At 44.6% G+C, this 57,671-nt stretch carries 49 protein-coding genes and 1 pseudogene (1 of these 50 running past the window's edge); 45 read left to right on the forward strand and 5 right to left on the reverse strand.

The features are described from left to right. Nucleotides 1-198 precede the first annotated feature (198 nt). From AAAT93_RS03230 to AAAT93_RS03270, 9 genes are all read left to right on the forward strand, one after another. Nucleotides 199-801 (forward strand): Type 1 glutamine amidotransferase-like domain-containing protein, encoded by a 603-nt coding sequence (locus tag AAAT93_RS03230; protein WP_118236462.1) that lies wholly within the window; start codon nucleotides 199-201, stop codon nucleotides 799-801. Between the two features lie 144 nt (nucleotides 802-945). Then, on the forward strand, nucleotides 946-1,071 hold the full coding sequence (locus tag AAAT93_RS03235) for a zinc-ribbon domain-containing protein (protein ID WP_227572936.1): 126 nt from the start codon (nucleotides 946-948) through the stop codon (nucleotides 1,069-1,071). A gap of 121 nt (nucleotides 1,072-1,192) precedes the next feature. Next, the gene (locus AAAT93_RS03240) at nucleotides 1,193-1,402 is read left to right on the forward strand and encodes a helix-turn-helix domain-containing protein (protein ID WP_158707401.1); all 210 of its coding nucleotides are present in this window, start codon (nucleotides 1,193-1,195) and stop codon (nucleotides 1,400-1,402) included. A gap of 48 nt (nucleotides 1,403-1,450) precedes the next feature. Continuing rightward, nucleotides 1,451-1,999, forward strand: a complete 549-nt coding sequence (locus AAAT93_RS03245) for an RNA polymerase sigma factor (RefSeq protein WP_227572937.1) — start codon at nucleotides 1,451-1,453, stop codon at nucleotides 1,997-1,999. Further along, nucleotides 1,986-2,348 carry a DUF4179 domain-containing protein gene (locus AAAT93_RS03250; RefSeq protein ID WP_117781704.1) on the forward strand — a complete coding sequence of 121 codons (363 nt, stop codon included), beginning with the start codon at nucleotides 1,986-1,988 and terminating at the stop codon, nucleotides 2,346-2,348. Before AAAT93_RS03245 ends, AAAT93_RS03250 begins: the two co-directional genes overlap by 14 nt. Beyond that, nucleotides 2,335-2,961 (forward strand): histidine kinase, encoded by a 627-nt coding sequence (locus AAAT93_RS03255; protein ID WP_227572938.1) that lies wholly within the window; start codon nucleotides 2,335-2,337, stop codon nucleotides 2,959-2,961. The genes AAAT93_RS03250 and AAAT93_RS03255 overlap by 14 nt, the downstream gene beginning before the upstream one ends. After that, on the forward strand, nucleotides 2,958-3,587 hold the full coding sequence (locus tag AAAT93_RS03260) for a PrsW family glutamic-type intramembrane protease (protein ID WP_227572939.1): 630 nt from the start codon (nucleotides 2,958-2,960) through the stop codon (nucleotides 3,585-3,587). Before AAAT93_RS03255 ends, AAAT93_RS03260 begins: the two co-directional genes overlap by 4 nt. 260 nt (nucleotides 3,588-3,847) lie before the next feature. Further along, on the forward strand, nucleotides 3,848-4,099 hold the full coding sequence (locus AAAT93_RS03265; RefSeq protein WP_195541642.1) for a glycosyltransferase: 252 nt from the start codon (nucleotides 3,848-3,850) through the stop codon (nucleotides 4,097-4,099). Then, the gene (locus tag AAAT93_RS03270; RefSeq protein WP_227572940.1) at nucleotides 4,096-9,771 is read left to right on the forward strand and encodes a DUF6273 domain-containing protein; all 5,676 of its coding nucleotides are present in this window, start codon (nucleotides 4,096-4,098) and stop codon (nucleotides 9,769-9,771) included. The genes AAAT93_RS03265 and AAAT93_RS03270 overlap by 4 nt, the downstream gene beginning before the upstream one ends. Here AAAT93_RS03270 and AAAT93_RS03275 read toward each other — a convergent pair. Then, entirely contained in the window at nucleotides 9,738-9,980 is a 243-nt protein-coding gene (locus AAAT93_RS03275) for a hypothetical protein (RefSeq protein ID WP_195541641.1), read from the reverse strand. The two genes, AAAT93_RS03270 and AAAT93_RS03275, sit on opposite strands and share 34 nt — an antisense overlap. A gap of 516 nt (nucleotides 9,981-10,496) precedes the next feature. Between AAAT93_RS03275 and AAAT93_RS03280 the strand changes: the two genes are divergently transcribed. The 11 genes and pseudogenes from AAAT93_RS03280 to AAAT93_RS03330 all read left to right on the forward strand — a co-directional run. Then, a complete protein-coding gene (locus AAAT93_RS03280; protein WP_227572941.1) occupies nucleotides 10,497-10,988 on the forward strand; it encodes a hypothetical protein in 492 nt (163 codons plus the stop codon). Nucleotides 10,989-11,144: 156 nt separating this feature from the next. Then, complete coding sequence (locus tag AAAT93_RS03285; protein ID WP_195541640.1) at nucleotides 11,145-11,903, forward strand: toll/interleukin-1 receptor domain-containing protein; 759 nt, start codon at nucleotides 11,145-11,147, stop codon at nucleotides 11,901-11,903. A gap of 98 nt (nucleotides 11,904-12,001) precedes the next feature. Further along, nucleotides 12,002-13,465 carry an ATP-binding protein gene (locus tag AAAT93_RS03290; protein WP_227572942.1) on the forward strand — a complete coding sequence of 488 codons (1,464 nt, stop codon included), beginning with the start codon at nucleotides 12,002-12,004 and terminating at the stop codon, nucleotides 13,463-13,465. Between the two features lie 126 nt (nucleotides 13,466-13,591). After that, entirely contained in the window at nucleotides 13,592-14,284 is a 693-nt protein-coding gene (locus AAAT93_RS03295; protein ID WP_117781707.1) for a DUF3879 family protein, read from the forward strand. Nucleotides 14,285-14,567: 283 nt separating this feature from the next. Continuing rightward, a complete protein-coding gene (gene lexA, locus AAAT93_RS03300; RefSeq protein ID WP_227572943.1) occupies nucleotides 14,568-15,143 on the forward strand; it encodes a transcriptional repressor LexA in 576 nt (191 codons plus the stop codon). Nucleotides 15,144-15,425: 282 nt separating this feature from the next. Further along, nucleotides 15,426-16,139, forward strand: coding sequence for a lantibiotic protection ABC transporter ATP-binding protein (locus AAAT93_RS03305; RefSeq protein WP_227572944.1), 714 nt, complete (start codon nucleotides 15,426-15,428; stop codon nucleotides 16,137-16,139). Continuing rightward, nucleotides 16,132-16,863: a lantibiotic immunity ABC transporter MutE/EpiE family permease subunit gene (locus AAAT93_RS03310; RefSeq protein ID WP_004853398.1), complete on the forward strand. Its 732-nt coding sequence runs from the start codon at nucleotides 16,132-16,134 to the stop codon at nucleotides 16,861-16,863. The genes AAAT93_RS03305 and AAAT93_RS03310 overlap by 8 nt, the downstream gene beginning before the upstream one ends. Nucleotide 16,864: 1 nt before the next feature. Next, nucleotides 16,865-17,623 carry a lantibiotic immunity ABC transporter MutG family permease subunit gene (locus tag AAAT93_RS03315; protein ID WP_227572945.1) on the forward strand — a complete coding sequence of 253 codons (759 nt, stop codon included), beginning with the start codon at nucleotides 16,865-16,867 and terminating at the stop codon, nucleotides 17,621-17,623. A 14-nt stretch (nucleotides 17,624-17,637) separates the two neighbouring features. Further along, nucleotides 17,638-18,300 (forward strand): response regulator transcription factor, encoded by a 663-nt coding sequence (locus AAAT93_RS03320; RefSeq protein ID WP_006858444.1) that lies wholly within the window; start codon nucleotides 17,638-17,640, stop codon nucleotides 18,298-18,300. Continuing rightward, the gene (locus AAAT93_RS03325) at nucleotides 18,288-19,664 is read left to right on the forward strand and encodes a sensor histidine kinase (RefSeq protein ID WP_195541634.1); all 1,377 of its coding nucleotides are present in this window, start codon (nucleotides 18,288-18,290) and stop codon (nucleotides 19,662-19,664) included. The genes AAAT93_RS03320 and AAAT93_RS03325 overlap by 13 nt, the downstream gene beginning before the upstream one ends. An 85-nt stretch (nucleotides 19,665-19,749) precedes the next feature. Continuing rightward, nucleotides 19,750-19,938, forward strand: a pseudogene (locus AAAT93_RS03330) (AAA family ATPase); the annotation flags it as partial. A gap of 572 nt (nucleotides 19,939-20,510) precedes the next feature. Here AAAT93_RS03330 and AAAT93_RS03335 read toward each other — a convergent pair. Beyond that, nucleotides 20,511-21,398: an AraC family transcriptional regulator gene (locus tag AAAT93_RS03335; protein WP_196020369.1), complete on the reverse strand. Its 888-nt coding sequence runs from the start codon at nucleotides 21,396-21,398 to the stop codon at nucleotides 20,511-20,513. Nucleotides 21,399-21,533: 135 nt separating this feature from the next. Between AAAT93_RS03335 and AAAT93_RS03340 the strand changes: the two genes are divergently transcribed. The 15 genes from AAAT93_RS03340 (at nucleotide 21,534) to AAAT93_RS03410 (ending at nucleotide 41,156) form a co-directional block, all read left to right on the forward strand. Then, nucleotides 21,534-23,792, forward strand: a complete 2,259-nt coding sequence (locus AAAT93_RS03340) for a glycogen/starch/alpha-glucan phosphorylase (protein WP_227572946.1) — start codon at nucleotides 21,534-21,536, stop codon at nucleotides 23,790-23,792. A 240-nt stretch (nucleotides 23,793-24,032) separates the two neighbouring features. Further along, nucleotides 24,033-25,364: an ABC transporter substrate-binding protein gene (locus AAAT93_RS03345; protein WP_021984041.1), complete on the forward strand. Its 1,332-nt coding sequence runs from the start codon at nucleotides 24,033-24,035 to the stop codon at nucleotides 25,362-25,364. Nucleotides 25,365-25,462: 98 nt separating this feature from the next. Beyond that, entirely contained in the window at nucleotides 25,463-26,305 is an 843-nt protein-coding gene (locus AAAT93_RS03350; protein WP_021984042.1) for a carbohydrate ABC transporter permease, read from the forward strand. Continuing rightward, entirely contained in the window at nucleotides 26,305-27,138 is an 834-nt protein-coding gene (locus tag AAAT93_RS03355) for a carbohydrate ABC transporter permease (protein ID WP_021984043.1), read from the forward strand. The genes AAAT93_RS03350 and AAAT93_RS03355 overlap by 1 nt, the downstream gene beginning before the upstream one ends. 31 nt (nucleotides 27,139-27,169) lie before the next feature. Further along, complete coding sequence (locus AAAT93_RS03360; RefSeq protein WP_227572947.1) at nucleotides 27,170-28,174, forward strand: LacI family DNA-binding transcriptional regulator; 1,005 nt, start codon at nucleotides 27,170-27,172, stop codon at nucleotides 28,172-28,174. Between the two features lie 32 nt (nucleotides 28,175-28,206). Continuing rightward, nucleotides 28,207-29,703 (forward strand): 4-alpha-glucanotransferase, encoded by a 1,497-nt coding sequence (gene malQ, locus AAAT93_RS03365; RefSeq protein WP_227572948.1) that lies wholly within the window; start codon nucleotides 28,207-28,209, stop codon nucleotides 29,701-29,703. Nucleotides 29,704-29,892: 189 nt separating this feature from the next. Next, complete coding sequence (locus AAAT93_RS03370) at nucleotides 29,893-30,933, forward strand: alpha/beta hydrolase (protein WP_227572949.1); 1,041 nt, start codon at nucleotides 29,893-29,895, stop codon at nucleotides 30,931-30,933. Nucleotides 30,934-31,086: 153 nt separating this feature from the next. After that, on the forward strand, nucleotides 31,087-32,043 hold the full coding sequence (locus tag AAAT93_RS03375) for an L-lactate dehydrogenase (RefSeq protein ID WP_177981153.1): 957 nt from the start codon (nucleotides 31,087-31,089) through the stop codon (nucleotides 32,041-32,043). A 14-nt stretch (nucleotides 32,044-32,057) separates the two neighbouring features. Continuing rightward, complete coding sequence (locus tag AAAT93_RS03380; RefSeq protein WP_227572950.1) at nucleotides 32,058-32,825, forward strand: hypothetical protein; 768 nt, start codon at nucleotides 32,058-32,060, stop codon at nucleotides 32,823-32,825. Between the two features lie 157 nt (nucleotides 32,826-32,982). Then, nucleotides 32,983-33,366, forward strand: coding sequence for a hypothetical protein (locus AAAT93_RS03385; RefSeq protein ID WP_227572951.1), 384 nt, complete (start codon nucleotides 32,983-32,985; stop codon nucleotides 33,364-33,366). Nucleotides 33,367-33,725: 359 nt separating this feature from the next. After that, nucleotides 33,726-35,282, forward strand: coding sequence for an ABC-F family ATP-binding cassette domain-containing protein (locus tag AAAT93_RS03390; protein ID WP_227572952.1), 1,557 nt, complete (start codon nucleotides 33,726-33,728; stop codon nucleotides 35,280-35,282). A 75-nt stretch (nucleotides 35,283-35,357) separates the two neighbouring features. Then, entirely contained in the window at nucleotides 35,358-36,311 is a 954-nt protein-coding gene (locus AAAT93_RS03395; protein WP_195541626.1) for a hypothetical protein, read from the forward strand. 307 nt (nucleotides 36,312-36,618) lie between these two features. Then, entirely contained in the window at nucleotides 36,619-37,884 is a 1,266-nt protein-coding gene (locus tag AAAT93_RS03400; protein ID WP_196020352.1) for a substrate-binding domain-containing protein, read from the forward strand. 92 nt (nucleotides 37,885-37,976) lie between these two features. Further along, a complete protein-coding gene (locus AAAT93_RS03405; RefSeq protein WP_021985019.1) occupies nucleotides 37,977-39,485 on the forward strand; it encodes a sugar ABC transporter ATP-binding protein in 1,509 nt (502 codons plus the stop codon). An 18-nt stretch (nucleotides 39,486-39,503) separates the two neighbouring features. After that, entirely contained in the window at nucleotides 39,504-41,156 is a 1,653-nt protein-coding gene (locus tag AAAT93_RS03410; protein ID WP_227572953.1) for a galactose/methyl galactoside ABC transporter permease MglC, read from the forward strand. Nucleotides 41,157-41,165: 9 nt separating this feature from the next. Here AAAT93_RS03410 and AAAT93_RS03415 read toward each other — a convergent pair whose 3' ends face one another. Further along, nucleotides 41,166-41,822, reverse strand: coding sequence for a hypothetical protein (locus AAAT93_RS03415; RefSeq protein WP_227572954.1), 657 nt, complete (start codon nucleotides 41,820-41,822; stop codon nucleotides 41,166-41,168). A 308-nt stretch (nucleotides 41,823-42,130) separates the two neighbouring features. Between AAAT93_RS03415 and AAAT93_RS03420 the strand changes: the two genes are divergently transcribed. The 5 genes from AAAT93_RS03420 (at nucleotide 42,131) to AAAT93_RS03440 (ending at nucleotide 48,365) form a co-directional block, all read left to right on the forward strand. Beyond that, a complete protein-coding gene (locus AAAT93_RS03420; protein WP_227572955.1) occupies nucleotides 42,131-43,735 on the forward strand; it encodes a response regulator in 1,605 nt (534 codons plus the stop codon). Nucleotides 43,736-43,813: 78 nt separating this feature from the next. Beyond that, nucleotides 43,814-45,655, forward strand: coding sequence for a cache domain-containing sensor histidine kinase (locus AAAT93_RS03425; protein WP_227573068.1), 1,842 nt, complete (start codon nucleotides 43,814-43,816; stop codon nucleotides 45,653-45,655). Further along, nucleotides 45,642-46,616 (forward strand): substrate-binding domain-containing protein, encoded by a 975-nt coding sequence (locus AAAT93_RS03430; protein WP_227572956.1) that lies wholly within the window; start codon nucleotides 45,642-45,644, stop codon nucleotides 46,614-46,616. Before AAAT93_RS03425 ends, AAAT93_RS03430 begins: the two co-directional genes overlap by 14 nt. Beyond that, nucleotides 46,609-47,652, forward strand: coding sequence for a galactose ABC transporter substrate-binding protein (locus AAAT93_RS03435; protein WP_227572957.1), 1,044 nt, complete (start codon nucleotides 46,609-46,611; stop codon nucleotides 47,650-47,652). Before AAAT93_RS03430 ends, AAAT93_RS03435 begins: the two co-directional genes overlap by 8 nt. 20 nt (nucleotides 47,653-47,672) lie before the next feature. Beyond that, the gene (locus AAAT93_RS03440) at nucleotides 47,673-48,365 is read left to right on the forward strand and encodes a DUF6553 family protein (protein WP_331682226.1); all 693 of its coding nucleotides are present in this window, start codon (nucleotides 47,673-47,675) and stop codon (nucleotides 48,363-48,365) included. A 7-nt stretch (nucleotides 48,366-48,372) separates the two neighbouring features. On the opposite strand, the gene AAAT93_RS03445 is transcribed toward AAAT93_RS03440, so the two are convergent. After that, nucleotides 48,373-49,236, reverse strand: a complete 864-nt coding sequence (locus tag AAAT93_RS03445) for an AraC family transcriptional regulator (protein WP_021985026.1) — start codon at nucleotides 49,234-49,236, stop codon at nucleotides 48,373-48,375. Between the two features lie 246 nt (nucleotides 49,237-49,482). On the opposite strand from AAAT93_RS03445, the gene AAAT93_RS03450 reads away from it, so the two are divergent. Continuing rightward, the gene (locus tag AAAT93_RS03450; RefSeq protein WP_227572958.1) at nucleotides 49,483-52,521 is read left to right on the forward strand and encodes a glycoside hydrolase family 2 TIM barrel-domain containing protein; all 3,039 of its coding nucleotides are present in this window, start codon (nucleotides 49,483-49,485) and stop codon (nucleotides 52,519-52,521) included. A gap of 16 nt (nucleotides 52,522-52,537) precedes the next feature. Next, nucleotides 52,538-53,923 carry an MFS transporter gene (locus AAAT93_RS03455; RefSeq protein ID WP_117781470.1) on the forward strand — a complete coding sequence of 462 codons (1,386 nt, stop codon included), beginning with the start codon at nucleotides 52,538-52,540 and terminating at the stop codon, nucleotides 53,921-53,923. A gap of 75 nt (nucleotides 53,924-53,998) precedes the next feature. Here AAAT93_RS03455 and alr read toward each other — a convergent pair whose 3' ends face one another. Further along, a complete protein-coding gene (gene alr, locus AAAT93_RS03460) occupies nucleotides 53,999-55,156 on the reverse strand; it encodes an alanine racemase (protein ID WP_227572959.1) in 1,158 nt (385 codons plus the stop codon). A gap of 189 nt (nucleotides 55,157-55,345) precedes the next feature. On the opposite strand from alr, the gene AAAT93_RS03465 reads away from it, so the two are divergent. The 3 genes in view from AAAT93_RS03465 to AAAT93_RS03475 are tightly spaced (at most 4 nt apart) and all read left to right on the forward strand, a layout consistent with a single transcriptional unit that may run on beyond the window. Further along, entirely contained in the window at nucleotides 55,346-55,642 is a 297-nt protein-coding gene (locus AAAT93_RS03465; protein ID WP_021985030.1) for a hypothetical protein, read from the forward strand. A 4-nt stretch (nucleotides 55,643-55,646) separates the two neighbouring features. Continuing rightward, nucleotides 55,647-56,843 (forward strand): exonuclease SbcCD subunit D, encoded by a 1,197-nt coding sequence (locus AAAT93_RS03470; protein ID WP_227572961.1) that lies wholly within the window; start codon nucleotides 55,647-55,649, stop codon nucleotides 56,841-56,843. Beyond that, on the forward strand, nucleotides 56,830-57,671 hold the start of the coding sequence (locus AAAT93_RS03475; protein ID WP_227572962.1) for an AAA family ATPase. It continues 2,407 nt past the right edge of the window; only the first 842 of its 3,249 coding nucleotides appear in the window; the start codon lies at nucleotides 56,830-56,832; the stop codon falls past the right edge of the window. Before AAAT93_RS03470 ends, AAAT93_RS03475 begins: the two co-directional genes overlap by 14 nt.

Raw genomic sequence — 57,671 nt, forward strand, 5'->3', positions numbered from 1 at the left:
TACAAAACGGGATGTACTTCATTTGTGAAAAAGCTCTGAAAATACACAAATACACCAAATTTACACCAAATGGTGCTCGAAACGGTGCAGAGCCTTAAAAATCGCATAATTTTCAAGATGAATGGGCAGTCCCAATCGGGATTGCCCATTTTTAAAACAAACAGAAATACAAATCAGAATTTATAAAGGAGAATATTGATGAAATTATTTTTATGTTCGCACTTTTCAAGTGTGGGAAGTCTGATAAAGGAAGAAATTGAAAATAAGAAAGTCGCATTTATTCCAACAGCTTCACTGCGTGAAGGCTACACCGGTTATGTCGGCTCGGCTCGAAAATTATTCAAAAAGTTGGGAGCAATCGTAACTGAAATTGATATTTCAACGGAGGCTTATTCAACGATACAGTCTGTTTTTGAAGAAGCAGATGTGATATATTTTACCGGCGGAAATTCTTTCTTTCTTATGGACCAGCTCCGTAAAACGGGAACTGATGGGCTACTGAAAAAGGAATTGGCAAATGGAAAATTGATGATCGGCGAGTCGGCAGGCGCAATTATATGCGCTCCAAGCATCCAATATATCGAGCAAATGGATGAAAAGCCAGAGGACTACTCACAAGAAGATGATGCAGGGCTTGATTTGATTGATTTCTATGTTCTTCCGCATTATCTTACAGCACCATTTAAGAAAGTTACCGAGAAAATAATGACTGAGTTTTCGGATTTGAATCTATGCCCGATTAACAACCGTCAGGGAATTGTAATTGATGGTGAAAGTTCAAAGGTTATTTGCAAAGACTAATTTGAAAATTCCCATTTATCAAGCCCTTTGAGAGAAGAAAAATCTTTTCTTGATGGGCTTTTTTATTTTTACTGAGATTCGCAAACTACAAGAAAAAGCCGAAACTTCATATACTTTAATCACAGAGGAAGTGGAGGTTTTGATATGAGTAACAGTTTAGCGGCAGTACATCCAGAATTGATTGTCGAATGGTCGGATAGGAATTTACCGCTGACACCGGACAGCGTGACTTTCGGCTCGAATAAGAAAGTATGGTGGAAGAGAAGATAAAGCCAGATAGATATGAGGACGTGGGAGAGATTCTGCGTCCCAACGTCCGTGTGGGCTTGCTTTTATTCGGATATTCGTATATAATGTATCATGTTGAGTATTATCCATGCGGAGGTGCGGTATGAACGGGATCAAGGGCTATATCTCCATTCGGGAGGCGTCTTACCGTTGGGGCGTGTCAGAGCGGCGGGTCAACCAATACTGCGCCGAAGGGCGGATCCCCGGCGCGTCCCGGTTCGGGCGTTCATGGGCGATCCCGGAAAATGCGGAGAAACCGTCCGACCCGCGCTTTCAAGGACAGCACCGCGATTCCGGCAGGACAAGCACCTGACGGATACCCCTCTGCATGGGAAGCATCCGCAAAAAGGAGGTGAACGCTATGGCCTGCGACGAGAGCTTGTACCGCCAATATCTGAACGGCGACGACGAAGGGCTCAATGCCCTGATGAAAAAATACGGCGACCCACTGACCCTGTATATCGACGGCTATCTGCACGACGTTCACGAGGCGGAGGAGCTGATGCTGGACGTTTTCGCCTATCTGTTCACCAAAAAGCCGAAGATACGGGACGGCGGCTTCAAGGCGTATCTCTATAAGGCGGCGCGGCACATGGCGCTGCGCCATAAGAGCAAACGGAAGCCCCTGTTCAGCCTCGATACGCTGACCGGCGAGCCGGACGGACGGCTGCTGGCGGAGGAGGTCATCCGGACGGAGGAGCGCAACCGCGTCCTGCATTGCTGCATGAGCGAAATAAACCCGGACTATCGGGAAGTCCTCTATCTCACCTATTTTGAGGATATGAGCTACGCGCAGGCGGCGGAGGTCACGGGAAAAACAGTAAAACAGATCACCAACATGGTGTATCGCGGAAAAAAGAGCCTGCGAAGGCTTTTAGAACGGGAGGGGATCACAGATGCGGAGTCATGAAGAGCGCGTCGCGGAGACAAAGCGGCGCATCGCCAAAATTGAGCGGGAGAAACGGCGGCGGCGCAATACGGTCACCATGGCTTCCGCCGTGGCGGCGTGCCTTGCGTTGCTCATCGGCGCGTCCCTCGCCATGCCCGGCATTGCCGCGAGCATCCAGACAGGCGACTACTCCGGCTTTGAAACGGCGGCAAGCATCTTTCACGGCGGCGCTGCCTTGGGATACATCGTCATCGGGCTGCTGGCTTTTTTACTCGGCGTGTGCGTGACCGTTCTGTGTTTCCGGCTGCGTCAGATGAGCCGAGAGGACGGGCAGGACAGGGAAAGCGAGGATGCGCATGGAGCTGATTGAGAACCTGCTGCAACTGCTGACCACGTTCGTCGGCGCACTGCTTTCGGGTATCGCCTACCGAAAAAGTGGGCGGCAGACGTATTTCCTGCTGCTGTGCTTCTACGGCTGCTTTGCCCTCGGCGCGCTCTACTGGACGCTGTATCTGCTGCTGTTCGATACCACACCGCGCGTTTTCTATGTCTCGGAGTTCGGCTGGGTGGCCAGCGTAATTTTCCTGCGCATTTTGCAGGCCACGCTCACCACTCAGGACGAGCGCAGCTTCCGCAGCCGCTCTGCATGGCTTTCGCCGCTGATCGGCGTACCGCTGCTGGCGTTCTACTGCACCTTCGGGGATATTCTCTCCAACCTGATCTGGTGCGGCATGATGATTTGGCTCTCCTTCTGCGCCATCCGTGGACTGGTCTACGCCAATGGGCAGACAGGCACGGCGCGGAATATGCGGTACTACCACATCGGCGTGCTGTGCTTTGCGTTTGCGGAGTATCTGCTTTGGACGGTGGGCTGCTTTTGGCCGGATACCTCTCTGGCAAGCCCCACCTTCTGGTGCGATATGCTGCTGACGCTCGCCATTCTCGGCCTGCTGCCCGCCACGAGAAAGGCGGTGGACGCATGACCTACATCGAAAACATCTTCCTCTGCATGGTATCTCCCCTGCTGGTGGCCGCTTTGTGCATGGGCAGGCGGCAGCTCCGCTTCTTCCTGTTCTGCATTGCCGGGATGGGGATGTGCCTGCTTTCGGCCTATATCAACACCTTCCTCGCGGCGGTGTGTCAGGCGGACGCCCTTGCCGCCACGGCGGAGATTGCGCCGGTGGTGGAGGAAATGATGAAGCTGCTGCCGCTGGTGTTCTATCTTCTGGTGTTTGAGCCGGAGAGCGAGAAAATTAAGCCCGCCGCCATCACGCTCGCCCTGAGCTTCGCCACCTTTGAAAACGTGTGCTATCTCATCCAGAACGGCGCGGACCGCTTCTCCTTCATCTTCTTCCGGGGCTTCGGCACGGGAGCCATGCACGTCCTCTGCGGCCTGATCGTGGGCGGCGGGCTTGCCTATGCGTGGCGGCGGACGTGGCTTAAAATAGCCGGTACGTGCGGGCTGCTGGGCGCGGCCATCACCCTCCACGCCATCTATAATCTGCTCATTGCTTACGGCGGCGCGGCGCAGTATGTGGCCTATGTCCTGCCGGTGTTGCTGGTAGCGGCGGGAAGATGGTCCGCTTTCCGCTTATCGCAGAGGAAATAACCGAACATTTACTCCCTGAGAGCTGCCTTTTGGCGGCTCTCAAATTTTTTTGAAAAATTTTGCGTTTTGGGTGAGAGTTTTTTCGATTTTTTGTACCTATATAAGTGAAAGGGTTTTTATCACAGTTCCAGACAAACCGGAAAGGGGGTTCAAACGATATGTACGATACCGCAAGACGGGTCGCATTCGTCAAGTAGCGGGTGCGGGAAAACAACCGCCGGAGGCAGCGGCGCGAGGTAATAAGTCTCTCCGCAGCGTGTATGCTGCTGTGCGCGGCGCTGATGCAGACAGCGGGCACGGTCGTCGGGCCGGGGCAACCGGAAGCATGGGGCGTGTTCGGCTCGATGCTGCTGCGGCAGGACGCGGGCGGCTATGTGCTGGTGGCTGTCGTCTCCTTTGCCGCGGCGGCGGCGATCACTGCGCTGTGTTTCCGGCTCAAAAACAGGGAAAACCAGAAAAAAGGCGGGGCGGACAAACCAGCCCCGCAAGAACAGGAGGAGAAAAGCCAATGAAGAAACGAATACTCAGCATCCTGCTCGTGTGCTGCATGGTGCTCGTCCTTTTGCCGACGACCGTGTTTGCCAACAATGACGGCGCAAAAGCCATACAGCTCGGTACAAGTGGAATCAGTGGTTATGACAGCACAAATCGCAGCTATGACTATATTTATTTTGGCACATGGAATAACAGCACCGTCAAATGGCGTGTGCTGGATACAAAAACCAATATGCCCAATGCTCAGGAGGGCGACGGATTTTTTCTGCTCTCTGATGCGCTGCTTGGGACTGGAGCGTTTGGCGGCGTAGAATTTGACTATACGACCCCATATACCAACGACTGGAAGGGCAGCCGTGGGCAGGACTGGTGCAATGGCTTTTACACCAGGAACCTCAGCACTACGGAGCAAAAAGCTGTTTTTGCAACCAGCAAAAGTGATGATCTATACATTGATGGACGCTTTATGGGTTCTGAGAACATCCTGAATGGAGACAAGGTGTTTTTCCTCTCGGCAGAGGAAGCGGGGAAAGCAGCCTACGGATTTATCGATGACAATGCGCGTATCGCCAATTATGGTGATAGTGCGGGCGGTTGGTGGCTTCGTTCTCCTCACCAAGACTATAACTCTGCAGGCGTGGTCAACGCTTCCGGTGGTGTGCGTGCTGAATGGGTGAACGATACCAACGCAGCTCGTCCTGCGTTCAACTTGAAGCCGGACTCTGTCCTCCTTGTTTCTGCCGCCGTTGGCGGCAAAGGTGCTGCTGACGGAATTTTCAAAATTCCGGAATACAGCGGAGACGAATGGAAATTGACACTTTTGGATGATACCCGCACTTTTCGGGTAACGGAAACCGCAGCAGTAGGAAAACCTGGCGGCTCTGTTACGCTGAATTTTTCCGGGGCGAGAACGGGGCAAAATGAATATATTTCTGCGATCATCAAGGGTGAAAGCGGCGCGACCCACTATGGAAGAATCATGAAGCCCACTGCTGCAGACACACAGCTCAGTTTTACGTTGCCGTATGACCTTGATAGCGGAAATTATAAACTCTATGTGTTCTCCGAGCAGTGTAACGGTGATTACAAGACTGACTACGCCAGTAGATTTCAGGCGGTAGCGTTAACGGTAGAGGAAGCCGCCAACGAGCAGTTTGACCTCGTTCCCGGCGGCAGATACTATTTCGATCTGTCGGCAATGGGCATTCCCGGCACGGCGAACGGCAGCCTGCCAGATGCATCGCTGCACTATGTTCCCTTTACCTACACTGGAATAGTGGATGCATACACGCTCACGTCGAAGATGGCAACCACCGATGCGTATGCAGAGAGGTACAAATATCCCCACAGCCTGTTTGTGGCAGACTTTGCCGTAACGCATACGGTAAATTGGAATGCCTTAAACGATGCGAGCCTGATTTTCGGCAAAGGCTACGCCGCCGGCGGTGTGGAATATACTCTGCGCGCACCGTCCGTGGGAAGTGATGTTACAGCAGGCTCGGATGATTTAGAATGCGGCACGCCCCAAAGCAACGAATGGGACAGGATGTTGGACAAGAACAACGGATATATCAAAAACTGGAGCGGGATGTCTTCGTGGGGACAAGATACTCCGCGCACGGAGGAATCGGGTCGTGCGGTTCGCGGATACGATTTGGCTCGCGGCTGGCACAATCGCATTGCTGCGACCTCCGACTCGAGCGTCGGATTCCGCCCTGTCCTTGAAGTCCTGAACCCGGACACGCTGGGCTCCGACGGGCTGAAAGATGTTGTCCTTGACCTTGGCGGCGGCAAGCTGGGGAATCGCTCCGAGAATATTCAAATCATTGTGAAAAGCGGCGAGAGCTTTACCGCGCCCGGCGGCGACGGTCTGACTCGCCCGGACGGGAATACCGGCAGTTACTTTATGTGGCTTGGTAGCGATGGCGAGCTCTACGATCCGGGCGACAGTGTTCCAGCGGTCGTAAACAAGCTCACGGCGCGGTTTGCGCCCATAGAGCAGTTCAGCCTCGTTCCTGACGGCACGTATTACTTTGACCTCTCCGGTACAGGCATCCGCGGCACGGCGCACAGCAGACTGCCGGACAAAACATTGCATTATGTTCCCTTTACCTATGCCGGGACAGTGGACGCCTACAAGCTCACATCAACGATGGCAACTACTGCGGCGTATGCGCAGCAGAACAAATATGCCCACAGCCTGTTTGTGGCGGATTATGCCATAACGCATACGGTAAGCTGGGAGAATCTGAATTCTGCAGGTCTGATTTTCGGAAAAGGCTACACCTCCGGCGGCGTGGAATATACGCTGCGTGCACCGTCCGTGGGAAGTAGTGGCGTAGGCTCGAACTATTCCCAACACGGCATACCACAAAGCAACGAATGGGACAAGATGCTGGACAAGGACAACGGATATATCAAAAACTTTAGACAGATATATTCGTTTGGACAAGATACTACGAGCAGTTCGGAGTCGGACCGTGCAAGCCGAGGGTACAATGCGCCCCGCATCTGGCACCGCACCGTTGCTACGCGTTCCAACGAGTCCCTCGGTTTCCGCCCTGTCCTTGAAGTCCTGAACCCGGACACGCTGGGTTCTGACGGGCTGAAAGTCGTTGTCCTTGACCTTGGCGGCGGCACATTGGGCAGCGGCAGATTGAGCGTCAGCTCGGATATCCAGATCATCGTAAAAAACGGCGAGAGCTTTACCGCACCTGCCTCCAATGGTCTGACCCGTCCCGACGGAAATACAGGCAGCTACTTTATGTGGCGCGGCAGCGACGGTGCGCTCTACGCACCGGGTGACAGCGTCCCGGCAAACGTGAACAAGCTGACGGCGCAGTTTGATTCCATAGAGCAGTTCACCCTCGTTCCCGGCGGCACATATTACTTTGACCTCTCCGGTGCGGGTATTCCCGGCACGGCGAACGGCAGCCTGCCGGATGCGTCGCTGCACTATGTTCCCTTTACCTATGCCGGGACAGTGGACGCCTACGCGCTCACGTCGGAGATGGCAACCACCGATGAGTATGCAGAGAAGCACAAATATCCCCACAGCCTGTTTGTAGCGGACTTCGCCGTAACGCATACGATAAGCTGGGAGAATCTGAATGCCGCAGGTCTGATTTTTGGAAAAAACTACACTGCCAACAGCGTGGAATATACGATGCGCGTGCCGTCAGCAGGACGTTCTTATAGAGGCTCTGGCGATTCTGTACGCGGCAACCCTCAAAGCAACGAATGGGACAAGATACTGGACAAATATGACGGATATATCAGAAACTGTAACGCGACAGATTCGTGGGGACAGGATGTTGCGCACAATTGGGCACAGGGCCGTGCAATGCGTGGGTACAGCTCGGTTCGCAATTGGAATTTCACCAATGCTTCGGACTCCGGATCGCACCTCGGTTTCCGCCCCATCCTTGAAGTTCTGAACCCTGATACACTGAAGCCTAATGGGCTGAAAGCCGTTGCCCTTGACCTTGGCGGCGGTAAATTGGGCGGCAACTCGGATAATATCCAGATCATTGTAAAAAACGGAAGCGAATTTACTGCGCCTGCATCCGATGGTCTGACCCGCCCCGACGGAGATACCGGCAGCTACTTTGTGTGGTTTGGCAGCGACGGAAACCTGTACGCGCCCGGTGAAAGCGTTTCGGCGGATGTAACCAAGCTGACGGCACAGTTTGAGCCCGGCGTCTATACCGTTACCATCACCACGGACACCCTGCCGGACGGCAAGGTGGGCGAGGCTTACAGCCAGACCCTGAGCGCCGACGGCACTACGCCTATCACATGGAGCGTTGAAAACGGCGACCGGCCTACCGGTCTGAGCCTGAACAAGGACACCGGCGAGATCAGCGGCACGCCTACCGCAGCGGGAACCTCCACCTTCACCGTCAAGGCTACCAACAGCGCGGGCAGCGATACGAAGGAGCTGTCTATTACGATAACCAAAGCCGCGCCTGCCGAGTATACCGTCAGATTCAATGCCAACGGTGGCGGCGGCACAATGGAAGATGTCACCGGCGTTTCCGGTAGCTACACCCTGCCCGCCTGCGGTTTTACTGAACCGGAAGGCAAGCAATTCAAGGGCTGGTCAACCAGCGCCGACGGTTCGGTTATTTCCAGCACGACCTATGAAGTAAGCTCGGATACTACCTTCTATGCAATCTGGGAGAGTAAAGAGTATTCCATCATCGTAACGGACGGCAAAGCGACAATTGGTGCAGGAAGCGAAATCAGTAAAGCGGCGCAAGGCACAACCATTACTCTGACCGCAAATGCGGCTCCTGACGGTAAGGTGTTTGATAAGTGGGTAGTAGAAAGCGGCAACACTACTCTTGAAGATGCGAACAGTGAAACCACTACTTTCATAATGCCTGACAGTGAAGTCAGCGTGAAAGCGACCTACACAATTCCCCATACCCATACCTACGATCAGGAAATTCAGAAGCCGGAAACCCTCAAGTCGGCTGCCGACTGCACCAACGATGCAGTATATTTCAAGAGCTGCTCCTGCGGAGAGATCAGCACAACAGAAACCTTTACAGCGGCAGGTACACAGCTCGGGCACGCATGGGCAAGCGATTGGAGCAAGGACACAGACAATCATTGGAAAGAATGCTCTCGCTGCCACGAAAAGAAGGACGAGGCGGCTCACGATTATGGTAGCGATAACATCTGCGACACCTGCGGATATGACAAGACCGTACCGCATACGCACAATCTGACCCTCGTTCCCGCAAAGGCTCCTACTTGCACGGAGAAAGGCAACACGGCATATTACACCTGCGACGGCTGTGACAAGTGGTTTGAGGATGCAACCGGTGCATCCGAAATTACCGACAAGACAAGCGTAATCCTTGCGGCAACAGGTCATAGCGCTTCCGACTGGAAGTCTGATAATACCGATCACTGGAAAGAGTGCACCGTTGTCGGCTGCGGCGTGATCATCGAGGGCAGCAAGGCGGCGCATACCGCCGGTGAATGGATTATCGACACTCCGGCAACAGCTACCACAAGCGGCTCAAAGCATAAGGAATGCACCGTCTGCGGTTATACGATGGCAACCGAAACCATCCCGGCAACCGGCGGCGGTGAGCATACTCACAGCTACGGCAGCGAGTGGAAGAACGATGCCGACAACCACTGGCATGAGTGCTCCTGCGGTGATAAGAAAGATACAGCAGCGCATACCGCCGGCGAATGGATCATCGACACCCCGGCAACTGCTACAACCGACGGCTCAAAGCATAAGGAATGCACCGTCTGCGGTTATACGATGGCAACCGAAACTATCTCGGCAACCGGCGGCGGTGAGCATACTCACAGCTACGGCAGCGAGTGGAAGAACGATGCTACGAACCACTGGCATGAGTGCTCTTGCGGAGATAAGGCCGATAAGGCGGCACACGACTTCAAGTGGGTTGTTGACAAGGAAGCGACCGCAACGCAAAAGGGCTCCAAGCATGAGGAGTGCAGGGTTTGCGGCTACAAGAAGGCGGCAGTTGAGATTCCGGCTACCGGAACACCGACTGAGCCGGGCAAGCCGACCGATTCGGATTCTCCGCAGACCGGTGACAACAGCAATATGATCCTCTGGATCGCACTGCTGTTTGTCAGCGGCGGCGTAGTGATCGGCATCATCGTTTACAGCAAAAAGAAGAAAGAAAACGCTGAATAAATCAGCTGCGAACCTTTGAGCGAAAGGGCGGTGACGGACATTGCCGTCATCGCCCTTTCGCTTGGACTGGAGAAGAAATCTTCCATTGATTTATAGCCTGTCCACTTCATAAAGTGACGTATGTTGTTGATATAGGTATCTGCAGTTCGGGAGGACCTGTTACGAATCAGGCATTCCTCTCTGAGCTTGTTAAAATATTTTTCGTACATAATAAACCTCCATGATACTAGTAACGTTAATGAGTCACTGCCATCATGGAGGTTCACGTATTAAAGATACCCTCTTGAGAAAAAGAGATTCTGGTGTTATTCTATTCATGGCAGTGTTAATGATGAAACTGTTCGATTGTTATTTTGTGGTGATTTAACAATACTACTTTTAGGGCTCATTATCTACTGCCTTTTTAAGTTAAAGAGAAAACTGTGCCACAGCCTTCGCAGGCCATCGCACAGCGATTTAGTTCAATTCAAGTTTGTCGAACTGACAAACCATAACAATTTAATATAAACAACAGCGTTAGAGCATTTATGTGATTGAAACATAGATGCTCTTTTTTTGTGCCCTTTGGGCAATGTATATGAATGTAACTTTAGGACATTTTGTCCAGAAGTTCAGATAAAGGAAATTAAGGAGGAACAAGAGATATGCATTAAAATGTGTATCCTATGGGTGAGAGCACCCACAGACAGAAGCCATAGGAAAATATATAACAGGAGGACAGAACAATGGTCGATGAGTTGACGCAGGAGTCATTCCAAACGGGAAAGGCGATTGTGACTTTCAGCGTGGATCTGATAACAGCCATTGCGGAAGCCTGTAAACGTTCAGAAGAGAAAAATCCCGGTATGAGTGCGGAGCAGAAGGAAACTCTGCTCGGCAAGGTAGTCGATAAGGTGGTTTCCAACTATAAGGAGACACATGGCTCGTTAAAGGATTTTAACCAAGAGGGTAAAGATGTTACTTCCATAGATGTGAATGATGAGAGAACCGCAGAGATATTAAAGAAAGCGTGTAAAAAAAGTCATATTCCGGTGGATATGAGAGAAGTCACACGGGCAGATGGTTCGGTAACACATACAGCATGTGAACCTTATTTTATGACGATGCTATTTGTAGTATTCATGGCAAGAAGCAGAAAAGCGGAGTTTCAGATACCATTTGAACGACCAAAGATGAAAATGCTCCTGCAGAGTATCGGTATCTCAGTATGCTTCTGATGATGTAGCTGACCGGATAGGATTGATAGAATGATTTGCATGATGTTGTGGTATTAATTGCGGGTATGAGTGAAAAATGGTATAATCAATGTGCATTTTTCGATTATAAGTGGTTAGGATTATATAGTATATGACACAAAAGAGGGGAAACAAGGGATGGCTTTTGAAGAAGAACTTAAAACACTAATAGAAAGAACAAAAAAGAATGGCACAGATACATCTTATAAAGAATCGTATGAAGCAATAAATAGTAATTTTTATGATGTAAAAAAGCAACACGAAATATGGATGAATGATGTTGAAATATTTTTCAATAAATATTTAAAGGAGCATGTGTTAGCTCCGAAAATAGAGTCATGGCTATTTCATAGGAAATATAATCAATTAGTTGCGGCGTTAGAAAGTATATGTAATGACAAGAACTATATAGATAAAATGAATGGCATATCAACAGTGGAAGTGCCAAAGTATCAAGCAAATTCGTTGCCAGAATATGATGTTTTTATATCTCATGCGAATAAGGATAAAGAGAATCTAATAGAGGAACTATATAAGTCTCTAAAAAAGTTGGGTGTTAAAATATTTTATGATAAAGAAGAACTTGAATGGGGAGATAATTGGAAGGACAGAATCCTTAATGGGACTAAGAAAGCTGAATTTGCAATTATTGTGATTTCAGAGAATTTCTTTGATAGAGAATGGACCGAGAGAGAACTTGGCGAGTTCTTGAATCGTCAAAATAGAAATGGACAGAAATTAATTTTGCCTATTTTACATAATATTTCTGTAGAGCAATTAAAGGAGAAATATCCGACAGTTGCAGATATCCAGGCAATAGATTCGTCTAAATATAGTTGTGATGAGATAGCGCTTTCGTTTGCCAGGCAGTTAATCAAACGTTTGAAAAACATTTAGAGTGGGGAAAAATGAGATAGAACAAGAACAGGACTAGAATTAGACTGACAAAGAATAAATGTAGAAGGAATATTGTTTTAGATATTGGAGGTAGTAATATGGCAGAAGAGACACTGTTTTCCGGCGAATCAAAAAATATTGAATATAAGGTTGCAGTACCGGATAAAAGCGAAAAATATATGAAAACTGTTGTAGCTTTTGCCAATGGTAGGGGAGGAAAAATTGTTTTCGGAATAGAGGACAAGACCTTAGAAGTTGTGGGAATGGATGAAGATAGTATCTATAAGACAATGGATGCCATTACCAATGCTATTTCAGATTCTTGCGAACCTGCAATCAGACCGGATGTGGCGATGCAGACGATTAAGGATAAGACAGTGATTGTGGTAGAGATATTCCCAGGGGCAGAGCGTCCATACTATATAAAATCACAAGGTGTGTTTGATGGTACTTATGTGCGTGTTGCAGGTACGACTAGGCATGTCGAGGATTATATGTTAAGAGAGTTGATGCTGGAAGGTAAGAATCGTTATTTTGACAGTGAAATATGTCAGAATATGGATATATCAGATAGTGAGATTGAGGAGCTCTGCAAGAGCTTGAAGGAGACTGCCATACGAAATACATGGCAGGATAGTGAAAAAGTGAAGATTAAGGATGTCACCAGAAATATACTGATTTCATGGGGCGTTCTGAAGGAGGAAGGCGGAAAGGTATATCCGACCAATGCATATGCACTTTTGACCGGACGGATGGTAGGGCAGCCGGTTATTCAGTGCGGCGTGTTCAAGGGAACCAATCGGGCACATTTTGTTGATCGGAGAGAGTTTGAGGGTTCTATTCAGGAACAAATGGATGCTGCATACCAGTATGTTCTTGAAAAAATTAACATGGGAATGACAATAAAGGGAATGTACAGACAAGATGTATATGAACTTCCTACAGATAGCATAAGAGAGTTGATTGCAAACGCAGTGGCTCATCGTAGTTATCTTGAGCCGGGAAATATACAAGTGGCATTGTATGATGACAGACTAGAGATTACTTCGCCGGGTATGCTACTGAATAATGTTACGATCGAAAAAATGATAGAAGGTTACTCAAGACCGAGAAATCCCGCAATCGCAAGAGCTTTTGCGTACATGAAAATTATTGAAAAATGGGGAACTGGAATACCGAGGTTATTTGCAGCCTGTGAGGAATATGGATTACCGAAGCCGGAGTTGATTGATTTTGATGGCGATTTCAGAGTAAATATGTATCGAAAAAGGGATGCTAATACAGAAACTAACACAGAAACTAACATAGAAACTAACACAGAAACTAACATAGAAACTAACACAGAAACTAACATAGAAACTAACACAGAAACTAACACAGAAAATGTAGGGAGAATAATTAGGCTCATGGGTGAACAGCCTTCCATTACAGTAAAGATGATTGCACAGCAGCTTGGGCTTTCTGTTGGAGGAGTTCGTTATCATATCAATAAATTAAAGAAAGATGGTGTTGTGGAGCATATCGGTTCTTCTAAGAAAGGTACATGGGTAATCCATGATTAAAATTGTTGTATTGCGAGTGGAATAGTATACTAAAAGCAAAAGGTGAACAATTAAAGCGATTATGCCGATATACAATGTGAGTCAGTAAATGGATTTACAATATAATGTGCACAAGGAGGTTACATTATGTCAAAAATTACAGATTATGCTTTTTTGTTTCAAAATTCATCCGGAAAGTCGGCATTTAATCCAATAGGGAGTTTCCAATTATCCCAGCTCAATAGCAGTGCAGTACAATCACAGTTAAAAGCAGCAGGGATTAACACAAACAGCAAACAATATAAAACCGTTATAAGTAAAATGATGCAAAATGCAAACGGAATGATGTATACCAATCCGGCAGCCATAAAGAATTTGATGAAGAACTATGACAAAGATGGGGACTATATTTCTCCGGCAACTGGTCTTGCCGGTATGGACGCAACGGATATTCCTATTTCGCAGAGACACGTGATTATTGATATTCCTGAAAAAAACAGACAGGAAATGTTTGATAATGCAAAACGGGAGTTCCTTGAAGAAAATGGAATTGCAAACGGAGATACTACAAAACGTTCAGATGTGTTTTACCATTATCAAAAGTCTGCAAAGAAGCGGGACAGATTAAAGGGGACGTGGACTTTAGAACAATATGAACGACAGTATAATCAAGCTTTTTATGATGCGGCAAAGGCTGCCGATCCAACATGGAAACCTGGAAAAGCGATAAAAGCAGGTGCGTTGGATGGGATTACAAGAGAGCAAATTGATAAATCATTGACTGTAACGATGGGACAATATGGAGAAATATTCAAGAGAGGTTTTGATCTGAAATTATAATGATCTGAATATATTAGTAGACAGAACGGCATTTTGTGTAACAAATGCCGTTCGGATGCCTTTTCTATAACTTTACTGCAAAGCATGAGGATTAAATATCTTCATGCTTTTTCCCTAGATAGGTGTCAATTTCCTTCTGGTGGCGCTGCAGCTCCTTTAGATCACGCTCGTTTTGTTGCTGCTGCTCCTCAAGGTTATACATGAGAAAGAGTTTAGGGTAGCATTGCAGGATAGTTATGCAGGTGTTGCATATGAAAATAGAAGAAGCAAGAGTCCTGAACTTATGAGTGAGATAAAAAAGTATATCGAGGATTATTACCTGCAAAACAGACAATCCCCATCAACTACCAAGATTGCTGAAGCGGTTGGAATTGCCAGAGGTACAGCATACAAATACTTGGTAGAGATGGCTGAGAAGAATATGATTGAGTACGACGGGCAGGAGATTCGTACTAATGTGACCCGTAAGTACAGTGGCGAACAGACACAGACACCGATTGTAGGTTCTATTCCTTGTGGCAGTCCTCAGTATGAGGAAGAAAACATTGAAGAATATGTATCACTTCCTACTGCTATTTTCGGCAAAGGAGATTTCTTCATATTAAGAGCAAGCGGTCAGTCTATGATTGAAGCAGGGATTGATGACGGCGACCTTGTAGTTGTTAAAAAGCAGGTAGAAGCCAAAGAGGGCGATATAGTAGTTGCCCTTGTGGATAATCAGAATACATTGAAACGCTACTTCCGGGATGATGAGAATAAGAAAATCATTCTCCACCCGGAAAATAAGAAGATGAAAGACATCATTGTAGATGAGTGCTGCATTCAGGGTGTGGCTTGTCACATCATCAAAGAACTATAACAGAGGACAGTAACAGCTTATGCTAATAAGTTTAGCAATCGAGTGATTCAATCCATCGACATAGAACATTTCATTACAGAATTTCTTCTTGCCGAAAAGGGGCAAGGACGTCGCAGGTTTACAATGGCACACGAAGCGTCACATCATATCTTCCCGTATACGGAGAAGGAAAAACTTCCGGGACAGATTTTCTAAAATGTAGCAAACTTCATCAAATCTTTATTTTTCCCTGATAGATTATATTTCAGTAAGAAATAAAATATAGAAGGAAGGATAGAAAAGATGGAAATGATGTTGCAGACACAAAATTTGTGTAAATATTTTAAAAAGCAGAAAGCAGTAAATAATGTTTCACTCAATATAGAAAAAGGACAGATTTATGGACTGCTTGGACCGAATGGTGCTGGTAAATCTACTACATTGAAAATGCTGACCGGTATGATGAAACCAACTGCAGGAAAGATTTACCTTGATGGAAAACTATGGAATAGGAAGGATTTGTCAAAAATAGGAGCGTTAATTGAAAATCCGCCTATTTATGAAAATCTTTCCGCCAGAGAGAATTTGAAAGTAAGACAATTATTGCTTGGTACAGATGAAAACAGAATTGATGAGGTCTTGCAGATTGTATCACTTACAAATACCGGAAAGAAGAAAGCTGGGCAGTTCTCTTTGGGAATGAAACAAAGACTAGGTATTGCAATGGCATTGCTTGGAGAACCGGAACTTTTGATATTGGATGAGCCTACGAATGGATTAGATCCAATAGGCATCGAGGAATTACGAGAACTGATTCGCTCCTTCACAGGACAGGGAATAACTGTAATTCTTTCCAGTCATATTCTTTCAGAGGTACAGTTACTTGCAGATAAAGTCGGGATTATTTCAGGTGGAATCTTAGGATACGAGGGAGCATTGAATCAGGGACAGAATCTTGAAGAACTGTTTATGGACGTAGTAAGGAAAAACCAGAAAGCAGGTGAAATCCATGGTTAATATTATAAAAGCAGAACATCAAAAAGCCAAAAGAACCATGCGAAAAAAGTTTATCTGGGGATTTCCTCTTCTTACATTTGTCATGGCATTTATATTTACTCTTGGGATGACAAATGCTTATGCAGAAAGTGTTTGGAACTGGTGGTATACACTTTTGCTGCCGGGGATGATTGCTCTATTTTGTTATCTTTCTGTGGCGCAGGAGAAAAAGATAAAATACTATCATTTAATGACTATTCCCACAGACAGAAGAAAATTGTTGCTGGGGAAAATTATTTATATTGGGTACATGATTTTGTTTTCTAATGTGATTGTGTTTGCAGGAGCAACGCTTGGAGGCTTTCTTCTAACGACACATGTTCCAGTTGGAGGAGCGTTGATTGCAGTATTGTTCCTGACGGTTTCTGAGTTATGGGAGATTCCGGTAGCTTTATTTTTAAGTGAACGATTTGGAATGATTGTAAACCTGTTCGTCTGCCTATTTATTACCGTCAGCGGTGTGGTAATATCACAAACCAGAATCTGGTATGTACTTGTTTCTGCAATCCCTATGCGAATGATGTGCCCGTTGCTTCATGTTTTACCAAATGGACTTGCCGCAGAAGCAGGGAATCCTCTTTTGGATACGGGAGTCATTGTTCCGGGAATGTGTCTCTCAATCATCTGGTTTGTTTTTGTAACGGTTCTGTTTTTGAAATGGTTTGAGAGAAGAGAGGTGAAATAAGATGATTGGAAGATCTCTTAATGCAGACTTGCGAAAGATGAAAGGAACATCTGTGATTCTGGCACACTTACTGATTCCGATTATAACCAGCGTTATATTTTTAATATATTACTTTTTTTCACCATGGAATGAAAATATGAAAGTGATTGCATTTTATCAGGCAATAGGAGCAGGACTTCCGGTACTTATTGGAATTTTTACAGCAAGTGTGATGGAGCAGGAACAAAATGCAGGTAACTTTCAGAATATGTTATCTTTATCGAAAAAAAGGGTGGCATTTATATCGAAGCTGATGCTGTTACTGATGCTTTGTCTTGGCTCTGTTTTATTGACTGCTTTGATATTTGGAACTGGATTTGGAATGATATCAGCAGGTGGCAGCTGGAGTAACAGCAATATTGAAATTGTAAAAATATGTGTTGTTGCAGCATTGCTGCTGTGGGGAAGCAGTGTTCCACTTTATCTGTGGCAGCTGATTCTGGCTTTTCAGTTTGGAAAAGGGGTATCCATTGGAGCAGGGATTATATCAGGACTAATTAGTGCATTGATGCTTACCGGACTTGGAGATTATGTGTGGAAATATGTATTTGTCTGCTGGACGGGTAGAGTACCATATACTTATCTGCAATCTGTATTGGGAGAAACTAGTGTAGGTGAATGGTTGTCATTCATACCAGGTTGCTTAATATTTACAGGGATTAGTATGGTATACTATTTTTGGTGGGTAAACCACTGGGAAGGAAACAGAATATCGGAATAGAATCGAGGGAAACTATGGCAAAAATACTGGCAGTTGATGATGAACCGGCAATTTTGGAAATGATAGAAAGCATTTTGAATAAGGATGGACATCTGGTTACCAAAGTAAGTAATCCACTAAAAATTAATATGGAAGAATTACATCGTTATGACCTGATTTTACTGGACATTATGATGCCTGGAATTGATGGCTTCGAATTATGCAAAAGAATCAGGGCACTTGTGGATTGTCCGATTTTGTTTCTTACGGCAAAAACGGAGGAAAACAGTCTGGTAAACGGACTTTCTTTAGGAGCAGATGATTATATTTCAAAGCCATTTGGAGTGATGGAACTTCGGGCAAGGATCAATGCACATCTTAGAAGAGAGCACAGGGAACATTCTGTCCGGATGGTTTTGGGGAGGGTCTGTATTCAAATATCTCAAAAGAAACTATTGGTTGATGATAAGGAACTTCCTCTTACGAAAGCGGAGTACGAAATTTGTGAATTCCTGGCTAAAAACAGGGGACAGGTTTTCTCGAAGGAACAGATATTGGAAGCGGTCTTTGGCTTTGACAATGAGAGTAATGACAGTACTATAATCACGCATATCAAAAATATAAGAGCAAAATTTGCGGATTATGATTATACACCGATAAAAACAGTCTGGGGGATTGGATATAAATGGGAAGAGTAAAGAGAAGCAATGCACTCAGCTGGATTTTTATGAGATATGTACTGGTCATGCTTGGATCATTAGTAGGTTTGGTGATTGTTGCTTGGCTGCTGCTGTACCTTTTGATTAGTGTGGGCTGTATCTATCCGGCGAATTATGCAGAGCAAAAGATTAATGAAGCATATGATACGATTTTACGTGCGGATAAAGTAACTGCTGAGATGATTCCTGCACTTTGTGATTATGTAATCTTTTCAGAGAATGGAGAGAAAATAGGTGGAGATCTGTCAGAACAATACGAACAGATAGCATGGAATGTTGCAAAGTACGGAAACGCATCCGGGAAATATTTTTATAAAGTAATTGTAAGGGAAAATGAATATGTTGTATTGCAATATCGCCTGACACCTCAATATCATTCAGCTTTTTTGAGGGAGCATTTTATAGGACCACAGAATGTGATGAGTATTATGTCAGTGATTGGAGCGGTAGCGATTATCATCATTCAGTCCATACGTTTTGGAAAAAGAATCAAAAAGCAGATGCAGCCTGTATTAGACGCAATCAGACAAATAAAGGATCAAAATCTGGAATATGAGACATCCTGTTCCGGTATCAAAGAGTTTGATGACTGTTTATCGGCAATCGATGATATGCGAGATGCATTGCGAGAATCTTTAGAAAAGCAGTGGAAAACAGAGCAGGAAAAGAAACAACAGATGTCTGCTTTGGCGCATGATATTAAAACACCTCTTACGATTGTACGGGGAAATGCAGAACTACTTTCAGAGACTGAACTGACCACAGAACAGAAGAATAATATCACTTATGTTTTGAACGGCACAACACAGATACAAAGTTATGTAAAACAGTTGATAGATGTCACAAAATCATGGAATTGCAGTGATGTTACCTATACAACGGTGAGGTTAGAAGATTTTTTCGCAGATATAAAGGAACAGGCACTCGGACTGGTAGAAATCTATCACCAGAAGATAGATTGGAAGGCGGGACAAAGTGATAAAAAGGTAACGATTGCTTATGATCCAATGTTCCGGGCCGTAATGAATATGATTCAGAATGCAGTGGAGCATACAAAAGAAAATGGAATCATTTATATTGACGCAAAGGAGCAGGATGGCCGGCTGACATTCATTGTGGAGGATAGCGGATCAGGATTTACAAAAGAAGCATTATTGCATGGCACAGAGCAGTTTTTTATGGATGACACAAGTAGAAATGGCGAAGCCCATTATGGGATGGGACTATTTTTTGCAAAAACTGTGGCTGAAAAATATGGTGGAGGTATTAAACTTTCAAATTCTGAAAATACAGGTGGGGCGAGGGTAGAAATATTTTTCCTGAGTAGTCAAGAAACAAGCTAAAATATTGATTTTTGAAGTCCATTTGGATATACTAGAATAGAAAAGTGCAACATGTTGCAAAAATCTTTTGCAGGGAGACTTTAATATGGAGATTCGTAGAGATTTTTATTTGGATAAATTGATAAAAAGAAAGAATAATGGATTGATTAAGGTAATTACTGGTATTCGTCGATGTGGAAAATCCTATTTACTGAATAATCTGTTTTATCATCATTTATTAGAAAGCGGAGTTGATGCTGACCACATCATTCGCTTTGCTTTTGATTCAGCCGATCTTGACTGTAAACATTTATGACTTCCTCCTTGATCTGGAAATTCTTGAAAAATAAACAATGTTATAAAAGATGCTATGGAGAAAATGTGGAGCGGTACGACATAGAATGTGACAGATGCTTGTGGCAAATATTGATTGAGACATTTGGAAACGATTTGACTGTGATAAAGTCTGACGATGAAAAAGTATTGGTTATACTGATTGCCATTATAGGTTTTATTTTTATTGTGAAACATTAAAAGTTGAAGTGAAATGATAGTATAAATAATGCGAAAAATGTGAAAAATGCAGGATTCTCTTTTTTAGATAGCACAGAAGGTTCTTTTGCAGACACTTATTACCTAAAAATTAATATTTTTTAAAAAGTGGGAATAGAATAATGGCAGAAGACATAGATTGGTGGTGTTGTTTATGCAAGGACGCTCAGTGAAAAAGAAAATTCCGTTCGTACGCCAAGGAAAATTGATTTCCTTTTGGATAAGGAGTTTATCTAAAAAGAGCATAGAACATCTGAAAATGGGCAGAGTCGATTATTTAGGTTCTGCCCATATCTGCATTATAGAGGCGCAGACTCAGCTGCGTACCTGCCTTGGCGTTATACCATATTTTCTTTTGAACATGCGGTTGAAATTCGACAGATTTGAGAATCCGCATTTCTGTGAGATTTCAAGAATCGAATCATTGGTAGATGTGAGCATTGCACGTGCTTCTGTGACACGGAAGTCATTCACATATGAGATAAAGCTCATTCCGGTATGAATCTTAAAAAATTTCATAAAATGTGATGGACTATAGTGGCAGAAATCTGCAATTTCTTCGATGGATATATCTTCATAATAATGTGTGGAGATATACCGGATGATACTTTTCAATTTCTCTTCATGCTTATCGCTTTGCGTCGTCTCGTTTACTTTTGGCGGGTGCGTAATCAGCAGGTATATAATCTGGATAAGCCCACCCTTGATAAAAAGCTGATACGCATAGTCTCTTTCATCACTTTTTTCATCTAATAAATCAACAATATTACTGATTTCCGTGTATAACGTGTGTCCGGGTGTCAGATAATGACGAATCTGGATATCTCCGTTAAAAAAAGGATCGATAAATTTTTGCTGCGTCACGTCATCTGCACCAAAGGCAAGAAAGTGCTTTGAAAAAAGTATATTTTCATATTCCATCGTTGAATTTTGTTTACCTTCAATGGAATGAAGCATTCCGGGAAGAACGATGACAATATCCCCGGACGAAACCTTATATCTCTGAAAATTGAGGGTAACGTATCCGCGCCCCTTCTTGATGACGATCATTTCGAACTCGTCGTGCCAGTGAACCGGTACACTTGCAAAATCCATCGGAATCGAACATATATAGGTGTTATATTGATATTCATTTTGAAAGTGAATCTTGTTTTCATTTAATTCGATATTAGATGCAGCGTCCGGATTTATAATCTCTTTCATGGCAAATACCCTCCTGATTGATAGAATAGTATCATATTATGATACTATTCTGCAAGAGAAACGTTTCCAATTCGTGATATTGTATTATTATAAAAGAGCGTACAAAAGCTCAAGTGAAAACGAAAGGGGTATACGATGAAGGTAAAACAGGAACTTGAAAAACTGCTTGGAAAAGAAATCGCACAAAGCAGCAATGAAGAAGTATATTATGCATTGCTCAACCTGACAAAGCAGTTAGCAGATGAACGCCGCATGGAAGAGACGAAAAAGAAGATTTATTATGTATCGGCAGAATTTCTGATTGGAAAGCTGCTGTCGAATAACATGATCAATCTTGGAATCTATGAGGACGTCAAAAAAGTGCTTGCCGAAAGCGGAAAGACACTTGCAGAGATTGAGGAGATTGAGGTAGAGCCATCGCTTGGAAACGGCGGTCTGGGGCGACTTGCTGCATGTTTCCTTGATTCAATCGCAACACTTGGATTATCGGGTGCGGGGATTGGATTGAATTATCATCTTGGCTTGTTTAAGCAGGTGTTCGAAGACAGAATGCAGAAAGAACAGATTAATCCATGGATCAAGGATCAAAGCTGGCTTAGAAAAACAGATGTGACATATCCTGTTACATTTGGAAAATGCACGGTGCAGTCGAGATTGTATGAGATTGATGTAACAGGTTACAATAACCGTACCAACAAATTATGCTTGTTCGACGTAGAAACTGTGGATGAATCCATCGTAGATGCGAATCATCAGTTTGATAAAACAGACATAGAGAAAAACCTGACATTGTTCTTATATCCGGATGACAGTGACGAAGATGGAAGAAAGCTTCGTATCTACCAGCAGTATTTCATGGTAAGCAATGCCGCAAGACTCATTATCGATGAGTGTAAGGCGAAGGGAAGTAACCTTTATGATTTGTTCGACTATGCAGTAATCCAGATCAACGACACACATCCAACCATGATCATACCTGAGTTGATTCGTCTGCTTGTAGCGGAAGGGATGAACATGGATGCGGCGATTTATGTTGTAAGTAAGACCTGCGCATATACAAACCATACAATTTTGGCTGAGGCACTTGAGAAATGGCCTAGACATTATCTGGCAGAGGTTGTTCCGCAGCTTGTGCCAATTATTGAGATTCTGGATGATAAGGTAAGAAGACGGTTTAGTGATGAGAGTGTGGCAATTATCGACCGGAATGATCTCGTTCACATGGCACACATCGATATTCATTATGGATTTAGTGTAAATGGCGTTGCGTATCTTCATACGGAGATTTTGAAGAATTCGGAGCTTAATAATTTTTACAAAATATATCCGGAGAAATTCAACAACAAGACAAACGGCATTACATTCCGCCGCTGGCTTCTCTATTGTAATGAATTGTTATCCGATACGATCACGGAGTGGATTGGGGACGGATACAAGAAAGATGCAATGGAATTAGAGAAATTACTTGCATTTGTAAACGATGATGACAAGCTTGAAAAGCTCCTTGAAATTAAACATCAGAACAAGCTTCGCGCCAAAGAATATTTCAAGGAGACACAGGGAATCGAATTAAACGAAAACTCGATTTTTGATATCCAGGTAAAACGTCTGCATGAGTACAAGCGTCAGCAGTTAAATGTACTTTATGTTATTCATAAGTATCTGGAGATCAAAGCGGGCAAGCTGCCGACTACGCCGGTTACGGTTATATTTGGAGCAAAGGCTGCACCTGCATACACGATTGCAAAGGATATTATTCATTTGATCCTGTGCCTTCAGGAATTGATCAACAACGATCCGGAAGTGAGCCCGTATCTGAATGTAGTTATGGTAGAAAACTACAATGTTACGCTTGCAGAAAAATTAATTCCTGCCTGTGATATTTCGGAGCAGATCTCACTTGCATCAAAAGAGGCAAGCGGAACCGGAAATATGAAGTTCATGTTGAACGGCGCGGTTACTCTCGGAACAGAAGATGGTGCGAATGTTGAAATCCATCAGCTTGTTGGCGATGACAATATCTATATCTTTGGAGAGTCAAGTGATGCGGTGATTGATCATTATGCGAAGGCGGACTATGTCTCAAGAACATATTATGAGAACAATCCGGTATTGAAGGAAGCCGTTGATTTTATTATCAGCGACGCGGTGATGGCACTTGGAAATGCAGAAATGCTGCATCGTTTGTATAATGAGCTTCTCAACAAAGACTGGTTCATGACATTTATTGATTTCGATTCTTATGTTGATGCCAAGGAACGTGCATATAAGGAATATGAGGATCGTAAGGCGTGGGCGCAGAAGATGATGGTGAATATTGCGAAAGCAGGATTTTTCTCCTCTGATCGTACAATTGCTGAATATAATAACGATATTTGGAAAATAATAAAATAGGATCCATTGATAGCAAATGCACGCAGAAATTAGTAATAAGTAACAAAAAAAATTCAAAAACACTGTGTGATTTGACCAAATAAACAAAATATTGACTTTTTTCATTGCAAAAAGTTTTTAAATGTTGTATCATTGACTCATGAAATGGAAACGTTACCAAAAACGATACAACAAACGTTTCCAAGGAACGTATACGTAACTATAAACAAAGCAAATGAAAAGATTAGAGGAGGAAAAAGCATGAAGAAGAAATTAGCAGTTTTAGGATTAGCTGCAACAATGATGATGTCACTGTTTGCAGGTTGTGGAGGAAAGGGAACTTCAGGAGGGAAGGATGCATCGGCTGATAAGGGTTCGGTATATTACTTGAATTTTAAGCCGGAAGCAGATGCCCAGTGGCAGGAGCTTGCCAAGATCTACGAAGAGGAGACAGGCGTAAAGGTAACCGTTGTTACAGCCGCATCCGGTCAGTATGAGACAACTCTTAAGAGTGAGATGGGTAAATCAGAATGCCCTACATTGTTCCAGGTAAATGGTCCGGTCGGTCTGGCATCATGGAAGGATTATTGTGCAGATTTGTCTGACACAGAAGTTTACAAGCAGCTTACTTCAGAGGATTTCGCTTTGAAGGATGGCGATAAGGTAGCAGGTATCGGATATGTTATTGAGTCCTATGGTATCATCTGCAATAAGAAGCTTCTTGCGGAGGCAGGTTACTCCATGGATGACATCAAGAACTTTGCAGACCTGAAGAAGGTAGCAGAAGATATTACAGCAAGACGTGATGAGCTTGGATTTGATGCATTTACATCCGCAGGTATGGATGGTTCTTCAGACTGGAGATTTAAGACTCACCTTGCAAACCTTCCTGTATACTATGAGTATCAGGCAGACGGAATCAACAACACAAAGGCAATCAAGGGCACATACCTGGATAACTACCGTCAGATCTGGGATCTGTACATTAATAACTCAACAACAGATCCTAAGCAGCTCAGTGTTAAGACCGGTGATGATGCAGTCGCTGAGTTCGTAGCAGAAAAAGCAGTATTTTACCAGAATGGTACATGGGCATACTCAGATATAAGCTCAGTCGGTGATGAGAATCTCGGAATGCTTCCGATTTATATCGGTGTAGACGGAGAAGAGAATCAGGGACTTTGTACAGGTACAGAGAACTACTGGTGTGTAAATGCTAAGGCTTCCGAAGCAGACATCAAGGCAACAGAAGATTTCATGGCATGGCTTTCTACAGACGATACAGCACTTAAGGCAATCTGCGGTTCACAGGGTGCAATGCCATCCGGAGCAGACGGAATGGGATTTGTTACTCCATTCAAGAAGAACCTTGAGTCAGATAACCTTCTTGTGAATATCGCAAGCCAGTATGTGGCAGATGGCAAGACACCTGTAAGCTGGAACTTCACAACAATGCCTTCTGAGACATGGAAGAACGAAGTAGGATCAGCTCTTACTGTATATGCTTCCGATCAGACAGATGCGAATTGGGATCTTGTAAAGAAAGCATTCGTTGAAGGCTGGGCTACAGAGAGTCAGGCAGCAGGAAACTAGGATCAGGAAGCCTGATAAAACAACCTGTAATTAAAAAGGGAGGAGACAGTTCCTCCCTTTTTTAGAAGGTAATTGTTCAAGGGCGTAGGAGGTATAAGATGGAAAAGGCGGTAAAAAAATATTGGCCAATATTTTTGTTACCGACTATGGCTGCATTTTTGATAGGATTTATTATTCCTTTTATTGAAGGTATTTACTTGTCTTTCTGTAACTTTACAACAATCAAGGATGCAAAATTTGTCGGAATACAAAACTATATAGAAGCATTTAAAGATTCAAATTTCCTTGGATCATTTAAATTCACTACGTTATTTGCAATCGTTTCACTTGTGTTGATCAATGTACTTGCATTTTTAGTCGCACTGGCGTTGACACAGAATATCAAAGGAAAGAATATTTTCCGTACAGTGTTTTTTATGCCAAACCTGATCGGAGGTATTGTATTAGGTTATGTATGGCAGCTGATTTTTGATGGTATTTTCGTGAAGTTTGATACAGCCCTGAAGTTGAATGAAACATTAGGTTTCTGGGGACTGGTTATTCTTGTAGGATGGCAGCAGATTGGTTACATGATGATCGTATACATCGCGGGACTTCAGGCGATCCCCGGAGATATTCAGGAAGCGGCTATGATCGACGGAGCTACCAGAATGCAGAGATTGTTTAAAATTACAATTCCGAACATGATGCCATCGATTACAATTTGTACATTCCTGACGATTACGAATTCGTTCAAGTTATTCGATCAGAACCTTGCTCTTACAGGTGGTGAGCCACTTCATAAGACAGAAATGCTTGCCCTGAATATTTATAGCACATTCTATGGCAGAGTAGGAGCTGAAGGGGTTGGACAGGCGAAGGCAGTTGTGTTCTTCATAATTGTAGTAGCGATTGGATTGTTACAGTTAAAGTTGACAAGGGATAAGGAGGTGCAGCAGTAATGAAAAAGAAAGTGATGGGAATACTTGCAACATTATTTTTTACACTCGTTTCAATTGTATTTGTTGCTCCAATCTTTATCGTATTGATTAACTCGATGAAGTCGAAGACGTTCATCAACCTTGAGACATTTAAGCTGCCTACAGAGGAAAGCTATGTTGGACTTGAAAACTATAAGACAGCAATTACGCAATATGATTTCCTGAAAGCTGTAGGCTGGACATTATTTATTACAGTATTTTCAGTTGCGGTTATTCTGATTTGCTGTTCCATGACAGCCTGGTTTATAACCCGGGTTAAGAATGTTTTTACAAAAATGATTTACCTCTTATGTGTGTTTTCTATGGTTATACCATTCCAGATGGTCATGTTTACACTTTCCGGAACGGCAGACTCCCTCCATCTGAATACACCTTGGGGAATCGTGATTGTATATCTCGGTTTTGGTGCCGGACTTGCGGTATTCATGTTCACCGGATTTGTAAAATCAATTCCGGTAGAAGTGGAAGAAGCTGCAATGATTGATGGCTGCTCACCACTCCGGACATTCTTCTGTGTAGTAGTTCCTATGATGAAGCCTACATTCATTTCTGTAGGTATTCTTGAAGCAATGTGGATCTGGAATGACTTCCTTCTTCCATACCTTGTACTTGATATTAAGGAATTCAAGACAATTTCCATTGTCATCCAGTACATGAAGGGAAGCTACGGCCGTGTTGATATGGGCGCGATTATGGCATGCCTGATCATGGCAATCATTCCGGTTGTTGTATTCTACTTATGCGCTCAGAAATATATTGTCAAAGGGGTTGCGGCTGGCGCTGTTAAGGGTTAATATATAATCACATTTTTACAGGAGCGATTATATGACAATCAAAGATATAGCAAAATTATCTGGATACGGTATTGGTACCGTATCCAGAGTAATAAACAAACAACCGGGTGTAAGTGAGAAAGCGCGCGAAAAGATATTGAAAATTATCGAAGAGAGCAATTTTGAACCAAACGGAAATGCCAGAAAGCTGAAACGATGTGGCGGAAATACAGTTACAATTATCATGAAAGGCCGACACAATAGTTTCTTCATGGAGATTCTTGACCGGATTACACTTCTGCTGTCAGAACTGGAAGAGGTTGTATCCTGTCAGATTATCGATGAAGATGGGGACGAGGTTGCAGAGGCATTAAAATTCGTTCGTGACAAAACCTCGAAAGCGATTATTTTTCTCGGCGCGAATTTAGCTCTTTTTGATGAACGTATGAATGAACTTGACATACCCTGTGTTGTTGCAACTACGAGTGCAAAGGAGTTAGCGTTTGACAATGTATCTTCTGTATGTGTCGATGATGAGACTGCAACCATGGAGCTCGTGCAGTATTTAACAGGCTACGGACACAAAGATATTGTCGTAATGGGTGGCGAGATTTCAGATAAACAGATCAGTTTCTCGCGTTATCTTGGGTGTAAAAAAGGCTTTGAAAAAAGTGGTCTGGAATTTGATCCGGATAAGAATTATATGGCTTGCCGGTATTCGTATGAGGCAGGTTATGAAACAACAAAAAGACTACTTGAAAAAAACATACATGTGACAGCGATTGTCGGGCTGTCAGATACGATTGCGGTTGGCGCAATTCGTGCAATAGAAGATGCCGGGAAAAAAGTACCGGATGATATATCGGTGGTAGGCTTCGATGGTACAGTCATATCGAGATTTTACACACCGAGAATTACATCAATGGGTCAGGACATAAACAGTATTGCGAAGCGGAGTGTGGAGCTTTTGATGAAGCACATACATTATACACTGGGGTGTGAACATGATTATGCCCCACACAATCTGATCGAGGGCGAAAGCGTACGCAGAGTATAATTGTTTTGCCTTGACGTATATGGAGGACATATATGGATAAAACAGCAGGAATATTGTTCGCGATTTCCAGTCTGCCATCAAAGTATGGAATTGGCTGCTTTTCCAAAGAAGCATATAAATTTGTGGATTGGTTAGTGGAAGCTGGTCAGACGTTCTGGCAGATTTTACCTTTGGGACCTACCGGATATGGAGATTCTCCATACCAGTCGTTTTCCACATTTGCCGGGAATCCGTACTTCATAGATCTGGAAACTCTAATTAGCGAAGGTTTATTGACAAGAGAAGAATGTGATAGTGTTGACTTTGGAACAGACGAACAGTCTGTTGATTATGAAAAACAATATAATGGACGGTATGTATTGCTCCGCAAGGCTTGTGAGAGAAGCGGGCATAAGAACAGTACAGAGTATAAGGCGTTCTTAGATAAGAATGAAGCGTGGGTGTATGACTATTGCTTATATATGGCAGTGAAAAATCATTTTGGTGGAATGAACTGGACTGAGTGGCCGGAGGCAATTCATAGTCGTACAGAAGAAGGTTTACGTGAATATAAAGAGAAGCTGGCAGATGAAATTGATTTTCAGTTATTTATGCAGTTCCAGTTTTTCAACCAGTGGTATAAGCTCAGAGCTTACGCCAACAAAAAAGGAATTAAAATTATCGGAGATATTCCGATTTATGTATCATTAGATAGTGCAGATGCATGGTCGCATCCGGAATTGTTCCAGTTAGATGAACAATGCACACCGAAGGCTGTTGCGGGATGTCCGCCGGACGGATTTTCGGCGGATGGGCAGATGTGGGGAAATCCTCTTTATGATTGGGATTACCACAAAAAGACAGCGTATGCATGGTGGATCGAACGGCTTTCATTCTGCTTCGAGTTATATGATGTTGTACGTATTGATCATTTCCGTGGCTTCGATGAATATTATTCCATCCCATATGGAGATAAGACCGCGGTAAATGGCAGTTGGAAGAAAGGTCCGGGCATGGATTTGTTCCGTACAATCGAAAAGAAGATTGGCAGGAAATCCGTGATTGCGGAGGACCTTGGTTATATAACGGATACCGTTCGTAAGCTTGTTGCAGATAGCGGGTTCATGGGGACGAAAGTGTTGGAATTCGCATTTGACACAAGAGATACGGGTTCGGCGAGGGAGTATTTACCTCATAATTATATTGAGAATTGTGTAGCTTATACAGGCACGCATGACAATGAGACACTGGTCGGCTGGTGGCAGGAGGTCGATGACGAAGGCAGGAAAAAAGCAAGAGATTATCTGTGTGATTACTATACACCGGCAGATAAAATGTATATTCCGCTCATTGGCGTAATCATGCGAAGCAATGCGAAAATCTGTATTGTTCCGATTCAGGATTACCTTGGCTTAGACAACAGGTCGAGAATGAATACGCCTTCTTCGGTTGGCAGCAATTGGAGATGGCGGGTAGACAGCAAAGAGTTAAATAAGACTTTAGCCAAGGAGATAAAAGCGATTGCGGTTCGTTATGAACGCTGTAACTAATTTATAACTGACGATTTTATGAAGGCGCCCCGGGTTTTTATGTTACCAGGGGCGTTTTTCATAGATACGCCGGATAAGCAGAAAAGCCTGCAGGATTATCTTAATATGGCGGATCAGTCTATGTATGAGAATAAGAGAAAAAAGAGGACAACATAAGACAGAGGGACGATTATGAGGAGGAGATCGGTTATGATAAATGTTACAGAGATTATGAAGCGTGGAGCGGAGAACAGAAAACTTCCGCCATGGGTGAATATGCGCCATGCGTGGATGGCGAATGACGGATTGCGCGACAAAGATCTGGAATATCCGGAAAATGTTGTACAGATCAAAAATTTAGATTATAAGAAGAAATTGGATGCAGAGCGGTTTGCTGCGATTTTGGATAGCTGGAAGATGGATAAGCAAAGGGAGCTGTTGTATGCATCATCCGGGGATGCATCGGACATTGATTCAGACAGCTATGTATCGAACAGTCTGTTTGATCTTTGTGTGCCGGCATCCTATATGGGAGACTCGGATAAAGCATATCCGGTGATCGTCAGTGTGCATGGTGGTGGCTGGTTTTATGGAGATAAAGAACTGTATAGCCATTATTGCTGTCATCTGGCACAGAGCGGATTTGTAGTTGTGAATTTTAATTATCGTTTGTCACCGCAGAATAAATATCCGTCTGCTATAGAGGATGTGGCATATCTCGTAAAATATATTGATGATCATGCGCGGGTGTTTGGCCTGGATATGAATCGGTTTTTCATGTTGGGAGATTCGGCGGGAGCACAGCTTACTGCGCAGTATTGTATTGCTGCGTCAAATCAGGAATATCGGAAGAAACTGGATTATTTTACCTATGATAAACGACCAGCCAGAATCTGCTTGAATTGTGGTGCATACGATATGGGAAAGCGGGATGACACGATTTTAGGCTGGTATCTTAGAAAAGAAAATTCACTTGTTGTGTCCAAAGAACAGTACCAGTTGTTTATGGAGCAGTTAACTTATATGAATGTAGATTTCCCGGAAACATATCTGATGTACAGTGAGAATGATGATCTGCGGTTTCACACGATAGAACTGGATAAGAAGATGAATGATATAGGCGTGGCGCATGTAACGCGGGCATTTGGTGCGGGGCATCCGGAAAGTGGTCATGTATTTCATCTGAATCTTCGAAATTCAGATGGTGTACAGTGCAATGAGGAAGAGTGTTCTTTTTTCAAAAACAAATAAAACTACAAGTTAAATGATTAGTAGAAAAATACGCAGGTACAAAGTGCTTGCGTGTTTTTTTATAAATACAAATTGACAAATTATAGAATTATTATTATACTAAAATAGTAATAATTACTATTATTCGAAAATTAAACCAAGGGGGAACCAATTATGGAAAATAATAAAGTAAATGCAAAAAAAGCGGTTATGATCGGCTGTGGATTTGTGGGATCGGCATCCGTCTTTGCTTTGATGCAGAGTGGATTATTCACAGAGATTGCATTGATTGATGCGGACAGGAACAAAGCGGAGGGAGAGGCAATGGATATCAGCCATGGAATCCCATTTGCTTCACCGATGCGGATTTATGCAGGAGATTATGACGATGTAGCGGATGCGGGAATCGTGATTATCTCCGCGGGGGCCGGACAGAAACCGGGGGAGACAAGACTGGATCTGGTGAACAAGAATGTGGCAATTTTTAAGTCTATTATCCCGGAGATTGCAAAGCGGAAGTTCGATGGAATCCTGCTTGTGGTAGCGAATCCGGTCGATATTCTGACACAGGTGGCAATCAAATTGTCCGGACTTCCGGAACAGCGGGTGATTGGTTCCGGTACAGTGTTAGACAGTGCCAGACTGAAATACAAGCTGGGTGAACATCTGTCTGTGGATAGCCGGAGCGTGCATGCGTTTATCGTGGGCGAACATGGCGACAGCGAAGTCGTTGCATGGTCATCTGCAAATGTTTCCGGTGTGGAATTAAGTGAGATGTGCGAGATGCGTGGACATTACCAGCATAAGGAAAATACGCGGGAGATTGCAGATGCAGTCAAGAACAGTGCATATGAGATTATTAATCGGAAGCATGCGACGTATTATGGAATCGCGATGTCTGTAAGGAGAATCTGTGAGGTGATCATGCGGGATGAGAAATCGATCCTGCCGGTTTCACACATGATACATGGTGCGTATGGCATCGAGGATGTGGTTCTGAGTATGCCGGCGATTGTCGGTGCAGATGGTGTGGAGACAGATATTCCGATCAAGTTAAGCGGCGAAGAGGCTCTGAAATTAAAGGAATCGGCAGATGCATTGAAAGAGATTCTTGCATCGCTGGAGTTATAGAAGGAGGAATCGTCATGGATTTACGGGTTGGAGTGTCCGCGGTTGTTATGAACTGGCTGATTATGTTATATTTCATTATTTTATTTGCGGAACGTGTACAGAGCATCGTGCGTTCCATAAGGGATAAAGATGTGAAACTGTTCGGAAGCGGCTTCAATAGTTATGTGTATCTGGCTGTGTTCTTATCGCTCGCTGCATTTCTTGTTTTATTGGCAGTGGGGAATGCAGCGTTCCTGCAATCATTATTTACGATGGATATGAACGTGTATCGTTCCATTGATTACCGGATGCTTTCCATAACCGCAGGAGTCATTCTTGTGTCTGGCATGGTACATACGGAATATACGATTCCGGGAATCCAGTTTGCATCTTACGGAATGCTGATTGCGGCTTTGATTATCAAGACGGCATGCGTAAACGCACAGGCGAAAGACAGTGTATTGTTATGGATGTCACTGATCTATCTGATATTATTCTCCATGGCAATTCCGGTCATGTATCATTCGGAAATTGAGAAAGCCACACTCTTTCATGTGATAGAAGCGGTTGTTTCACTTGCGCTTGTTGCAGCGTTCGCAGTCTTGATGTACAAAGTGCTGATAGGAAATGCAGTCGATCTGTTCTATGTAATTCCGGTTGCCATCGCTGTAATCGGAGATACAATCATCGTAGCGATGCGTTGGAAAGAAAAGGTGAATGGCTTTGTTCTGATATTCCTGATCGCAGCGTCGGTCATGTGGATTGCCGGAAGGATTGCGGCCGCGGTGCGCCTGCATGGATAGGATATAAAAGTTGTTGATAAAGATAGAATGAAACTGTTGTCAATGTTAAGTTATGCAAGCATTGGCAGCAGTTTTTTGTGTGTACAGCTTTGTCGAAGTATGATAGAATCAAACATAAGTATGTAATCATTTTCTAAGAGAAAACAGGGAGGAACGAATGAAAGAATTATTACAGTTTTTATTGGGAATCGCACTTACAATTATCGGAGTGATTATCTTCTTGCAGAACGTCGTTGTGAGCAGCTTCACGCTATTTTTCCGGATGGGACGCGTGAATGTCGGAGGTATTCTGATTGTGCTCATCGTTGTGGCATTTATCGCATTTATTGTGAAGCCGAACATGCTGACCGGACTTTCACTGATCGGATTGTGCATTGCATTTTTCGTATGTCTTGTTATTTCACTGAACGTATCGATGCGGTATATGACCGGTCTGGAGCTGGCACTGATCCTCGGCACAATCGGCGTCGGTGTCGGATTCATCATCAAGGGCTTGCTTGGCGTAAACAAGGCAGACAAGCAAAACAAGAAAAATAAATAATTTGGCTGGACTTTTACATCTGGCAACAAGGTAAAAAGAATGGTTCAATAAAAAAATAGAGGAGAAACTTGCAAAACGTATTGTGAATTGTATATATATGGAAGTGCCACATTCTGATAATATAAATATGTTTGAAACGTAGAAGTACTTGATGTTCTGTAAGTAAAATAGCAATGTTTGAACACGATGTTCAAACAAACCGCCACTGAGCCATGGATGGCGAATTGGCGGTGGTTGCGTTCGGTATCAGAAGGTAAATCAGAACATCTAGAACTTCTTGGTTTCAATACATCTTATATTATCAGAATGTGGCACGGACATATACACAATTCACAATATGTTTCGCAGAACAAAGACAGATGATTTTAAATGTTGAGAATTTAATGCACGGTTTTGGTGACCGTGCAATCTTTAATAATGTATCGTTCCGCTTGCTTGCGGGCGAGCATATCGGCCTGGTCGGCGCGAATGGCGAAGGTAAAAGTACGTTCATGAATATCGTGACGGGGACGCTCACACCGGACGAAGGAAAAGTAGAATGGAACAAGCATGTGCGGGTTGGATACTTAGACCAGCATGCCGTGCTGGAGAAGGGCATGACGATCGAGGATGTCCTGAAGTCTGCATTTTCATATCTGTTTGATATGGAGCAGAACATCAACGAGATCTATGAGAGCATGGCGGATGCGACGGACGATGAAATCGCAGAGATGATGGAAGAGGTTGGTACGCTGCAGGATATGCTGACGAACCACGATTTTTATATGATCGATGCGAAGGTTGAACAGGTAGCGCGGGCACTCGGACTTCTGGAGCTTGGGCTTGACCATGATGTGACGGACTTAAGTGGTGGACAGCGTACGAAGGTGCTGCTTGCGAAACTGCTTTTGGAGAAGCCGGAGATATTGCTTTTAGATGAGCCGACGAACTATCTCGATGCGGAGCATATCGAATGGCTGAAGCGGTATCTGCAGGAATATGAGAATGCATTTATCCTGATCAGTCATGATATTCCGTTCTTGAATGATGTCGTGAATATCATCTATCATATGGAAAATCAGGAGCTGAACCGCTACGTCGGAAACTATGATAAGTTCTTAGAAGTTTATGAGGCGAAGAAGGCACAGCAGGAGGCTGCCTACCGGAAACAGCAGCAGGAGATCAATGAGCTGAAGGATTTCGTGGCAAGAAACAAAGCACGCGTTGCCACAAGAAATATGGCGATGTCAAGACAGAAGAAGCTTGATAAGATGGATGTGATCGAGCTTGCCAAGGAGAAACCAAAGCCGGAGTTTTATTTCAAGGAAGCCCGGACACCGGGCAAGATGCTCTTTGAGACGGAAGATCTTATCATCGGATATGATAAGAATGCACCGCTTTCCAAGCCAATCAATCTGCGGATGGAGCGCGGCGAGAAGATTGCGATTATCGGAACAAATGGAATCGGTAAAAGTACATTGCTAAAAAGTCTGCTTGGTATCGTTCCGGCATTATCCGGTAAGGTGGAACTGGGCGACTATCTGTATAAGGGATATTTCGAACAGGAGATGGCAGGCACGGACAACACCTGTCTGGAGGAGATCTGGCAGGAATTTCCGGGATATTCTCAGTATGAGGTGCGATCCGCATTGGCAAAATGTGGCCTTACAACGAAGCACATCGAGAGCAAGGTGCGCGTCTTGAGTGGTGGAGAACAGGCGAAGGTGCGCCTGTGTAAGCTTATCAACCGGGAGACAAACCTTCTAATCTTAGATGAGCCGACAAACCATCTGGACGTGGAAGCGAAGGACGAGTTAAAGCGTGCTTTGAAAGAGTATCACGGTTCGGTGCTGCTGGTGTGTCATGAGCCGGAATTTTATTCGGATATTGTGACGAAGGTATGGAATCTGGAAGAGTTCAGCCGTCTGGCTGTATAGAAAATAAAACTTGCTATCCCTGTGAAAAGGAAATATGATGAAACGTAAGTGTCAAGCAGAGGAGGAATTTGCCGGATGGCATCGAATAGAAGAATCTTAACGAAATTAGCTGGGGAGCTGCAGGCAACACGGACAGGAATGGGAAGTCAGCTGCATGGCGTGTACCGGGGATATACATATGTCGTGAAACCGGGTACCGGTTCCGGCAAAAAAATGATGATGGTTGCATTTTCGGTTTCCAACGATCAGACACCAGCATCTGTCGATGTGTGGGGAACGATGCGCGCGGTACTTCCGAGCGGCGGCAGGATCATACCGAAAGGATTTAGTATTGCGGTATATGTTCCGGTTCGTGGTGGCACAAAAAAGAACGTGCAATTGATCAAGAATCTGATAGAAGGTATGATCACGCAATTTGAACGATATCAATATTATAATTGTGATGCCAGGGGCGTGCAGGGACCAACGAATGTCTATCAGGTGGAGGATGGCTATTCCTTTTTAAATGAGGAATCTGCGAAGATGACGGAATATGCGTTGAAACTGAACCAGGAAGAGGATTATGTTGTGCGTGAAAATTATGCACTCGGTCTGCTCGGAGCGATTGGTGGTGGCGTTCTGGGTGCGCTGTTGATTTTCCTGATCGCACGCATTGGATTCGTGTCAAGCTATGCCGGGCTTGCGATGGGAGTCGCGGTGATCTATGGATATAAGTGGAAAGGCGAAAAGCTGTCGATCATAAGTTTTCTGTTGTGTGTTGCGGTATCAGCTGCATGGCTATATCTGGCATTCCGGGTAGACATGGCAATGGTGATACAGGCATCTGAACTTTCAGACCATTACTATAGAGCTTCTTCGTTCCAAAGCTGTTTTGTACATGCGAAGGAGCTTATGAAGTGGTCTGGCAATCTGGATACCTATTATGAAAGTCTTATCAAAATGATGGCGTTTGGTATAGTCGGCGTTCTGGCATTTGGCTTTACAGAAATACAGGGGCAGCGGAAAAAATATAAGATGAAAAAAATGTAGAATACGATAAAAGAAAGAAGTGATTCAAAAAGAGTTGGCAAATATGCTTCAAAATCATGAGAAAAACGGAATTTTTTGTGCAATTTCAAGGTAATTACGGACAGATTCGTCAAAATTCATATAAAAATTTCATATAATCAAAAAAAATTGCTAATATATCCAAAAATATTCTATTCTTTCCGGACCTCATTCCAAATATAATGAATTTAGTCAATGAGACAGGGAATGATTCAAAAAAAATGTACAAAATGAACAAAAAGTACGAAGGAACATTTCAACAAGTATTTCATTCATAGGAGGAAAGAGTATGAAGAAGAAAAAAATCTTAGCTGTAATCGCAGCAGCAACAATGGCACTGTCAATGGTAGGATGTGGATCGTCAGGTGGAGGTTCTGCATCAAGTAGCGGAGTTGCAAATAAGGATAAGCCGCTTGTATGGTACAACCGTCAGCCTTCCAACTCATCAACCGGAGAGCTTGACAAAACAGCCCTTAACTTTAACAAAGATACTTACTATGTAGGTTTCGATGCGAATCAGGGTGCTGAGCTTCAGGGTGAGATGGTACTTGACTACATCAAGAAGAATGCAGCAACGATCGACCGTAACGGTGATGGCGTAATCGGATATGTACTTGCTATCGGCGATATCGGACATAACGATTCCATCGCACGTACAAGAGGTGTCCGTTCCGCACTTGGAACAGGCGTTGATGCAAATGGCGCAGTTGATTCAGCACCAGCCGGTACAAACGTAGATGGATCTGCAAAAGTTGTACAGGATGCAACACTGGAAGTAGATGGAAAGAAATACACAATCCGTGAGCTTGCTTCACAGGAGATGAAGAACTCTGCAGGTGCTACATGGGATGCAGCAACCGCAGGTAACGCAATCGGTACATGGACAGCTTCTTTCGGTGATCAGATCGATGTAGTTGTTTCTAACAACGATGGTATGGGAATGTCAATGTTCAACGCTTGGGCAAAGGACAACAAGGTTCCTACATTTGGATACGATGCAAACAGCGATGCAGTAGCAGCTATCGCAGAAGGCTACGGCGGAACAATTTCACAGCATGCAGACGTTCAGGCTTACCTTACACTCCGTGTTCTTCGTAACGCACTTGACGGCGTAGATGTAGACACAGGTATCGGTACAGCAGATGAAGCTGGCAACAAGCTTGATGAGGGTGTTGATTACAGATACTCAGCAGAAGAGAGATCTTACTACGCATTGAACATTGCAGTAACAGCTGATAACTATCAGGATTTCACAGACTCAACAAAGGTTTATGACAAGGTTTCTAAGCAGCTCGACTCAAGCAAGAGCCCAGAGAAGAAGGTATGGCTTGATATCTACAACGCTTCAGATAACTTCTTAAGCTCAACATACCAGCCACTTCTTCAGAATTACGATGATCTTCTGAACCTGAAGGTTGATTACATCGGTGGTGATGGTCAGACAGAGTCTAACATCACAAACCGTCTTGGTAACCCTGGTGAGTACGATGCATTTGCAATCAACATGGTTAAGACAGACAACGCAGCATCTTACACATCAATTCTTAACAAGTAAGAGAACTGATTGAACGAACGGTAAATGATTTAACCAAAGAAGGGTGTCACCTAAAATTGATACCCTTCTTTTTAAGAAAGGGAAGTAGAGATATGGCAGATGATAAGAATAAATACATCTTATCGATTCATGGCATGAGTAAATCATTCGGAAGAAACAAGGTTCTTAACCACATTGATTTGAATGTGAAGCCAGGATCCATCATGGGACTTATGGGTGAGAATGGTGCCGGAAAATCGACAATGATGAAATGTCTCTTCGGAACCTATCAGAAGGACGAAGGAACAATCGTATTAGATGGCAAGGAAGTTAATTTCTCTGGACCAAAGGATGCACTCGAAAACGGAGTTGCAATGGTACATCAGGAATTAAATCAGTGTCTGGAAAGAAATGTAATTGATAATTTGTTCCTCGGTCGATACCCAAAGAATTCGCTTGGTGTGGTCGATGAGGGCAGAATGAAAAAAGAAGCATCTGATCTGTTCAGAAAGCTTGGAATCACAGTGAACCTTACGCAGCCGATGAAGAAGATGTCTGTATCAAAGCGTCAGATGTGTGAGATTGCGAAGGCAATTTCGTACAATTCAAAAGTAATTGTACTTGATGAGCCGACTTCATCCCTGACAGCACCGGAAGTAGCAAAGCTCTTCAAGATGATGCGTCAGCTTAAAGAACAGGGAATCTCCCTGATTTATATCTCCCATAAGATGGACGAGATCTTCGAGATCTGCGACCAGATTTCCGTATTGCGGGATGGCAGTCTCGTAATGACGAAGGACAGCAAAGATACAAACATGAACGAACTCATATCAGCCATGGTAGGCCGTTCTCTGGATAACAGATTCCCGCCGGTTGATAATACACCGGGAGAGACAATTCTCTCCGTGCAGAACCTTTCAACAAAATATGCACCGAAGCTCCAGAATATCTCCTTCGATGTGAAAAAAGGCGAGATATTTGGTTTGTATGGATTGGTCGGTGCAGGTCGTACAGAGCTTCTTGAGACGATATTTGGTATGCGTACAAGAGCAGCCGGAAACGTTATCTATGATGGTAAGATGATGAATTTTGCATCTCCGAAGGATGCGATGAATCATGGATTTGCCCTCATTACAGAGGAACGTAAGGCAAATGGTCTGTTCTTAAAAGCAGATATAACATTTAACACAACCATTGCAAATATGAATCATTATAAGAGTGGACTTGCACTCTCACATGATGACATGGTGCGGGCAACCGCAGAGGAAATCAAGGTCATGCATACGAAATGTATGGGACCGGATGATATGATTGCAAATCTGTCTGGTGGTAATCAGCAGAAGGTAATCTTCGGTAAATGGTTGGAGCGGTCTCCGAACATCTTTATGATGGACGATCCGACAAGAGGTATTGATGTTGGAGCAAAATATGAGATTTACGAGTTGATCATTAACATGGCAAAGCAGGGTAAGACAATTATTGTTGTTTCTTCTGAGATGCCGGAGATTCTCGGAATCACAAACCGTATTGGCGTTATGTCGAACGGACATTTGGCAGGTATTGTCAATACGAAGGAGACAAATCAGGAAGAATTATTAAAGCTTAGTGCGAAATATTTGTAATAGAGAGGAGTTTTGGCGATGGCAGATAAAAGTATGATCCTTTCGGCAGAAGCAGAAGCAGCGCTTTTGAAGCCGATTGATGAATATGTAGGAAAAATACAGAAGCAGATCGATGCACTTCGTGTAGATGGATCTGACAAGGTTCGAAGCTTAAAGAACCATATCGCAATTGCGAAGGAAGACAAGAATTTAACAAAGGAAGAGAGAGCAAAGATTATTGCGAAGGATAAGGCGGACTTAGAGAAAGCAAAATCTGTAGAATCTGCAAATAAGGACAAGGTTTCAAAGCTTGTTTCCGATGCAGAAGGTTATCTCTCCAAGCATTACAAGAGTGACTACTATGAGAAGGTAGTTGCAAGCTGTGAGGCAGAGAAAGCAGCAGAGAATGCCTCTTATGACAAGATTGTGGCAACCATTAAGACAGAGCACGAGCAGACTTTGGCAAAGCTTTCTGATTCCGAGGAAATCAAGGATGAGAAGTATGTATATCGTAACCGCCTGTTTGATGCACAGATGACACATGAGTCTAAATTGCAGGAAATCAAGGATAGAAAGCACGATGCATTTGCACATAAGTTCCATTTGATCGATCTGCTTCGTATGTCGAAATATACATTTGGACAGAAGCAGTCACAGAAGGTAGAAAACTACAAGTACACATTCAATACAACACAGTTCCTGTATAAGAATGGTCTGTACATTGTAATTTTACTCATCTTTATTGCATTGTGTATCATCACACCGATTGTAAAGCATACACAGCTTTTGACACTGACAAACATCCTGAATATTTTGCAGCAGGCTTCCCCTCGTATGTTCTTAGCCCTTGGTGTTGCCGGTCTGATTCTGTTAACAGGTACCGACCTTTCCATCGGACGTATGGTAGGTATGGGTATGGTTACCGCAACCATTATTATGCATAGTGGCGTAAATACCGGTGGTGTATTCGGACATATCTTTGATTTTACAGGTATTCCGGTAGCGGGCAGAGCCATTATTGCACTTGTTGCATGTATTATACTTACAACCGTGTTTGCAAGTATTGCCGGTTTCTTCATGGCGAAGTATAAGATGCATCCATTCATTTCAACAATGGCGAACATGCTGATCATCTTCGGACTTGTTACATACGCAACAAAGGGTGTATCTTTCGGTGCAATTGAGTCAAGTATTCCGAACATGTTTATTCCAAATCTTGGTGGATTCCCAACCATCATTATCTGGGCAGTTGTAGCAATCGTTGTTGTATGGTTCATCTGGAACAAGACAACATTTGGTAAGAACCTTTACGCAGTTGGTGGTAATCCGGAAGCAGCTTCTGTATCTGGTATTTCCGTATTCAAGGTAACAATGGGAGCATTCATCTTAGCAGGTATCCTTTATGGATTCGGTTCATGGCTTGAGTGTAACCGTATGGTTGGATCCGGTAGTGCCGCATATGGACAAGGCTGGGATATGGATGCAATTGCAGCCTGCGTAGTAGGTGGTGTATCCTTCACAGGAGGTATCGGTAAGATCTCCGGTGTTGTAACTGGTGTACTGATCTTCACATCCCTTACATACTCTCTGACAATCCTCGGTATTGATACAAACCTTCAGTTTATCTTCGAAGGTATTATCATCCTTGCAGCTGTAACACTTGACTGTCTGAAGTATGTTCAGAAGAAGTAATAAAAGAAATCAAATAAAGTTGTAAATTGGAGAAGTCACCCGGTCAAGTGCACAAGGCATGGCTGGGTGACTTTTCCTATATGTATATAATGTCAAAACGCTTGGATATATGAATTGAAGCAAGCTGGTTGGAGCAAATTCCAGAAATAGGGGAAAATTCCCCAATGGAACAAGAGCAGGAAGCAAGCTGGTTGGGGCAAATTCCAGAAATAGGGGAAAATTCCCCCAATGGAACAAGAGCAGGAAGCAAGCTGGTTGGGGTAAATTCCTGAAATAGGGAAAATTCCCCAATGGAACAAGAGCAGGAAGCAAGCTAGTTGGAGTAAATTCCGGAAATAGGGAAAAATCCCCCAATTGAGCAGTAGCAGGAAGCAAGCTGGTTGGGGTAAATTCCTGAAATAGGGGAAAATTCCCCAATGGAACAAGAGCAGAAAGCAAGCTGGTTGGGGTAAATTCCTGAAATAGGGGAAAATTCCCCAATCGAACAGGACAAGGAAGCAAGCTGGTTGGAGTAAAAACTTGGAAATGAAGGAAACTCCCCCAATTGAGCAGGAGCAAGAAGCAACCAGCCAGATATTTAGGTATCTTTATAGTGATAACTTTGGTATAATAAGGACAATAAAACAACAAAGAACAATAAGAATTGCCGGGTAGTTCGGAAATCATTTGAATATGTGGATGATTGGTTTTTCTATGACTTCGTGAACATATACGATATGTTTGGAACTTAGAAGTACTTGATATTCTGCTTGATTTCAGCAATGTTTGAACACGATGTTCAAACAAGCCGCTGTTGAGACATGGATGTCGAATCAGCGGCGGTTGCGTGCGAGATGAATATTGGAATCAGAATATCGTAGTACTTCTTAGTTCCGATACATTGTATATGGAATGAAGTGATAGGAAAACCAATCCGACACATAAACTTACATTTTCCAAACCTACCCGGCAGGCGATAACAAGTGGGGTGCAACATGGAAAAATATAAAGTGCTTTTGGTGGATGACGAAGCAGAAGTCATCGAAGTAATTGAACAACGCATACAATGGGACGACCTTGGATTTACCGTCGTTGGAAACGCAACCAACGGAGTGAAAGCACTTGAACTGGTAGAGAAGCTTCAACCGGATGTCGTAATTACAGATATCAAGATGCCATATATGGATGGATTGGAGTTGTCCCGTCGTTTAAACCGGGACTTCCAGAATATTCACATCATTATTTTTACAGGGTTTGATGAGTTTGAATATGCAAAGGAAGCAGTGCATCTGGAGGTTGAGGAATATATGCTGAAACCGATAAATGCAACGGAACTGTCTGATTGCCTGAAACGTCTGAAGGACACACTGGACCGGGAACGGGAAGAAAAACTGAATGTAACACGTCTGGAGAATTATTTCAATGCAGCACTTCCGGTACTGCAGAATAACTTCTTTGTATCTCTCATTGAGGGACGGGTAACAGAAGAAAACTGCGGGAAATTTTTTGCCGCGTATCAGATTGATATGAAAGGACCATATTATGGATGCGCAGTTTTCCACACATCGGAACATCATGTGCCGGACGGCATGAATCCGCTGCTGCTTGCGATGTCTGTTGAACACGAGATCAAGGAACGGCTTGCGACAGAGTGGAAGAGCCGGGTATTCTCTTATCTTGGCAATACACTGATGCTGATAGAGCTTTCATCGGAGGACGCGATTGTGCAGTTTACGGATTCGTGTGACCGCTTCTGCAAATGGGCTTATCGTGTGATGGGGGCGGTGGTTACGGCAGGCATCGGTCGTGTATGCGACAATATGGCGAATATTAAAACGTCTTACGATGGTGCCAGAGAGGCAGTATCGTACAGGGTATTGTACGGGACGAAACGCGCAATCAATATTGCCGAGCTTGCACCGAAGGAACAGGAAACAACCTTGCAGCCGGAAGATACACGGATGCATGATTTGTTCAAAGCCATTCATCTGGGGCTAAAGGAAGAGATCGAGAAGGTCGTTGTAAACGAAATAGAAAAGCTGCACAGCAATGCACAGACGGTCAGTCAGTATAATCTTGCAATCATGGAGATGGTGGGAGCATTTTACCGGTTTTGTGCAAATAATTTTCTTGATTTTAATGATCATCTGCATGGAATCCAGAATCCTTACGAGACGATTCCGCAGATGGATGAGAGTACACTTACCGCATGGATGCAGGGAGTTTCCGTAGAGCTTGGGGAACAGCTGAAAAATGCCCGAAACAGTACATCGAGACGGCTTGTGACCGATGCGCAGAATCTTGTACGTGAGCGTTATATGGAGCCGGATTTGTCATTGGACACGATCTGCTCTGTGCTCGGAGTATCTAATTCGTATTTTTCTTCGGTCTTCAAGAAGGAGACAGGAAAAGCGTTTATTACGTATCTGACGGATTACCGGATGGATCATGCGGCAACACTGATACTGGAAACAAATGAGAAAAGCTATCAGATCGCTGAGCGAGTGGGATATTTGGATGCGAATTATTTCAGTTATGTATTCAAGAAACGATTTGGCGTGTCACCGTCGAAGTACCGGGCACAGCATACGAATCAGTAAGAAAAAAATAGGGGAAATGGATTGAAAACAAGAGAGATGGGAAAATTGCAAAAGAAGGAAAGCTGGCTTCAAAGGTGGATGAAAAAGCAGGGCTGGACACATCATAGAAGATTTATCGGACTGGGTATCCAGTCAATCATTATGGCGGTTCTTACTGCACTTACGTTGATTACGACAATTACAATTGGCCTGCTTCTGTATAATCGTTTTAAAATGGCGATGAAGCAGACGGCTGTGTCGAACGCAGAGAGTATGGTCGAAAGTACGGTGGATAAGCTGGATGCGGAATTGTTGAATGTCCGTCAGATAATGAATGCAGTGAATTACAATATCATTCAGGAAAATGATATCTCCAGTGATGAGTTTAACCGCCAGTTCAGCCTGCTTTATGAAATCAACACAGACAAGGTTCAAAGCATGGCTCTGTATGACAGCGATGGTGCACAGCTTGTGGCAGAGCCGGTTTCGGAACGCAAGAAGGGCGTAAAGGCATCTAAACAGGACTGGTATACAAATGCAGAGGAGGAGATTGAGAATGTGCATTTCTCCCTGCCGCATATTCAGAATCTGTTTGAGGATGGCACATACCGGTACTACTGGGTTATTTCCCTCAGCCGTTCCGTGGATATTAACGATGGGGAAAAACCGCGCAGCGGTGTACTGCTGGTAGATATGAAATATTCTGTGATATCCAATACGATGAAGCGGATCAATGAGTCCTCAAACGGTATTTATTATTACCTTTGCAGCCGGGATGGACAGATGATTTACCATCCGAGACGTGCAGATATTGACCGTGGATATTTTTCGGAAAACTGTGAGATGACATCGCAATTAGAAGACGGAACGTATGAGCTTTCGCTGAACGGTAGACCGGGAAATGTTGTTGTGAGTAGTGTGGCATATACCGGCTGGAAGCTGGTCGGTGTGATTCCGGAGCGTGTACAGACAGCAAATATCAACCGGTTCCGGTATTATATTATCACAGCCATTCTGATTTTGATGATGATGCTGCTCGAAGTAAACAGGATCATATCAAGAAAGATTTCGCGTCCAATCCTGCGGCTGAATGAGTCAGTCAAGGCATATGAGACAGGTGGGGATACGGATATCTATATTGGTGGTTCTTCAGAGATCCGGCATCTCGGATATTCGGTCAAGAAGTCCTATGAACAGATAGAGAATCTGATGCAGGAGATTATCCGGGAACAGACTGAACGCAGAAAGAGTGAGATGGATGCACTGCAAAGTCAGATTAATCCGCATTTCCTATATAATACGCTCGAATCGATTACATGGATGGTTGAGGCACAGAAGAATAAGGAAGCGGTTCTCATGATTTCGGAGCTTGCCAGACTGCTTCGAATCAGTCTGTCAAAGGGAAGAACCGTAATCCGGATCGCGGATGAGCTGCAGCACAGCCGGAGCTATATGAATATCCAGCTTGTGCGCTATAAAGAACGGTTCCGCGTGGAATTTGATATTGACGAGGAAGTCAATGATTACTGTACGGTCAAGCTCATCGTACAGCCGATCTTGGAAAATGCAATCTATTATGGGGTTGGAAATATGGACGAGGATGACGGCGGCATGATTACGGTACGCGGCGAGAAAAAGGGAGATGATATCTATCTCTCGGTCGAGGATAATGGCATGGGTATGAGTGAGGAGACAGTTGAAAATATCCTCAAGGATAACAATAAAGTACCAAAGCATGGTTCCGGGGTAGGACTTATCAATGTGCACAACCGGATCCAGTTGATGTTTGGTAACGAATATGGTCTTCTGGTTTACAGTGAGCCTGATGAAGGAACGAAGATCGTGATACACATACCGGCAATTCCGTTTACGGAGGAGAACCGGCAGCAGCTCGAGGCGCAGAGCTATAGAAATGGGAGGGCTACAGATGAAACGAGATAAATTAACATTTCTCATTGCAGAGCTTATTCTGATTGTCCTCGCAGCCTTCTTCATACATAAAATCTTCCAGGAGGATGTCGCTCAAAAGCGTGTAGCGGTTATCCTGCAGAATTCCGGTGACACCCGGTGGGAAGGTGTAATCAATGGATTAAAGCAGTCTGCGAAAACCAATAATCTGCATCTGATCATCTGTAATACGGATGATATTGTAAGCGCGCAGGACGAGCGGGAGCTGATCGAGGAACAGCTGGAAAACGATGTGGATGCATTTATCCTGTGTCCGGCACCGGGCACAGATACGAAGGATATGTTAGACTGGCTCGGCGAGCAGAAGAAGCCATTTGTACTTCTGACAGAAGATGTTTATATCGGTGAACAGCCAGAGGCAAGCGGGTATGCGACAGTCAAACCGGATAATTACCAGATTGGATACACACTTGGCACGCAGCTTATTACGCAGGACGAAGATGGGCTGAAAGGAAAAAGGATTGGCGTGATTGCCGGACGATCCAAGACGGAGGCAAGTGTGAATCGTATCCAGGGACTGAAGGACGCATTGGAGAAACAGGATTGCGAGATTGCATGGGAGTATAATGAAGAAAGTGACACGGATATCTGTGCGGTTGTTGATGCACAGGAGTCCGTCGATTATATGGTGGTAATGGATACGCAAGCCTTGGATACGCTGGGTGAACACGCGGAAAATGGTGTGTATAAGGATGCGAAGATCTTTGGCGTTGGTACGAGCATGAAATCGATTGCACTGCTCGATGTAGGACAGGTGCAGTGTCTGGTAATCCCGGATGGATACGGGATTGGTTATGAGAGTGTCGAGGAAATTGAAAAAGAACTGACACGGACATTTTACACGTTGAAGAGCCATGAGAAGGAAGTAAAAGTTATTTATAAAGAAGATTTGTTCTCGGATGAGATAGAAAGGTTTTTGTATTCGTATGAGTAGAAGAGACGTAAAGAAGAATATGATAGCATGGTTGTGCGTGTGGGTATTTTTGATTTCACTGACAGGCTGCGGAAAGCAGGACACAAAAGCCGATCATATGTTGCGTGTTGGTGTCGTGACATATACACCGGACGACCCGTTTATCAATGCAATGACAGATATAATAAAAAGTAATCTGAAAGCAAAAGAGAGCAATACGATGAAGGTAATCGTATCTGTAAGAAGCGGCGACAATGACCAGCAGGAGCAGGACGAGATCGTTGAGGAAATGATTGACGCCGGATGTGATGTTTTGTGCGTGAATCTGGTTGACCGGACAGCACCGTCGAATATCGTCCGTATGGCGCGGCAGAATGATATTCCGGTTATTTTCTTTAACCGGGAACCGGTGCAGGAGGATCTTCTTCAGTGGGATAAGCTTTTCTATGTTGGCTGTGATGCAGCACAGTCCGGTGAGATGCAGGGCGAGATCGCAGCGGAATATATTAAGAATCACCCGGAGGTCGATAAGAATGGCGATGGGAAGATCCAATATGTGCTTTTAGAAGGGGAAGCCGGACATCAGGATGCAATCAGCCGGACAGACCTATCGGTTAAGACGATGATTGAGAATGAAATAGAACTGGAAAAACTCAGTTATCAGTTTGCAGACTGGAACCGCGCACAGGCGGAAAACCGGGTGAGTCAGTTGATCGATCAGTATGGTTCTGAGATTGAGTTGATTTTATCGAACAATGATGAGATGGCGCTGGGGGCTGTTGAGGCGTACAAAAATGCCAGCTACAGGCAGGCGGAGCGGCCGATTATTTTCGGCATTGATGGTCTGACCGATGCATTGGAGGCAGTGGAACATGGTACGATGCAGGGAACGGTCTATAACGATAAGGAAGATCAGGCGAGGATGATCGCACTTTTGACGGTCGCATTGTTTCAGGGAAGCGATATCGAAGGGTATGGTCTGGAGGATGACATCTATTATATGTCACAATATCGTAAGGTAGACGCGGACAACGTCGATACATTCCTTGGAAAGTAAGGAAGGCTGCAACTGGAATTATGCAGAAAATGAATGTACAGATGAATGAATGGATGGCAGATGCTGATCGGCAGTATAAAAAGAAACGGAGAACAGATATGCAGGAGACATGGTTAGAGCAATTTTATAACGAAATGGACGCGGAGAAGCGGCTGGACATATTGAATACGAATGCAGATAAAACTGTGAACGCAAGTGAAATGGCAAATCATTCCGCAGAAAATCCGGAAGAAGTGGATGTGGCGTTTATAAAGAAACTCTGGGTGGCGCGTTACGGAAAGCGCAAACCGAAGACCGATGCATTCGTCGGGTATCTGATGCAGCTCAAATACATTGCGGAGAGCGGGGCAAATGATATCGGTGGACAGAAGCGCAAGCAGGCAGTTGAGACCGTCTCCGGATTGTGCCTGTTTGATGCAGACAAGCGGCCGGAAGTCGAACAGGAAATCCTGCTGTCTGAGATGACGCATGCATTCCGGAAGTTTATTGATGTAAGCAGAAACGGCAGAGGGTTTACGTCGATCGTTTTCGGTATGGGGCAGTTATCCGATGAGGGTGTGGCGAAGAAAATCGCAGAACAGATCAGCGCGATTGCATTTACGGCGCCGCACATGCTGCATATGGAGAAGGAATTCGCATTGCTGCAGGAGGCCGCGAAGCGGGCATTCCGGGCGGAATACCCGAACCGGGAGCATTTCCTGAAGAAATTGTAATCTGATATTAGGCAAGGGGTTGTCTCTTTCTGTATTGGGAAGGAGAGACTCCTTTTTGTTTGCGGAATAACCGGCTGAAATAAAGCTGGTCATCGTAACCGACGATCTTCGCAATCTCGTAGATGGAATAATTGGTCTGTTCCAGAAGAATCTGCGCATTGTTGACGCGCAACGATACGATAAACTGCATCGGTGTCATGCCGGTGTATTTCTTGAAGTTCCGGATAAACCAGCTCACACTCATGCCCCTGGTCTGGGCGTAGTTTTCAATACTGATATCCTGATTGTAATTCTCGTTGAAATAGGTAACAGCACTGTGCATCTCCCGATCCAGATATTCGTTTTTCAGGATGTGCTCGCACGTAAGTTCACGCTGAAATACAATAAGCAGATGACGAAGCAGCAGGGCAAGCATTTCCTCGTAGTGTTCCTGACATCGCTGTAATTCCTGAATAATCTGTTTGAAAATCTGTTCATATTCGAGAGAGGAACCGACCGGAAATACTCTCTGGTTATCTTGCAGACCATAGCTTCGCAGGATGTTTTTTACATCGGAACCTGTGAAGTGAATCCAGTACACTTCAGTTTTATCTTCTCCATAATATTCATATTTCTGTAATTCTTTTGGACGAAACAACACCATGTTTCCGGCAGGGACGATCGTCTCATTTTCCGGTTTATCGAAATGAAAATGTCCAAGTCCGGATGCGATATAGATTATCTGATAATCCAGGCGTCCCTTTGGGCGGTAGGTCGGCATCCTCGGATCGCCGCTCAGACGATAGATGCCGCAGCTTCCGACGACGAGCGGGCGGCTTTTGTCCTTGAAATCCAGATGGGAATGATTTAAGTAACCGGTATTGATATACATAGGGACACCTCCTATTGCTCATTGTATCATGTCGCCTGCGGCTCCATGTTTGCATTCGCATTATGCTGGTATGTGCAAGCACATCCCATCGCAATGCTCATTGTATCATTTCGTCCATATTTTGTCCATTCCTGTTCATAGACTTTTTATACGGAAATCAGTATTATAATATCAGACAATACGAAAAGACAGAAAAATGAGCGGTTCATTTAAAACAAAAAAATACATATACAAGGAGGACGATTTATGATTATACCACGTTATTATGAAGATTTGGATTTCTTACATGAACATACGATGCCGCCAAGAGCGTATTATATACCAGCTTCCCACCGAATGGAGGATCTGGTGGAGCATCGGGAGGCATCCGACCGCGTACAGATGTTAAACGGCATGTGGAAATTCCGGTATTTTGAGAGCATCTATGATGTGAGGGATGCATTTTATGAGAGCGGTTATGATACGTCGGATTTTGATGAGATTCCCGTGCCTGGTGTCTGGCAGATGGCAGGCTATGACACGCATCAGTACACGAATTTCCGCTATCCATTTCCGTTTGATCCGCCGTATGTGCCGCAGGATATTCCGTGTGGTGCGTATGTGCATACGTTTTCTTATGCGAAGGATGAGAAGGCTCCGAAGGTGTACCTGAACTTTGAGGGCGTGGATAGCTGCTTTTATGTATGGGTGAATGGCACCTATACCGGATACAGTCAGGTGTCCCATGCAACGAGCGAGTTCGATGTGACAGACGTGATAGAAGAGGGCGAGAATACGATTGCCGTACTTGTCTTGAAATGGTGCGATGGTTCGTATCTCGAAGATCAGGATAAGTTCCGGATGAGCGGTATCTTCCGGGATGTCTATCTTCTGAAGCGGCCGGAAAAGGCGGTGCAGGATTATCGGATCACGACGGAAATCACGGAAGCGTGTGCGAAAATTACATTGGATATCAGCTACTATCAGGAGACTCCGGTTACCGTATCCGTGGAGGATGCGGCAGGAAATGTGGTTGCACAGACGGAAATCAGCAAGGCTGGAACTGTGACATTGGAAATTGCAAACCCGGAGCTTTGGAATACGGAACATCCGTATTTATACACGCTTATCCTGCAAAATGCGGATGAGACAATCGAGGATGCAATCGCTTTGCGCACGGTAGCAATACAGGAGCGGGTGTTATATTTCAATGGACAGGCAATCAAGCTGCGCGGTGTGAACCGGCATGACTCGGATCCGGTCACAGGATTTACAGTTGATGTTGCAAAGATCAGGAAAGATCTTGTCTTGATGAAAGAGCACAATTTCAATGCGATTCGTTCGAGTCATTATCCGAATGCACCGTATTTTTATCAGATGTGCGACCGATATGGATTCCTCGTGTGCGATGAGGCAGATATCGAGGCACATGGACCATTTATGCTGTACCGCAAGGAGGATACAGACTACAACCGCTTCAAAAAATGGAACGAGAAGATTGCAGATGATCCGGCATGGGAGCAGGCGATTCTCGATCGCGTGAAGCGTATGGTTGCGAGGGATAAAAACCGTTTCTGTATCATTTTCTGGTCGATGGGAAATGAGAGCGCCTATGGATGCAATTTTGAAAAGGCGCTTGCGTGGACAAAGAAATACGATCCGTCCCGTATCACGCAGTATGAGAGTGCGCGGTATCGGAATTACGATGTGACGTATGATTACTCAAATCTTGACCTGTACAGCCGGATGTACCCGGCACTTTCCGAGATTGAAGAGTATCTCGAGAAGGATGGCAGCAAACCGTTTCTGCTTGTGGAATATTGCCATAGCATGGGGAACGGGCCCGGCGATCTGGAGGATTATTTCCAGATAATCCAGAAGGATGCACGGATGTGTGGCGGATTCGTCTGGGAGTGGTGCGATCATGCGATTGCGCACGGACAGGCGGAAAATGGAAAGACGAAATATTATTATGGCGGCGATCACGGCGAGACAATCCATGATGGAAATTTCTGTATGGATGGACTGGTGTACCCGGATCGTACACCACATACAGGATTGCTTGAATATAAGAATGTGTACCGTCCGGTGCGTGTTGTATCTTATGATGAGAAGACCGGCAGACTTGTGTTGCATAACTATATGGATTTTGATGATATAAGCGACTATGCAGACATCTTGTATGAAATAACTGTGGATGGTCTGTGCGTGCAAAAGGGTGTGCTGGATGAGGTATCAATCGCACCGCACAGCGACGGTGTGATGACGCTCAAGTTGGACATTCCGCAGAGCGGCAAGGTGTATCTGAAGCTCCGGTATCAGTTGAAAAAAGAACTTCCATTGCTTCCGGCAAAGCATGAATTAGGATTTGATGAGGTGCTGCTTGCCAATGTCGATGGCAGAAACCAGACGGCAGTCAAATGGCTGGCAGAAGCGGAAGAGAAAAATGAGATCAGCGTCAGCGAAACCGATACAGAGATTACATTAAAGGCGAGCGATTTCACCTATGCGATTAGCAAGAAAACCGGACTTTTTACGAAGCTTCAATATGCAGGACGGGACTATCTGAACCATCCGATGGAACTGAACATCTGGCGGGCACCGACGGATAATGATATGTATATCCGCGCAAAATGGGAAAGCGCACATTTTCACGAGGCGTACACAAGAGCGTATAAGGTGGAGACAATTCAGAACCAGTACGGCGTGATTGTGATGAGTCATGTCGGCGTTGTAGCACCAACGGTACAGAAGATTCTGGATGTCGAGCTCGTGTGGAAGGTGGAAAGTTCAGGAAGAATTACCGCATCCATGGAGGTAAGCAAGGATGCAGAGTTCCCAGAACTTCCGAGATTCGGTGTGCGTGTATTCTTCAACAAGAATCTTTCTGAGGCTTCGTATTATGGCATGGGACCGCAGGAGAGCTACCGTGACAAGCACAGAGCTGCGAGTCATGGATTGTATCGCAGTGCGGTGAAGGATCTGCATGAGGACTACATTATGCCACAGGAAAATGGCAGTCATTTCGATTGTGATTATGTCGAACTGTACAACGGCCGGTATGGAATCGCGGCAGTGTCTGAGACACCATTTTCATTTCAGGCGTCAAACTACACACAGGAAATGCTGGCACAGGCAAAACACAATTATGAATTGGAAGAATCGGACAGTACGGTATTATGTATTGATTATGCGTTAAATGGCATTGGCTCCAACAGCTGTGGACCGGAGGTGCTTGCGGCATATCGATTCGATGAGAAGGAATTTCAGTTTGGGTTTACACTTGTTCCGTATGTGAAGGGATGATATGAGGAGAAAAGCTATGGAAGAGAAAAAATATTTAAAATGGTATAACAAGGTGGGCTACGGTTCCGGCGATATCGCCGGAAATGTAGTGTATGCATTTTTGACATCGTTTGTCATGATCTATCTGACCGAGACGGTTGGGCTTGCGTCCGGAATAGTTGGAACTTTGATCGCATTTTCGAAGTTGCTGGATGGATTTACAGATGTTTTCTTTGGTTCACTGATCGACAAGACACACAGCAAGCTTGGGAAAGCACGTCCGTGGATGCTGTATGGATATATCGGTTGCGCAGTCACGCTGGTTGCATGCTTTGCGGTACCGACAAGCCTTGGCAAGACAGCACAGTATACGTGGTTCTTTCTGGCATACACACTGTTAAATGGCATTTTTTACACGGCAAATAACATCGCGTATTCGGCACTTACATCGCTGATTACGAAGAACAGCAAGGAACGTGTACAGATGGGTTCTTACCGGTTTATCTTCGCATTTTCGACAAGTTTACTGATCCAGTCGATTACCGTAGGATTTGTTGACCGCTGTGGTGGTGATGCGGCGGCATGGAGACTGGTTGCCATTATCTATGCGGTTATTGGACTGGTGGTAAATACGATCTCCTGTCTTTCCGTGAAGGAGCTTTCAGAGGAAGAGCTGAACGAGGGTAAAACGCAGGATAATGAAGAAAAGTATGGACTGATTCGGGCGTTCAAGCTGCTTGTGAAGAACAAATATTACATGATGATCTGTGGAACATATATTTTACAGCAGTTGTACAGTGCGATGATCGGTGCTGGCTTGTTTTATATGACATGGGTGCTCAAAAATAAAAACCTTTTCGGATGGTTTGCATGGGCGGTCAATATTCCTCTGATTGTTGCGTTGATCTTCACACCGACATTGGTAGGAAAATGGAAGGGCATGTATAAACTGAATATGCGAGGCTATATGCTTGCTGTAATTGGCAGGGCACTGGTTGTCGTGGCAGGTTATATCGGCAATGTGCCATTGATGCTTGTATTTACAGCTGTTGCTGCGCTCGGTCAGGGACCGTGGCAGGGCGATATGAATGCCATGATCGCATCCTGTTCGGAATACACCTATCTCACACAGGGAAAGCATGTCGATGGAACGATGTATTCCTGCACGTCATTGGGCGTGAAGATTGGTGGCGGTATCGGAACTGCGGTTGTTGGATGGTTGATGGAATTGAGCGGCTATGTTGGCAAAAATACGACACAGCCGCAGTCTGCATTGGATATGATGCAGTTTATGTACTTGTGGCTGCCGTTGATCTTCGATGTATTGATTCTGGTTATTCTTTCCAAGATGAATGTGGAAGCAGAAAACGAGCGGATAAAATTGCAGCGGGGTATTGGTTCGGATATCCGTCATGAGATATAGGAAGCTGGAACGCAAACAAAAAGCTGGGACAAAAATCCCAGCTTTTTATGCTTATGTAATTACTTGCGCAACAATTTACCCACGCAACAGCAATTCTTTCTCGATCATCTTTCCATTCCGGTAGTAGAATCTTGGAACTCGCTTGCTGACGGCACAGGTTAATTCGTATGGAATCGTGTTTGCCAGAGCTGCCATAACGTTGATGGAATTCTTCTTTCCGAAGATTTCAATCTCGCTTCCGACATCGATTTGCATCTTGTCAGTCAGATCAATCATACACATGTCCATGCAGATCTTTCCGCGCTGTGGAACTGGACCTTCGTCCGACATTAGCGTGCAGCGATTGGACAGGGCACGGAAGAATCCATCGGCATAGCCGTAAGGGATGACGCCCATACGCGTTGTCTTGTCCGTTACATAGATGCCGCCGTAGCTGATTGCGGTACCGGCTGGATAGGTCTTGATCGTGCTGACAGTTGTCTTCAAACTCATAACTGGCTCAAGTCCAAGTTCGTCTGCGAATTCTCCATAGCCGTATAACAAAAGTCCCGGTCTTACCATATCGAGCCATGTTTCTGGGTAGCGTGCAACCGCACCGGTATTGGCACAGTGGCGGATGGCGAACCGTCTGCCGAGCTTTTCCTCGACGTTTTTGATCACGTCAGTAAATAATTGGAACTGATGCTCCGTGTAGGCTTTGCATGCATCGCCTGGCTCATCCGAGACAGCAAAATGTGTAAAGATACCTTCGGCGTAAAGCCCCGGAAGCGAGCAGCCCTCACAGATACCTTCCACACCAGTATCAAAATAATCCCCGTCGCACAGATATCCCAGACGGGACATTCCAGTGTCAACCTTGATATGAATCTTCAATGTGCCACCGCATTTCACGGCTTCTTCGCTGTATTCAAGTGCCTTTGCTTTACAGGTGACAGCCTGTGTGATGTTGTACTCAATCAGGCGGCTGACCTGCTCCTTTGGCGTATGTCCAAGAATCAGAATCGGCATGGTAATGTCATTTAAGCGAAGCTCAATCGCTTCGTCGATGCTGCTGACCGCCAGATAATCAGCACCAAGCTCCTGCAGCAGGCGGCTGACCTGTACGGAGCCATGTCCGTAGGCATCTGCCTTGACAACGCCTAAAAATTTGACATTTGCGCCAATGCGGTCACGCAATGTTTTATAGTTATGAGCAAGGGCATCCAAGTCGATTTCAGCCCATGTTCGTTTCAATGTGGAATCCATCTTTCGCACCTCGATTATGCAATATTTTTATACCTATTCTAGCACAAACCGACGAGAGATTCCATAGATGGATGCAGGAAAATGAATCAGTTTCTTTTTTGTTTAGAAAATATGCTTCCGTATGCTATAATGATAAAAGTATAATTTATAAGTACGAAACATATGGGAGGAATACGCGTGATTACAGGCGATGTGATATTTGATTTACCATTTTATAATGCAAAAGGAATTCTGACGGGGGGCGATATTTATGGACCGCGGTACCGGATCGCAAAGCTCACGGTCGAGCATGAACCCGTGGAGGAAGGTGGCGAGACGACTTCCGAGAATTTCTTTGAAGTGTGTATATGGCATGCAAGTACCTGCTATGAGAAGACACCGGAGGAGCAGATCACAAGGAAAACATTTCCGTTTGATGCAGAGGGAAGGGAAGCTGTGCTTGCATGGTTGAATGAACAGATACCGGAGAGGTGAGAGTATGAAGTTTTTACATTTGGCAGATTTACATCTGGGAAAAACATTGGGGGATTTTGATCTGAAGGATGACCAGCGGTACATCCTGCAGCAGATTTTGGAAATTGCAGAGACAAAGCAGGTCGATGCGGTTCTGATTGCCGGAGATGTGTTTGACAAGACGGTACCAAGTGAAGGGGCGGTGCAGATCTTGGACGAATTTATCCGTGAGTTGTTTGAACGGCATTTGCAGGTCTATATGATCAGCGGAAACCATGATTCGGACGAGCGGCTGAATTTTGGAAGCAGCTTGTTTGAGGCAAATGATGTGCATATCGCTGCCAAATATCAGGGGAAATTATTTCATCATGTGATAGAGGATGCTTATGGAGCCGTACATATCTATCAGCTCCCGTTCGTGAAAGCATCGCAGGTGAAGCGTGCGTTCCCGGAGGCAAAGATCGAGACGTATGAGGATGCGGTGCGGGAGGTACTGGCACACGCAGAGATCAATCAGAAGCAGAGAAATATTTTAGTGGCGCATCAGTTTGTATCAGGAAAGGGCAAAGATCCAACACTGGGCGGTTCTGAGGGTGCATTGACGCAGCATGTTGGAACGGTAGAGAAAATCGGGTATGACTGTTTCGATGCATTTCGTTATGTGGCACTTGGACATATCCATTCCTCGCAGAGTGTCGGCAGAGAGGAAGTGCGGTATGCTGGTTCCCCGCTCAAATATTCTCTGTCAGAGGCTGGTCCGGTGAAGCAGATTCCGGGCGGCGTGCGCGAGCGGGATGGAGCAAAGCAGGTGCCAATCGTGACAGTGGATGGAGAAGGACAGGTGACGATCGAGCTGGAGAAGCTCGTTCCGCTGCGGGATCTCATTCATATCCGGGGAACATTTACAGAGATTGTAAAGGAAGAAAATCAAATCGAACATACAGAAGATTTTGTTTATGTAACGCTGACGGATGAGGACATTGTCCCGGATGCAATGCGGATCATGCGACAATATTATCCGAACACGATAAAGCTGGATTATGATAATTCCCGTACGCGAGAACTTTCCCATGTGGATGCGGTACAGGCAACACAGAGCCGGTCATATGAGGAACTGATCGGTGATTTTTATAAGCAGATGTATGGCGCCCAGATCAGCGAAGAGGAAATGGATATGATGAAGGACGTTGCGAAGGAGGTGGGAATCTATGAAGCCGACTAAATTGGTAATGCAGGCGTTTGGGGCGTATGCAGAGCAGACGGAGATTGATTTTACCCAATTTGAGGAGAAAGGTCTGTTCCTGATTTGTGGAGATACAGGTGCAGGAAAAACAACGATCTTTGATGCGATCAGCTATGCGCTTTATGGGGAAGCGAGCGGAAGCTATCGCGATACGAAGAATCTGAAAAGCGAGTACGTGGATAAGAAGGTGGAAAGCTTTGTCGATTTTTATTTTACGCATCAGGGCAAGGACTATCATGTGTGCAGAAAACCGAGCTTTAAGTATACCAACCGAAATGGTAAGCCGGATGAGCAGGCGGAAAAGGTGATCTTTTATCAGCCGGATGGAACAACGCTCGAAGGTGCGAAAAACGTTGATGGAACGAAAGAGAAGCCAGGTGCGATACCTCAGCTTCTGAATATGGATGCCGGACAGTTTATGCAGGTTGCGATGATCGCGCAGGGAGAATTCTGGAAGCTGTTAAATGCGAAGACGAACGAGCGGACGGAAATTCTGCGTACGATCTTTCAGACCGATGCCTATAAGAAACTGGAACTGAAACTGAAAAATCGAATGGATGTAAGTTTTGCCGCGCGCAAGGAAAAGGAGCAGAGCATCTCCCAGTCGTTCCGTGAGGTAAAGGTGGAGCCAGCGGAGATTTCAGAAGGGATATCTGGAATTTTGACAGAGGACTTGGCGGAGGATTCGGAAGAACAACCGCGGTCGGTGGTACAGCGTATCTGTGACTTGCAGGAGAAGCTGCAGGATAGCAAATCGGTATGGAATATTGAAGAGATGCTTACGTTGCTGCAGGCGATCATCGGGGA

This window comes from Coprococcus hominis (ex Arizal et al. 2022) (assembly GCF_040094675.1).
GTDB classification, from domain to species: domain Bacteria; phylum Bacillota; class Clostridia; order Lachnospirales; family Lachnospiraceae; genus Coprococcus_C; species Coprococcus_C hominis.

What these genes read in the sequence shown, in the direction of transcription:
- AAAT93_RS03230 (WP_118236462.1), top strand. Translation starts at nt 199, where the DNA reads ATGAAATTATTTTTATGTTCGCACTTTTCAAGTGTGGGAAGTCTGATA.
- AAAT93_RS03235 (WP_227572936.1), top strand. Translation starts at nt 946, where the DNA reads ATGAGTAACAGTTTAGCGGCAGTACATCCAGAATTGATTGTCGAATGG.
- AAAT93_RS03240 (WP_158707401.1), top strand. Translation starts at nt 1,193, where the DNA reads ATGAACGGGATCAAGGGCTATATCTCCATTCGGGAGGCGTCTTACCGT.
- AAAT93_RS03245 (WP_227572937.1), top strand. Translation starts at nt 1,451, where the DNA reads ATGGCCTGCGACGAGAGCTTGTACCGCCAATATCTGAACGGCGACGAC.
- AAAT93_RS03250 (WP_117781704.1), top strand. Translation starts at nt 1,986, where the DNA reads ATGCGGAGTCATGAAGAGCGCGTCGCGGAGACAAAGCGGCGCATCGCC.
- AAAT93_RS03255 (WP_227572938.1), top strand. Translation starts at nt 2,335, where the DNA reads ATGGAGCTGATTGAGAACCTGCTGCAACTGCTGACCACGTTCGTCGGC.
- AAAT93_RS03260 (WP_227572939.1), top strand. Translation starts at nt 2,958, where the DNA reads ATGACCTACATCGAAAACATCTTCCTCTGCATGGTATCTCCCCTGCTG.
- AAAT93_RS03265 (WP_195541642.1), top strand. Translation starts at nt 3,848, where the DNA reads ATGCTGCTGTGCGCGGCGCTGATGCAGACAGCGGGCACGGTCGTCGGG.
- AAAT93_RS03270 (WP_227572940.1), top strand. Translation starts at nt 4,096, where the DNA reads ATGAAGAAACGAATACTCAGCATCCTGCTCGTGTGCTGCATGGTGCTC.
- AAAT93_RS03275 (WP_195541641.1), bottom strand. Translation starts at nt 9,980, where the DNA reads ATGTACGAAAAATATTTTAACAAGCTCAGAGAGGAATGCCTGATTCGT.
- AAAT93_RS03280 (WP_227572941.1), top strand. Translation starts at nt 10,497, where the DNA reads ATGGTCGATGAGTTGACGCAGGAGTCATTCCAAACGGGAAAGGCGATT.
- AAAT93_RS03285 (WP_195541640.1), top strand. Translation starts at nt 11,145, where the DNA reads ATGGCTTTTGAAGAAGAACTTAAAACACTAATAGAAAGAACAAAAAAG.
- AAAT93_RS03290 (WP_227572942.1), top strand. Translation starts at nt 12,002, where the DNA reads ATGGCAGAAGAGACACTGTTTTCCGGCGAATCAAAAAATATTGAATAT.
- AAAT93_RS03295 (WP_117781707.1), top strand. Translation starts at nt 13,592, where the DNA reads ATGTCAAAAATTACAGATTATGCTTTTTTGTTTCAAAATTCATCCGGA.
- lexA (WP_227572943.1), top strand. Translation starts at nt 14,568, where the DNA reads ATGAGTGAGATAAAAAAGTATATCGAGGATTATTACCTGCAAAACAGA.
- AAAT93_RS03305 (WP_227572944.1), top strand. Translation starts at nt 15,426, where the DNA reads ATGGAAATGATGTTGCAGACACAAAATTTGTGTAAATATTTTAAAAAG.
- AAAT93_RS03310 (WP_004853398.1), top strand. Translation starts at nt 16,132, where the DNA reads ATGGTTAATATTATAAAAGCAGAACATCAAAAAGCCAAAAGAACCATG.
- AAAT93_RS03315 (WP_227572945.1), top strand. Translation starts at nt 16,865, where the DNA reads ATGATTGGAAGATCTCTTAATGCAGACTTGCGAAAGATGAAAGGAACA.
- AAAT93_RS03320 (WP_006858444.1), top strand. Translation starts at nt 17,638, where the DNA reads ATGGCAAAAATACTGGCAGTTGATGATGAACCGGCAATTTTGGAAATG.
- AAAT93_RS03325 (WP_195541634.1), top strand. Translation starts at nt 18,288, where the DNA reads ATGGGAAGAGTAAAGAGAAGCAATGCACTCAGCTGGATTTTTATGAGA.
- AAAT93_RS03335 (WP_196020369.1), bottom strand. Translation starts at nt 21,398, where the DNA reads ATGAAAGAGATTATAAATCCGGACGCTGCATCTAATATCGAATTAAAT.
- AAAT93_RS03340 (WP_227572946.1), top strand. Translation starts at nt 21,534, where the DNA reads ATGAAGGTAAAACAGGAACTTGAAAAACTGCTTGGAAAAGAAATCGCA.
- AAAT93_RS03345 (WP_021984041.1), top strand. Translation starts at nt 24,033, where the DNA reads ATGAAGAAGAAATTAGCAGTTTTAGGATTAGCTGCAACAATGATGATG.
- AAAT93_RS03350 (WP_021984042.1), top strand. Translation starts at nt 25,463, where the DNA reads ATGGAAAAGGCGGTAAAAAAATATTGGCCAATATTTTTGTTACCGACT.
- AAAT93_RS03355 (WP_021984043.1), top strand. Translation starts at nt 26,305, where the DNA reads ATGAAAAAGAAAGTGATGGGAATACTTGCAACATTATTTTTTACACTC.
- AAAT93_RS03360 (WP_227572947.1), top strand. Translation starts at nt 27,170, where the DNA reads ATGACAATCAAAGATATAGCAAAATTATCTGGATACGGTATTGGTACC.
- malQ (WP_227572948.1), top strand. Translation starts at nt 28,207, where the DNA reads ATGGATAAAACAGCAGGAATATTGTTCGCGATTTCCAGTCTGCCATCA.
- AAAT93_RS03370 (WP_227572949.1), top strand. Translation starts at nt 29,893, where the DNA reads ATGATAAATGTTACAGAGATTATGAAGCGTGGAGCGGAGAACAGAAAA.
- AAAT93_RS03375 (WP_177981153.1), top strand. Translation starts at nt 31,087, where the DNA reads ATGGAAAATAATAAAGTAAATGCAAAAAAAGCGGTTATGATCGGCTGT.
- AAAT93_RS03380 (WP_227572950.1), top strand. Translation starts at nt 32,058, where the DNA reads ATGGATTTACGGGTTGGAGTGTCCGCGGTTGTTATGAACTGGCTGATT.
- AAAT93_RS03385 (WP_227572951.1), top strand. Translation starts at nt 32,983, where the DNA reads ATGAAAGAATTATTACAGTTTTTATTGGGAATCGCACTTACAATTATC.
- AAAT93_RS03390 (WP_227572952.1), top strand. Translation starts at nt 33,726, where the DNA reads ATGATTTTAAATGTTGAGAATTTAATGCACGGTTTTGGTGACCGTGCA.
- AAAT93_RS03395 (WP_195541626.1), top strand. Translation starts at nt 35,358, where the DNA reads ATGGCATCGAATAGAAGAATCTTAACGAAATTAGCTGGGGAGCTGCAG.
- AAAT93_RS03400 (WP_196020352.1), top strand. Translation starts at nt 36,619, where the DNA reads ATGAAGAAGAAAAAAATCTTAGCTGTAATCGCAGCAGCAACAATGGCA.
- AAAT93_RS03405 (WP_021985019.1), top strand. Translation starts at nt 37,977, where the DNA reads ATGGCAGATGATAAGAATAAATACATCTTATCGATTCATGGCATGAGT.
- AAAT93_RS03410 (WP_227572953.1), top strand. Translation starts at nt 39,504, where the DNA reads ATGGCAGATAAAAGTATGATCCTTTCGGCAGAAGCAGAAGCAGCGCTT.
- AAAT93_RS03415 (WP_227572954.1), bottom strand. Translation starts at nt 41,822, where the DNA reads ATGATTTCCGAACTACCCGGCAATTCTTATTGTTCTTTGTTGTTTTAT.
- AAAT93_RS03420 (WP_227572955.1), top strand. Translation starts at nt 42,131, where the DNA reads ATGGAAAAATATAAAGTGCTTTTGGTGGATGACGAAGCAGAAGTCATC.
- AAAT93_RS03425 (WP_227573068.1), top strand. Translation starts at nt 43,814, where the DNA reads ATGAAAAAGCAGGGCTGGACACATCATAGAAGATTTATCGGACTGGGT.
- AAAT93_RS03430 (WP_227572956.1), top strand. Translation starts at nt 45,642, where the DNA reads ATGAAACGAGATAAATTAACATTTCTCATTGCAGAGCTTATTCTGATT.
- AAAT93_RS03435 (WP_227572957.1), top strand. Translation starts at nt 46,609, where the DNA reads ATGAGTAGAAGAGACGTAAAGAAGAATATGATAGCATGGTTGTGCGTG.
- AAAT93_RS03440 (WP_331682226.1), top strand. Translation starts at nt 47,673, where the DNA reads ATGCAGAAAATGAATGTACAGATGAATGAATGGATGGCAGATGCTGAT.
- AAAT93_RS03445 (WP_021985026.1), bottom strand. Translation starts at nt 49,236, where the DNA reads ATGTATATCAATACCGGTTACTTAAATCATTCCCATCTGGATTTCAAG.
- AAAT93_RS03450 (WP_227572958.1), top strand. Translation starts at nt 49,483, where the DNA reads ATGATTATACCACGTTATTATGAAGATTTGGATTTCTTACATGAACAT.
- AAAT93_RS03455 (WP_117781470.1), top strand. Translation starts at nt 52,538, where the DNA reads ATGGAAGAGAAAAAATATTTAAAATGGTATAACAAGGTGGGCTACGGT.
- AAAT93_RS03470 (WP_227572961.1), top strand. Translation starts at nt 55,647, where the DNA reads ATGAAGTTTTTACATTTGGCAGATTTACATCTGGGAAAAACATTGGGG.